Below are 56,204 nucleotides of genomic sequence, written 5' to 3'. Positions count from 1 at the left end.
CAGACCAGCAGCTGCACGCAGCCGAGAATGAACCCGAACCAGATGCCCGAGCGGGCGATGAACCGCATTTCCGGACGTGAGATGTCGCGGATCAGCCGATTCAGCAAAGCCTTGTCGCGCACCAGGTTCGTGACGACCATGTGCTTGAGGTCGAGCACGTCCTCGATGTTCTGGGAAATCTCGCGCATGATCTTCGTGATCGCCCTCGGCGCCTCGGCCTGCACGCGTTTCAGCAGCAGTTGCTGCGCGCCGGACGGCAGCATTTCCCACAGCCGCGGCTGATAGGTCTCCATCACCTCGCGGGTGACGTCCTCGACCACGCGCAGCAGCGGTTGCTCGATCTCCTTCGCGACCTGCTCCGGGTCGAGCCGGGCGAAGATCTCCCTCGGATCGACGAGGTTGGTGGTGAGCATGTCGGTCGCGGTCGTCGCCATCCGCTCGGCGTTCGCGGGCAGCACGCCCTGCCAGCCGAGGAACGGCCGGATGCCGACGAATTCGAGCGGGCGGAACATCATCTCGATGGCGACGCGCTTGGTGACGTAGCCGATCAGCGCCGCGATGAACGGCATGGAGACGTACACCGGCCAGTGCTCGGCGAAAGTGTGCACGCGCGTCCCCTCCGTGTTGCCTACGGAACGGTAACCCGCGCGCGTCAGTGGAGGAGGAGCAGCACCTGCAGTTCGCCGACCAGCCCGCCGATCACCGCGCCGACCGCGATCAGTTTCCATTCGTCCTGTTTGAACGCCGGGCGGAGAATGCCCTCGAACTCGAGCGGGGTCAGCTGCTGCATCTTGTCGACGATGGTGTTGCGGACGTCGAGCGCGTCGGTCGCGTAACTCTCGACGTGCTTGACGGTTTCCGGCAGGTACGCGATGGCCTTCTCCGCGGCCGCCTGTTTCATCTGCTGGTACTCGCGCCCGCCGACCGCGAGCGCGACCAGCGGTTTGGCGAGGCCGGCCTGCGCGTCGACGGTCCGCTGGACCTCCCGTGTGACGAGTGCGAACAGCTTGTCCGCACGCGGCCCGGTCAGCACGGCTTCCAGCACGTTCCCCGCGGTGAGGACCTCCTCCGCGATCAACGCGCCGTAGTCCGCGGCGACCTGCGCGCGGCGTTTCTGGAACATGCCCTGCCAGGTGAAGAACAGGAACCGGCGCGGCTGACGCGGGTAGAAGATCATTTTGAGCGCGAGCCAGTCCGTGACGAAGCCCGTGACGAAACCGAAGATCGGCATGATCACCGGTTGTTTCGTGAGCGCCCACGCGACGAGCTGGACGAGCCCGATCACGAATCCGAAGCCGATCCCGCTGCGCGCGATGAACCGGAATTCGGGCGCGGCGACCTCGCGGATCAGCCGGCAGGTGAGCGATTTGTCCCGGACCATGGCGTTGATCAGCATGTCGTTGACGTCGAGGACTTCGTCCACATTCGACGCCACCTCCCGCATCAGCCGCTTCACGACCGCGGGCGCCTGCGCGCGGACGCGGTCCACCAGCAGTTGCTGCGCGCGGGCGGGCAGCAACTCCCACAACCGCGGCTGGTAGGTCTCGAAGACTTCGCGGGTGACCTCGTCGACCGCTTTCAGCAGCGGTTCTTCCAGCTGCGCGACCATTTCCTCCGGATCGAGCCGGGCGAACACCTCGCGCGGGTCGAGGAGATTCTTGGTGAGCAGGTCGACCGCGGTGGTAGCCATCCGCCGCGAGTTGGCCGGGATGACGCCCTGCCAGCCGAGGAACGGCCGGAGGCCGCGGAACTCGAGCGGCCGGAACATCATCTCGATCGCGACGCGTTTGGTCAGGTAGCCGATCAGCGCCGCGATGAACGGCATGGTCGCGTACACGTGCCAGTGCGCGGCCAGGTCGGCGGCGACGGCTGAAAGGTCCATGCTTTGCCCCGTTCGCCCGCGCGGTACGTCGAGGAGACAGGATGCCATGCGTGACGTCGGGTTTCGCGCTTCGTAATACAGCCGTTTGGCGGTACGTGCCGGAGGTGCCCCGCTCACTAAGGTGGCCCGATGGTCGCGCCCGAGAAGCCGCAGCACCCCGCCTTTGCTGTTACCCGGAAGGGATACGACCCGCATCAGGTCGACGCCCGCATCGCCCAGCTGACCAGCGAACTCAAGACGACCTCCCACGGCCGCGACGAGGCGGTGGCCACCGCGGGCGAACTCACGAAGGCCCTGACGACCGCCCAGGCGGAACTGTCTGAAGCGAAGGCCGCGCTGGTCCGGGTCACTTCGAGCCCGGCGGGTGCCGGTGCGATCTCCGAACGCGTGCGGATGATGGTGCAGCTGGCCGAGGAGGAGATCGCCGACCTCCGCCGCTCCGCGGAAGCAGACGCGTCTTCGACCCGCGCCGAAGCGGACCGCTACGCCCACGAAACCCAACGGGCAGCGGACAAAGCGGCCAAAGAAGCAGAAGCGGAACGTCAGCGCCTGCTCGCGGAGACCCACGCCGATTTGGCCGCGCGCTCGGAAGCCCTGGACGCCCGCGTCGCGGCGGCGGAGCAGGATTTGGCCGCGCGACAGGCGGACCTGGAGTCCCGGATCGCTGCTGCAGAAGCGGACATCGCTACCCGTACCGCCGCCGCGGACGAGGAGATCGCGACCCGCCTAGCGGACCTCGAAGCGCGGATCAAGGCAGGCAACGAAGACATCGCCGCGCGCACGGCTGCCGCCGACGCAGACATCGCGACCCGGACGGCTGCGGCCAACGAGGACATCGCGACGCGCACTGCGGCGGCTAACGAGGACATCGCCACTCGCACTGCGGCGGCTAACGAAGACATCGCCACCCGGACGGCTGCGGCGGATGCGGAGATCGCCACTCGCCTGGCCGCGGCCGAAGAGGACATCGCCACGCGCACGGCTGCCGCCGACGAGGACATCGCCACGCGCACGGCTGCCGCCGACGAGGACATCGCCACTCGCACTGCGGCGGCTAACGAAGACATCACCACCCGCACTGCGGCAGCCGATGCCGAGATCGCCGCCCGCACCGAAGCCGCCGACCGCGCCCGAGCCGAGGCGGACCAGGCTGCCGCAGCGGCCCGCGCCGAGGCCGATCAGGCCGCCCTGACCGCCCGCACCCAGGCCGACGAAGCCGCCGCCGAGGCCCGAGCCAAGGCAGACGCGGAGTCCCAGCACGCCCGCCTAGCCGCCGACGCCGAAGCCCGCCGCATCCGCGACGAGAAGGACGCCGAAGCCCTCCGCGTCCGCACCGAAGCCGACGAAGCCGCCGCCCGAGCCCGCGCGGAGGCAGACGCCGCAGCCGAAGCCGCCCGCCGAGCCGCCGACGAGGAATCCGCCCGACTCCGAGCCGAAACCGACGCCGCCGCGGAAGCAGCCGCCGCCGAGGTCCGCGCCGAAGCCGACCGTCGAGCGTCGGAAGAGATCGCCATCAAGAAGGCACAAGCGGAAACCGCCCTCGCCGACGCCCTCCAGAAGCAATCCGAAGCCACCGAATCGCGCACCCTGGCCCTGGACCTGCGCACCAAGGTCGCCGACCGGATCGCCGCGACCAACGAGGCCGTCCAGGAGGCATTGCGCTTCCTCGGTTCGCAGGAAGAGGAAGCCGTCGCTGCATCTGCGCAAGCTTCCGCTTCGGATGGCGGGCCTTCCGGAGCTACTACTTCTCCGGCTGACGCACCTTCGCGGCCGTCAACTCCCTCGCCGACTGACACTGCTTCGAAGGCTTCTTCTCCCTCGCCGACCGGCACCGCTTCGCAGCCTTCGTTTCCGTCACCGACCAACGCCGATTTGGCAACGGGCTCATCCGCACCTGCCTTGCCTCAGCCGACCCCGCGCCCGGCCGCGTCCACTTCGGACTCGCAATCATCCGCCGACCCCAAGCAAACCGCGAAGCCTCCGCACGGCAGCAACGGCAACGGCCGCCGCCCCCGCGCAGGTCGCTCCTAACCGCCACACCTCCGACGGCTCCCGGCTCGCCTGAACCAGTCAGGGCGACCGGTTGATGCTGCACCCGCGGGCGGGGTCTGCGCGTCTTGCGCGGCGCGGACCGCCTGGGGCTGCTGCACCTCCGACCGCTCCCGCCTGGTTCGTCTTAGCCGGTCAGGACCACCGGCTGATGCTGCTACACCCATGGGAGGGCGCGCCTCTTGCCGGGCGCGGACTGTCTAGTGCTGGTGCATCCGCGGGTGGGGTCTGCGCCTTTGCCCGGTCGCGGTCCGGTGCTGCTGCACCCGCAGGCCAAGTCCACGCCTCCTGTCCAGGCGCGGAACGAACTCAGGGCATCAACACCCCAGCCGGATCCTGCCCGACGCCGGGTCAAGCAGGCGCATCAACGGCCCGCCGGACGTGGACTTGCCGCAGCCGGGGCACCGGACTCCTCAGCCTCGGGTCCCACCGGGTCGCGACCGCCCTGGCGGCACTCACCGTCGGCCCGCAAGAATTCTGGCTCGGCGATGGCGTAGCTGAGGCGTCAGCGACCTGCGAGGGTTCCTGTCAGCGGAGTTCGGAGCCCGCAGCGCTATCCCGGCGTCCGTGGCTCACAGCGTGCGGTTCGCGCGTAACAGTCAAGGTTGCCAGTCGCATCACCCCGCCGCCACGGTGAACAGTTCGTCGTCAATCCAGCCGCGATCCCGCAATTCGCGGCAGAACCGTTGGTACGAAGCCAGCATCGCCGCCTCCTCGCGGGGTTCCGGCTCGACGAGCGACCCCACCGGCATCTCCTGGCACACCGCGCTCAGGCCGCCCGGCGTGCATCCCGCTGCCGCGAGCAGGGCCGCGCCGTATCCCGTTTCCGCTTGCGGGGCCACCTGGAGCCCCAGCCCGGTCACGGTCGCCCGGATCCGGGTCCACAAAGGACTCTTGCTGCCGCCGCCCGCCGCGAGGAGCGGCTCGTGGACCGAAATGCCCAGCCGTCGCAGGTGGTCTAAGGCGAGTCGCTCCAGGAAGGCGACTCCCTCCAGCCGGGCCCGGTGCAGCTCGACCTCGTCGGAGGGGGTGCCGAGGACGAAACCTTCCGCATCGCCGTGGGCGAACGGGAAGCGTTCTCCCTTGCGGCGCAAGGGGAAAGCCACCACTGCGGCCGGGCCACGGGCACCGGCGGCGGCATCCAGCTCGGCCAGCCGTGGACTGTCCGAAACGGACTCCCCGCCGGTATTCGAAGCGCCGCCGGGCAACCACCATCCGTCTGGATGCCGGTGGCTGTACATGACCCCGGTGGGATCCGGCACCAGCGATTCGGTGACGCCCTTCAGGACATACGTGGTCCCGAGAATCCCGACGAACCGCCCCGGTTCCACGGCACCCGCGGCCAGTTGTCCGGCGCACCCGTCGGTCATGCCTGCCACCACAAGGCATCCGGCAGGCAATCCGGCGGTCGGCACGGAGATCTCGCCGAGCACGCTCGTCGGCGCGACCACCTGCGGCAGCATTCCCTCCGGCACCCCCAATCCGGCGAACACCTCGGACGGCCATTCCTCAGCCAGCGGGTCGTAACCGCTTTTGAGGGCGTGCGACCAATCCGCCGCGACCGGATGTCCGGTGAGTTTCGCCGCGATCATCTCCGGCGTGTGCCGGACGGCGACCGCCTCGGTGTGCTCGGCCAGCCAGGCGATCCGGCCGAGCGCCGCGGTCGGCGAGACGCCTGAACCCAGCTTCTGCCACCGTGCGGCACCGAGTTCCGCGGCTTTCGCGTTGTAGTCCGCGCCGCGCCGGTCGTCGTACATCAACGCGGGCGTCACCGGTTCGCCCGCGGCATCGACGCCGACGATCGTTCCGGACGTCGCCGCGATCGCCACCGCCGAGACTTCCGCGCCGCGCCCGGGCAACGCGGCAGTGACCTCGTTCAGCACCGAACCGACCGCGGGCCACCACGCCGACGGATCCTGTTCGCTGCGGCCGCCGTCCGCGCGCACCGGCGCCGGCAGCGACGCCGATGCGGTGGCGAGGACCGAGCCGCCGCGCACCGCGAAGGCGCGAACCCCCGCGGTGGCGACGTCGATGCCGACCGAGACCTGCTCGTTCACGCCGTGCTGACCCTCTCTTCGACATCCTGCAAACTGCCGTCGCTCGCCAGTGCTTTCTCGGTTTCCTCAGGCAGCTTCAGGAACCGCACCAGCACCGCGGCCACCAGGTACAGCGCGGCGAAGATGATGACCACCCCGGCGGCACCGGCCGGCCCGAGGAACAGCGACACGATCGCCGGTCCGACAAAGGCTGCCGCTCCCGCGCCCAGGTTCAGCAAAGCCATCGCGCCGCCCTTGTGCTCCGGGGCCAGCGACGGCAGCAGCGCGGAGATCGGCACGAATCCGGCCAGCGTCGCGCCGTAGAGCGCGCCGACGATCAGCGCGAGCCAGTAATACTGCGAGCCCATCGCGACCGGCACGAAGTACAGCAGCAGGATCGAGATCGCGCAGCCGATCGCGCCGAACCAGAAAATCGTGGTGCGCCAGCCGATCCGGTCGCTCAGCACGCCGAAGATCAGGTTGAAGAAGATGTTCGTCCCGTAGATCACCGACACGAGCAGCAGCCAGCGGCTCTCCCCGAACCCGATCTGGGAGATGAAGATCGTCGGGAAGAACACGAGCATGCCGAATTCGGGCGCGGTGTTGATGATCCGCACGATCATGCCGACGCCGACCCGCGGCTTCTTCCACGCGATCGACACGCTGGAAACCAGGCTCTGCACCGGTTTCACGTCCGGCGGCGCGAGCCTGCGGTATCCCGTGCGCTGCCGGACGCCGAGCACCGCCACGAGACCGCCGACGCCGAGCAGCACGACCGCCACCCACAGCGTGCCGTAGTGGCCGAACAGCGGGTTGGTGAAGCTCGCGACGAGCGCGCCGAGCGTGGGCAGGCCGCCGGTGAAAGCGAAGTAGAACCAGCCGACCGCCGCGCCGAGCCGGGCGACCGGGGCCACCGCGGTGATCCACACCAGGAATCCGAACGCGAACATCGGATAGCCGAATCCGCGGATGCCGTAGCAGATCAGCATCGCCGGGTAGTTCCCGCCGGCGAGGCCGAGCGTCAGGAACAGCGCGTCGAACACCAGCCAGATGACCAGGCCGATCATCATCACCCGGCGCGGCCCCCACAGTTCGGAAAGCGCGCCCGACAGCCAGGACGCCAGCATCACCGCGACGCCGTACACGGTGATCACGTACGACGCCTTGATTTCCGTGCCCGCGCCGTTGTCCGCCATGTACGGCGCGATGAAACCGGACTCCACTCCGTCGCCGATCATGAACAGGAGCAGTCCGACATACCCGAGGAACAGGGGTGCGGGCAGCCCCCATTTCGTGAGCAAGCGCCCGAAGCCCGTCTTGGGCAACTCCGCTGTTGCCGACTCGTTCATACACGCCTCCATGACGTCGAGATCGAACGTATCATGGCTCGTGTGAACTTCGCACGCAAGAGTGTTATTAAGTCGATCAGTTGTCGGGATCTTCGGCGACCTGGACTTCGACCCGGCTGCGCATCTCGTCGACGTAGTGCGGATCTGCGCCCTCGTCCACGATCAGCAGGTCGTAGTCGTCCAGCGGCGCGAGCCGGTGCAGTGCCGTTCGCTTCATCTTGCTGTGGTCCATCAGCAGCACCTTGTGCCGCGCGGCGGCCAGCATGGCCCGTTTGATCATCACGATCTCGGGTTCCTGGTGGAAGCTCATCGACGTGCTCATCGCCGAGGTGGACACGAACGCGATGTCCACTGAGAGCCGTTCGATCGACTCGATGCTCTGCATGCCGAGGAACGAATCGTGGGTGGGCGAGTAGTCGCCGCCGATGCAGATCAGGCGCAGTTCGTGCACGTTCTTGAGCACGTCGATCGCGGCGAGGTAGTTCGTGGCCACGGTCAGCGGCGTCACGTCGACCAGGAGCCGGGCCAGCGCGAGAGCGCTCGTCGAGTCGTCGAGCAGCACCGACATGCCCGGTTCGACCTGCTCGACCGCGTGCATCGCGATCACCCGTTTGGCGTCCACGTGCGCGTTCATCCGGTACTCGGCGTTGCTCTCGAACACGGTCGACGGCATCGCCGAGACGCCGCCGCGGTACTTCCGGACCAGGCCGCGCCGGGACAGTTCGTCGATGTCCCGGTGCACCGTCATCATGCTGACGCCGAGCAGGTCGACCAGTTCGCCGATGGTCGCCGAACCCTGCCGGAACACGTGCTCGGTCAGCTTCTGCTGACGGTTCTCGCGGGGGTGGGCGGCAGGCTTTTCGGTCGACATGCCGTGATTATCGCGGTTCCACTGGGAGGTTGAAGCGCACCAGGGCCGTTCGGTCACCGCTCACCTCCAGTTCGGTGACGGCCGCGTTGTCCAGCCGCGGAAACACGGTGCGGTAGCGGGAGAGCGGGATGCCGAGCAGCTGGCAGAGCGTGAGCCGCAGCAGCGTGTTGTGCGCGACGACCAGCGCGGTTCCGCTGGTCGCGGCGGCAATCGACCGGATCGCGCGAGCCCCGCGCTCGGCCGCCTCGGCCGGGTCGTCAGCTCCGGGAAACGCCCCGGCGATCGGATCGGCGAGGAAGCGTTCGACCGCCTCGGGATCGGTCTGCCGGACCTCGTCGCGGGTGCGACCCTCGGCGATCCCGAAGTAGGTTTCCCGCAGGTCGGTGACGATTTCCGGGACCAGTCCAACTGCCTGTGCCGTCGGTTCGATCGTGCGCCGGGCGCGTCGTTGCGGCGAACAGAACAGCGCGTCCGGTTTCACCCGGCGGGCGTACGCGGCCAGCGCCTCCGCCTGGCGGACCCCCTCCTCGGTCAGCGCTACCTCGCTGGTGCCCGCGTAGCGGTTCTCCGCGTGCCATTCGGTCTGCCCGTGCCTGGCCAGCAGCAGCCGTGCGCCCACTCGTGCCCTCCTTGTGTGAACACCCTTGCGAACTTCTCATCGTCGCTGTTAACTTAACATTGCTCGTGTGAAACGGGCTCGTCTCTGAAGGGATCTGGTGGATGACGCTCGACGCGGTGGTGTTCGACCTCGACGGTGTCCTGGTGGAAAGTGAACACCTCTGGGAGGAGAACTGGGTCGCTTTCGCCGCTCGCCACCAGGTCGAGTGGACGGCGGAGGACACGGCCTCGGTGCAAGGCATGAGCGCGCCCGAATGGGCGGGCTATCTCGCCCGCCGCTGCGGGGTGCCGGACCAGGCGGCCGAGGTGGAACGCGCGGTGGTCGACGGCATGATCGCCTCGATCGACGCGGGCGAAGCGCCCTTGCTTCCCGGCGCGGGCGAGATGGTGCGCGAGGTCAGCGAGCGGGTCCCGGTCGCGCTCGCGTCGTCGGCGGCCCGCCGGGTGATCGACGCGGTGCTCGAAAAGCACCAGCTCACCGGCGAGTTCACCGCGACGGTGTCCAGCGCCGAGGTCGCGCGGGGCAAACCGAACCCGGACGTGTACCTGGAGGCGGCGGCCCGGCTCGGCAAATCGGGCAGCGAATGCCTCGGGGTCGAGGACTCCAGCAACGGCATCCGGGCGGCGGCCGCGGCCGGGCTCACCGTGATCGCGCTGCCCAACCCGACGTACCCGCCGAAGCCGGACGCGCTGGAGCTGGCCAGCGCGGTGGCCGAGAGCAACGACGACGTCCGACTGAAGCTCCTGGCCTACCTGGCCGGCGAGCCGGTGGCTGCGAAGGACTGAACCATGACCACCTTGGGTTCCCCGGACACGTTCAAGCGGCAGTGGCTGGACGGGTTCGTCACCGCGTACGGCCGCACCGTCCAGAAGGTGCCGGACGCCTATGGCGTCGTCCGCCGCGAGGCTCCGGCGAGCCCGAAGGTCGCGGTCGTGATCGGCGGCGGATGCGGGCACTATCCGGCGTTCGCGGGTCTCGTCGGCCCTGGTCTTGCGGACGGCGCGGTGGTCGGCGACGTGTTCACGAGCCCGAGCGCCGAGCAGGTCTACCGCACGGCGCGGGCGGCGGACCACGGAGCCGGCGTGCTCTTCGGGTTCGGCAACTACCAGGGCGACGTGCTCCACTTCGGACTCGCCGCCCGCAGGCTGGCGGCGGAGGGCATTCCAAGCCGCACCATCCTGGTCACCGACGACATCGCGAGCGGCCCGGCGACCGAACCGGAGCGCCGCCGCGGCGTGGCGGGCGACTTCCTGGTCTTCAAGATCGCCGGTGCGGCGGCGGAGCGCGGCTACAGTCTCGACGCGGTGCACGAGGTCGCGGCGAAAGCGAACGCTCGCACGCGGACGTTCGGCGTCGCCTTCGGCGGCTGCACGCTGCCCGGGGCGGACTCTCCGCTGTTCACGGTCGCGGACCAGGAAATGGAGCTGGGCCTCGGAATCCACGGCGAACCGGGCGTGCGCACGGTGGGCCGGCTGTCCGCGGCGGAGCTGGCCGACGAACTGGTCGACGGTCTCCTGCCGGAGCTGCCGGAGGGGGACGGCCGCGTGGTCGTGCTGGTGAACGGGCTCGGCCGCACCAAATACGAGGAAATGTTCGTCACCTACCCCCGCGTGCACGAACGGCTGGCCCAGGCCGGGCTCAGTCCGGTGCATTCCGAGGTCGGGGAGTTCGTCACCTCCCTCGACATGGCCGGGGTCTCGCTGTCGATCCTGGTGTTGGACGACGAATTGGCCGAGTTGTACGCCGCGCCGTGCGACACCCCGGGCTATCGCACCAAGGGCGCCGAGCTGGCTACCGTCGCGCTTGAGTCCACAGTGGACGAATTGCTGACCGAGGAGGCTCCGGGGACCAGCGTGGTCGACCGGGTGCTCACCGCGGCGTTGCGCAGCATCGAGGAAAACGAAGCCGAGCTGGGCAGGCTCGACGCGGTGGCCGCGGACGGCGACCACGGGCTCGGCATGACCCGCGGGATGCGCGCCGCCGTCGCCGCCGCGCGGCGAGAGCCGGACACGGTTTCCGGTGCGCTGCTGGCTGCCGGTACCGCGTTCGCGGATGCGGCTGGCGGTGCCTCGGGCGCGCTGTACGGCGTGCTGCTGGCGGAAACCGGTGCCGGGCTGAGCGGGGTGGCGGCCGAGGACATCACCACGGCGATGCTTGCCGACGCGGTCGACGGTGCGGTTCGCGCGTTCTGCGAGCTGGGCAAGGCCGAACTGGGCGACAAGACGATGCTCGACGCGATCGAGCCGTTCCGGGCCACGCTGCGGGAGCAGGCGGGCTCGGAAGTAGTGCAGGCATGGCGGAAAGCCGCTGGAGCCGCAGTCGTGGCCGCGCAGGAGACCGCGCGGTTGCGTCCGGCGAAGGGGCGCGCGGCGCGGCTCGCGCAACGGAGCGAGGGTCATCCAGACCCGGGTGCGGTGTCGTTCTCGCTGCTGGTCACGGCTGTCGGCGAGGAGCTGGAAAGGAGCGCGGACTGATGCGCATCGTGGTGGCGGCGGACAACGCCGGGGTCGAACTGAAGAATCAGCTGCGCGACCTGCTGCGGGCCGACGAACGAGTCACCGAGGTGACCGATCTCGGCGTGCCCGACGCGGCGGACGACCGGGCGTACCCGTTGCTGGGGCTGGCCGCGGCGGAAGCGATCGCGCGCGGCGAGGCGGACCGGGGCGTCCTGGTCTGCGGCACCGGCATCGGCATGGCGATCTCGGCGAACAAGGTGCCCGGCGTGCGGGCGACGGTCGCGCACGATTCGTACTCCGCCGAGCGGTCGATCAAATCGAACGACTGCCAGGTGATCACCTTCGGAGCGCGTGCGATCGGTCCCGAGGTGGCGAAGAAGATCGTCGCCGAATGGGTCGGCTACCGCTTCGACCCGGCGTCGGCCAGCGCGACCAAGGTCGCGCACATCACCGAATACGAGAACGCCCACTGACCAAGGCGTCCGTCGGGGCGCACAATCGGCACAGAGCGAGTGAGGGAGCAGAGTTGCACATTCTCGCTGCGGGAGACCACTTCGTCAGCCCCGGCCTGCTGGCCGGAGCCGTCCGCGCGGAACTCGGCGGCGACCACGAGGTCGCCGAGCTGACGCTGCCGTGGCCGGTCGAGCCGTTCGGGCCGGTCGGCAACGTGCTGGAGGCCAGCGGCACCGAGGACCAGGTGATCGAGGCACTCGCCGGTGCCGAGGCCGTCGTCACGCAGATGGCTCCGTTCACCAAGAAGGTCTTCGCCGCCGCGCCGCAGCTCAAGCTCGTGTCGGTGTGCCGCGGCGGGCCGGTGAACGTCGACCTCGCCGCCGCCACCGAGGCCGGAGTCGCCGTCACGTACGCGCCGGGACGCAACGCGGGCGCGGCGGCCGAGTTCGCGGTCGGCATGATCCTCGCCGCGATGCGGCGGATCTCGACTTCCTCGGCCGAACTGCTCGCCGGCACCTGGCGCGGCGACTACTACGCCTACGACCAGGCCGGGCTGGAGCTGGGCGGTACCACGGTCGGGCTCGTCGGGTACGGCGCGATCGGGTCCCGGGTCACCAAGGTGCTCGTCGCGTTCGGGGCGAACGTCCTGGTAGCCGACCCGTACGCCGACCGTGCCGCGGTAGAAGCCGATGGCGCGCAGCTCGTCGAGTTGGACGAGCTGCTCCGGCAGAGCCGCGTCGTGAGCCTGCACGCGCGGCTCACCGAAGAAACGCGGCACCTCATCGACGCGGGCAAACTCGCCCTGCTGCCGGAGGGCGCGGTCCTCGTGAACACCGCTCGCGGCGGGTTGCTCGACTACGCGCCGCTGCCCGAAGCCCTGCGTTCCGGTCGGCTCGGCGCGCTCGCCCTCGATGTCTACGACGTCGAGCCGCCGCCGGCGGACTGGGCGCTGCGCGACGCGCCCAACGTGATCGCGACTCCGCATCTCGCCGGCGCGAGCAAGCAGACGGCCGAGCGGGCGGCCACGATCGTCGCCGCGGAAGTCGGCCGGTACGCGCGCGGCGAGCAGCTGGCCAACCTCGCGAATCCCGAGGTGCTGGAGCGACGGCCGTGATTGTCGGGGTCGACATCGGGACGTCGCTCACCAAGGCCGTGGTGTTCGACGAGGACGGCAGCTCCATCGCGAGCGCGTGCACGCCGTCCGAGGTGCACCACCTTCCGGGCGGCCGGGTCGAGCAGGATCTCGACCAGGTCGTCGGCACGGTCGCGACGGTCGTGCGCGAGGTCGCGGCCGCGCTGCCCGAGCCGGTGTCCGCGTTGGCGTTGACCGGACAGGGCGACGGGCTCTGGCTCCGCGACGAGGCAGGCAATGCGGTGCACCCGGCCATTTCCTGGCTCGACGGCCGGGCGAACACGGTGCTCGCGAAATGGCAGGCCGACGGCGTGACCGCGGAAGTGTTCCGCCGCACCGGTTCCGGCATGTTCCCCGGCTGCACCGCGGCCATCATGTCCTATTTGGACACCCAGGAGCCCGAGGTGCTGGACCGCGCCGCGGTCGCCGGATACTGCGTGGACGCGGTGCTGCAGCGGCTCACCGGCGAGATCACGGTCGACGTTTCGGACGCGTCGCTGCCGTTCCTGAACCCGGCCACCCGCAGCTACGACGACGGCGCGATCGAGGCCTGCGGACTGGGCCATCGCCGGTCGCTCTTCGCGAAACCAGCTCCGGCGAAGTCGGTGTTCCGGCTCGACCGGCGCGGGGCCGAATTGCTCGGCTTGCCGGTCGGATTGCCAGTCACCGCAGGACCTTTCGACCTGCCGGCCAGCGCGATCGGCGCTGGGGTACGGAAACCCGGCGACGGCATCCTCACCGCTGGGACCACGCTCGCCTGTCAGGTGCTCACCTCCGACCCGACGTTCGATCCCGAAGCGGAACCGGCGGGCATGTTCCTGTGCACGCCCGACGAGAACGAGTACCTGCACGCGATGCCCGCGATGGTCGGCACCGCCGGGATCGACTGGGTCTGCGAACTGCTGGGCATCAGCGTGGAGCAAATCGACCCGCTGCTGGCGAGCAGCAAACCCGGCGCTCGCGGGGTACGCGCGTTGCCCTTCCTGTCGGTGTCGGGCGAACGCGCGCCCTTCGTCGACGCCGGAGCACGCGCACAGTTTTCTGGGCTGAGCTTGGAAACCGGAAGGGCCGACCTGGTCCGGGCGCTGTGCGAGTCGATCGCTTACGCCGCACGGCATTGCTTCGAAGCAGCCGGTCTGTCGGGCCAGCTCTACGCCTGCGGCGGCGGAGTCCGCTCGCCCGAATGGCTGCAGATTTTCGCCGATGTGCTCGGCCGTCCGGTCGTGATCCCGAGCGATCCCGGCGTCGGCGCCCGCGGTGCCGTGCTGACCGCCGCGGACGCACTGGGCACACCGTACGATCGGGACCGCTGGGCCGCGAACTCGCGAACGGTCGAGGCCCGGCCCGAGAATGTCGCTGGCTACGAGCGCGGTTACGCCGACTACCAGGCTTCCCTGTCTGCCGCGCGCGGACTGTGGAGGCTGTGAATGATCCTGGAAAACGAGCGTGCCGCAGTGTGCGAGTACGCCCGCCGCCTGACCGCGGACGGCTTGGTCGTCGGCACGTCCGGCAACGTGTCCGCGCGGTCCGGTGACCTGGTCGCCGTAACGCCCACCGGGGTCGACTACGCCGCCCTCACGCCCGCCGACATCCCCGTGGTGGACCTCGAAGGCAAGCTCGCGGACGGTGCTTTGAAACCGACGAGCGAACTCCCGATGCACCTGGCCGTGTACACCCGGGCGACCGATCCGGAGTCCGCGCCGGTGAACGCGGTGGTGCACACGCATTCGGTGCACGCCACCGCAGTGTCCACTTTGGTCACGGAAGTCCCGCCGATCCACTACATGCTCGCGGCGATCGGTCCGACGGCTCGGGTAGCGCCGTACGCGACCTACGGCACGACCGAGCTTGCCGACGCGATGCTGAAAGCCCTGGAAGCCCGCCGAGGCTGCCTCCTGGCCAACCACGGCACGATCACCTATGGCGACTCGTTGTCGAGCGCGTATAGCCGGGCGCAGCAGTTGGAGTGGGTCTGCCAGGTGTGGCTGGCGGCTCGGTCCGCCGGTACTCCGGCTCTGCTGGCGCCCGAGGAAATCGAGCACGTGGTGGAGAAGCTGAAGGGATACGGCCAGCGCTGACTGATTAAGACGGGCTTGGCGGATACCGAGGCTGTGGCGGTACCGAGGTGGGGCAACTGTTCCTCAGCTTGGGGTGCGGCTTACGGCAGCGGTACGAGCGCCCCCATGCCCGCCCGGGCGAACTGGGTCGCCAGGCGTTGCGGCAGCGGGTTCGGGTACAGAATGATCGACGCGAACGGCGACGGCGTGTACCCGGCCCCGCCGTTGCTCTGCAGGTGCACGCTGACATGGACGTTGCGGTCCGCGGGAATCTCGAACGACACCGCACCCCAGGAAACGACGTACTGCCGACCGTCGATGCCCGCGAACGGGATGTACGCGCCGGCGTGGAAAATGTGCGTGGAAATGTCGATCGTGAGCAACCGCCGAGGCCCGTCGTGCGGGTCGACGTACGGGATCACGTTCGGGGTGGAAGCCAGACGTGGCGGCGCGGTCGGTTCGGTCATCGTTCCGGGCCTTCCGTTCGGCAACGGGCGAAGCTTACCTGTCGCGTGTTCCGGCTGAACTTGATCAGAACTGGTAGTACAGGAACGGGCTGAAAGTCCCCGTGGCCACCAGGATCGCCGCGTACACCAGTCCCACCGTCATGACGCCGATGCGCAGTGCGGTCGCTCCGCGGCTTCGCGACGATTCCAGCAGCGGGCCGGTCACCGGGTGCGCCGGGAGGATGAACACGATCAGCGCCAGCAGCAGGATCACCATCCGCTGGTTCGTCAGCGCGCTTTCCACGACGTCGCCGAGGCCGCCGAAGTCCGGGATCAGCATGTGGCCGATCATCGACAAGGCGTGGCCGAGATCGGCGGCGCGGAAGAAGACCCAGCCGAACACGACGAGGATCAGCGTCAGCAACCGGCGGGCGATGCGGGCGACCGGGCCGGCCGGGGCGTCGCCGAGCTGGAAGCGGCGTTCGATGACCAGCAGCGCGCCGTGGTAGCAGCCCCAGATCAGGAACGTCCATTGCGCGCCGTGCCAGAAACCCGTCAGCACGAAGACGATCGACAGGTTCCGATAGGTCTTGCCCGCGCCGGAACGGTTGCCGCCCAGCGGGATGTAGACGTAGTCGCGGAACCAGCGGGACAGCGACATGTGCCAGCGCCGCCAGAATTCCGTGATCGTCACCGACGAGTACGGGCGGGCGAAGTTCTCCGGCAGCCGGAAACCGAGCATGCGGCCGAGGCCGATCGCCATGTCCGAGTAGCCGGAGAAGTCGAAGAACAACTGCAGGGTGTAGCCGATCGCGCCGAGCCAGGCCGTCGTGAACGTCATCTGGTTCGCCGGGGTCGAGAAGCACGCCTCGACCATCGGGCTAAGCGAGTCGGCGATGATCGACTTCTTGCACAGGCCCAGCGCGAACCTCGGGAAGCCCGCGGCGATGTCGTCCAGCCGGTGCGAACGCCGCTGCGGAAGCTGGTCGGCGATCTCCCGGTAGCGCACGATGGGACCCGCCACCAGCTGCGGGAACATCGCGATGTACGCGGCGAACGACACCGGGTTGCGCAGCGCGTGCCGCTCGCCGCGGTAGATGTCCACCACGTACGAGATGTGGTGGAAGGTGTAGAAGGAAATGCCGATGGGCACCACGATGTTCGCGACGCCCAGGTCCCCGCCGAACCAATGCGCGACGGCCGCGATCTGCTGCGTCGCGAACCCGGCGTACTTCCAGATGACGAGCACGAGGACGTCGAGCGTGATGACGCCGATCAGGATCCGCTTCCGGCGCGTGCCGCGCACGTCCCACGGACTCGGCTCCAGCGCCGGTCCGGCCAGGAAGTTCACCGCCATGCAGAGCAGCAGCAGGAACAGGTACGGCCCGGCGCCGATCGTGTAGAACAGCAGGCTCGCGACCGCGACGATGCCGTTGCGCCAGCTGCGCGGGCACGCCAGGACCGCGATCAGCACCGCGGGCATGAAGTACCACAAGAACAGCGGCGAAACGAACGACATCGGTGACGGACCCCCTCGGTTCCGGAGGAGACCTTAGCCCGAGCGGGTGGCTCCGCGGGGCGATGCCCGACGGATCACAGCACGAATCACCGAGGGTGACGGATTTGGGCGGATTTCGCCCCTCGCGGCGGGAAGCGGCCCGGGGAGGCTGCGCCGCGGCCGGGAGCCGAGGGAAGCCGACGGGTGGGGGCGGCGATCAGGGAGCGGCCGGTTGGGGTGGCTCGGCGGGGGAGCAGTGGCGTGCGATGTGGCGGCGCGAGGGGCAGAGGGTGGCGCGGCTTAGCGGAAGGGCGGTGGGCTTGTGATGCGGCGGCGGGAGGTTCAGGCGGCTAGCGGGAACGTTGTAGGAGTCGGACTTGGCGGCCCGCGGGACTTCGATGGGGGCGGCCGAGCGGAACGGCGGGCGGTGCGCGAGGCGACGGCGCGAGGGCAGTAGGTGAGCGGCTGCGCAAGAAAGTCATGGCATGCGCTGCGGCAGCGCGAAGGGCGGGAGTTGGCGCGGCGGGGCGGTGGCCGTGCAGGAGCGGCGACGGGTTGGGGCGGAAGGGCGGTGGCCGTGCGGATGGGGCGGCGGGTTTGGGCTCACGCGTGCGAGAGGCCGGAAGGAAGGGCGGGCCATCCGGCCGTGGCGGGGCAGTTACGGCAGCTGAGCGGTAGCCACGCGAGACGGCAGCGCGAGGTGCGCGAGCCAGAAGACCCGAGAGGCCTGAGCAGAAGACGCGAGAGTCGTGAGCCAGAAGAGAGGCGCGAACCAGAAGCGAAGCAAGCGTTCCGGCAACCTCAATCGGTGATCCGGTCCAGCCACTCGCCCATCAACGCCTTCTCCGCCGCACTCAACCCCGAGACCTGTGGCAGCACCGCGCGCAAAGCCGTCGCCGCCGCGGCCGGGCCCGGGGTTCGCGAAACCGGCCGATCCGTGCTGATCGCTGCGAGCACCGCTTCCCGGGCCGCGGTCGAGACTGTCAGGTCGCGGGAATCCGGGGGCGTCGAGATCAGGCTCAACGTCGTCCCGGAGCCGGCGGCGTGGATCAGAGCCGCGGCGAGGGGTTCCGGCACCCGGAGCCGTCCGGCCGATGCGACGCGGCTGACTCGTGCCGCGAGGATTTCCAGGGCCTTTTCCAACGCGGGCGAACGGCCGGGCCGGGTCGTCATCAGCAGGTACAGCGCGGGGTTGGCCAGGCCGAGCTCCAGGTGCTGATCCCAGCCCCGCCGCAGGTCGTCCAACGGGTCCGCGGCGGGCGGCTCCGCGGTTTTCGCCGCCAGGTAATCGGCGTAGCCCTGGACGGTGATCGCGTCGAGCAGACCGTCCTTGTCTCCGAAAAGGCGATAAATCGTCGGCGGCTGGACGCCCGCCGCCGAGCTCACCGCGCGGGTCGACACCGCGTCCGGGCCGCCGCTGGTCAGCAGGTCCAGGGCCGCCGTGATGATGCGGGTGCGGGCGTCGTCGGGCATGTTATCGACGATAACAGGCCGGTGCTTCCACCGAAAAAATCAGACGCGTCCGGCGATCCGGCGGCGGCGGGCGACCTCGGCCAGCAGCACGCCGGCGGCGACCGAGGCGTTCAGCGACTCCACACCAGCGGCCATCGGGATCGACACCGTCGCGTCGCAGGTCTCGCGGACCAGCCTGGAAAGCCCGCGGCCTTCCGAGCCGAGCACGACGACCAGCGGGTCCGCGGCCAGTTCGAGTGCGTCGATGTCGACCGTGCCGTCCGCGTCGAGACCGACGATCATCAGGCCCTTCGACGCCCACGCGCGCAGCTGGCGGGTGAGGTTCGTGGCGACTGCGATCGGCAGCTTCGCCGCGGTGCCGGCGCTCGTGCGCCACGCGACCGCGGTCATTCCGGCGCTGCGGCGTTCCGGCAGGAGAACGCCCTGCGCGCCGAACGCCGCGGCGGACCGGATCACCGCGCCGAGGTTGCGCGGGTCGGTGACGCCGTCGAGCGCGACGAACAGCGGGGTGTTGCCCGAGTCGCGCGCGGCCTGCATCAGGTCGTCGGGGTGCGCGTACTCGAAAGGCGGCACCTGCAGGCCGAGGCCCTGGTGCATGGCCCGGTTGGTCTTGCGGTCCAGTTCCTCGCGCGGGATCTCCAGGATCGAGATGCCCTTGTCGCCCGCGAGCCGGACGGCCTCGTTGACCCGGTCGTCGATGTCGATGTTGAGCGCGACGTACAGCGCCGTGCCCGGCACGTCCGCGCGCAGCGCTTCGACGACCGGGTTGCGGCCGGCGATCAGCTCGGGGCGGTCGGCCTTCTTCTGCCGGGCCTGGTCACGCTTGTTGGCGGCGTTGGCAGCGCGGTACGCCTTGTGCCCGGGCCGGTCCTCGGCCTTCGGCGTCGGGCCCTTGCCCTCGAGCGCCTTGCGCCGCTGCCCGCCCGAACCGACGACGGCGCCCTTCTTGGTGCCCGTCTTGCGAATGGCACCTTTGCGCTGTGAGTTGCCTGCCATGAATCCTCAATCTCTGCTGCCGCGAGGAGGTCAGGAGTTCCTGACCGTCCACTGCGGACCGTTCGGGGTGTCTTCCACCGCGATCCCCGCCGCCACGAGACGGTCGCGGGCGGCGTCCGCGCGGGCGAAGTCCTTCGCCGCACGGGCCTCCTGGCGTTCGGCCAGCAGGGCTTCCACGAGCGTGCCGAGCGCGTCGCGGACGGGAGTGTCCGAGCCGCCGTCCGCCCAGTCCGGCGACAGCGGGTCGAGACCGAGCACGCCGGTCATCCCGCGGACCGTGCCGGCCAATTCGAGCGCCTTCGTGGTGTCGCCGCTGTCGAGGGCGGCGTTACCGTCGCGGACCGTGTTGTGCACCACGGCGAACGCGGCCGGGGTGGCCAGGTCGTCGTCCATCGCCGCGGCGAACTCCGCTGCCACCTCGCCCACCGGAACCGCTCCAGCCGACTCCGCCCGGCGCAGGAACGCCTCGATCCGCCGGTAGCCCTGGGCCGCCTCGGAAACCGCGCCGTCGGAGTACTCGACCGTGGACCGGTAGTGCGGCTGCACCAGGTAGTAGCGCAGTTCGGGCGCGCGGTAGCGCTCCAGCATCGCCGGGATCGAGACCGTGTTGCCCAGCGACTTCGACATCTTCTCGCCGGACATGGTCACCCACGCGTTGTGCAGCCAGTAGCGGGCGAACCCGTCGCCCGCCGCGTTCGACTGCGCGCGTTCGTTCTCGTGGTGCGGGAACACCAGGTCGACGCCGCCGCCGTGGATGTCGAACTCGGCGCCGAGGTAGTTGGTCGCCATCGCCGAGCACTCCAGGTGCCAGCCCGGGCGCCCGTCGCCCCACGGCGTCGGCCACGACGGTTCGCCCGGCTTCGCGCTCTTCCACAGCGTGAAGTCGCGCGAATCGCGCTTGCCGCGCGTGGGCGTCTCGCCCTGCTGGACCTCGTCGAGCTGCTGCCCGGACAGCGCGCCGTACTCCGGGAACGACTTCACCGAGAAGTACACGTCGCCGTCGACGGCGTACGCGTGCCCGGCCTCGATCAGCCGCTCCATCAGCTGGACCATCTGCGTGACGTGCCCGGTCGCGCGCGGCGTGACCGACGGCGGAAGGCAGCCGAGGTCCTCGTACGCCTTCTCGAACGCCCGCTCGTGCGTCGCCGCCCACTCCCACCACGGCCGGCCGGCGTCGGCGGCCTTCGTGAGGATCTTGTCGTCGATGTCGGTGACGTTGCGGACCAGCAGCACGTCGAGTCCACTGTGGAGCAGCCAGCGGCGGAGCACGTCGTAATTCAGCATGCCCCGGACGTGCCCGATATGCGGTACTCCCTGCACGGTGGCCCCACACACGTAGATCGACGCCGTTCCGCTGCGGACGGGAGTGAACTCCCGAGGGGCACGGGTCGCGGTGTCGTACAGGTGCAAAGCCACGAGGTAAAGGGTACCGGGACCACTGTGGGTCAGAGCACGCCGTGCTCCCGCAGCACGCCGAGCAGCGCGTCCGGCCGCTGCGCGGTGGGCAGCGGGTCCACCAGCGCGAACTGGCAGCCCAGCGCGCGGGCGCCGCCGTCGGCCTCCTCGCTGTCGCCGACCATCAGCGTCTCCTCGGCGCGCACGCCGAGCCGCTCGATCGCCGACTGGAAGATCTCCGGCTCCGGTTTCACCGCTCCGACCTCGAAGGACAGCGTGAACTCGGCGACGTGCGCGTCCCAGCCGCGCTGGCCGAACGCGGGCCGGATGTCGAACGCGATGTTGCTCAGCACGCCCGCCTTGCGCCCGCTGCTCGCGACCGCCTTGAGCGCGGCCTCGGTGTCCGGGTACGGCGTCCACTGGTCCGGCGTGATGAGCTGCTGGTACAGCGCCTCGGCCTGGTCGCGCCGGGGAACGCCGGACAGCCGCAGCACCTCCAGGTACACCTTCCGGTGCAGTTCCGGGTCGCGGTCGCGGTTGTGCCAGGCGTAGAGGTGCTCCTCGTCCAGTTCGACGGACTGCTCGACCGGCGCGGTCATCCGCCGCATCAGCTCGGTCTGCGCTTCGACGTCGAGCACCTCGCCGTCGTCGTCGCGCACGTCGTCGAGCCAGCCGTCCTGCTGCTCGAGCCGGAAAAGAGTGCCGGAGAAGTCGAACAACACCGCGTTGATGGCCACGTGCCAACCTTATCGGGCAATCCGGGTGCGATGCCGCCCGTTTGTGGTCCCCGGCTCACCTTCGCCGCGCTCAGCCGGCCGGGACGTACAGCTCCACGAACTCCGGCGTCGCGTCGAGCCGGACCCGCAGGATCGGGACCGCCTTGTTCACCGGGTCGCCGCGGTCGTCGAACGAGATCATGCCGCTCGCTCCCGGGACCGCCGACTGTCCGTGCAGCCGGTTCCGGGCCTGCAGCACGTCCTGCGCGGTGACCTCTTCCGGCAGAACCCGGGGGATGCCGCGGATGGCCCAGACCACGGTCAGCACCGCGTCGTGCGCCAGGATCGCGATGCCGTCGTCCAGCCGTTCGCGGGGGAAGACCGCGGTGAAACAGCCGTCGCACCCTGGTTCTTCGAAGCTCGCGACGGCCGCCTTGTTGAACGACTCCGGGTGGTCGCGCCAGGCCTGCGGATGCGCGAGACCGGGCGCGAGCACGGTGACGTTCGCCTGGAGGCCGCGGCGCATTTCCGGCCCGGGCGGGCCGACCTGGGCGAGGTCGCCGGTCAGCACGGTCAGGTGCCGATCGAGGCAGGGCCGCTGGGCGAGCTGCGCGACGAACGACTTCAGGTGGTCCTCGCGGCCGGCGAAGTACACGACGTCCGGGTTGTCGCCGCAGATGTTGGGCATCATCTGCAGGAACGTGTTCTCGATCCCGGGCAGGCTGGAGTCGTAGGACTCGGTGCGTCCGACGATCCGGTGCGCGGCGTCGGCGAACGTCCTGGCGAACGCGGTGGCCAGCGTCTTCGGGTACAGATCGCCGGGGTTCTGGTCCTGCACGACGGCGGCGGTGTGCGCGGTCGGCTTCAGGTACCCCGCCATCGAACTGCCGTAGGTCGAGCTGGTCGGGGACACCCGCAGGAACCCGGGGATCTGCGAGAACTCGTCGGCGGCGAGATGCGAGGCGACGACCGGGACGCGGTGGTCGGACAGCTTCTGGATCGCGCTGCGTGCGGTGCCGAGGCTCAGCCCGATCCCGGTCACGCCCACGATGCGGTCGGCTCCGGTGCGGCCGATCAGGTCGTCGACCACCGGCTCCCACTGTTTGAGCTGGCTGCCGGGGTTGGCGAGCAGCAACCGGATCAGCGGCACGCTGCCCCACGACTGCGTTTTGTTGGCCCGGTGCTGCGCGATATACGCCCCTTCGAGCTGGTGCCGCACCCATTCGGGGGAAAGAATGTCGTGGTCGGTGAGCGTCATCGGCAGCAGGACCGCGACGGTCACGTACGGCTTTCCGGAGCCGACGGTTTCAGTGTTTTCCTGATGAATTCTGTTTTCCACCTCCGCGAGGTCGGGGGAGAACACGAATTCGCCGTCCGTCGTGCCAACGCATTCGGAATTCTCGCCGCGCTCTTCGACGCCGGTGCCACAGGTCCGGTTCGCCTTGCTGATCGCCGGGACGACCACGACCACGGCGACCACGATGACCACGGCCAGCAGCACCACGCCGCCGCCCCACAGCCACTTCGCCCAAGCCGGCCGGGGCGGTTTGATCCGTTGCGTCATCGGTAGCGCTCCGCTCGCTCGTGCAACAGCATCGATCCTCGTCCCCGGCCTTGGGCCAGATGGTGGAATCCGCTCTCGATCGTGGCGTTGAGGGTGCCGCCCGGGTCGCCGAGCGGATCGCGCGCCAGCCACAGGGAAACGACCAGCCACGCCATGGTGGTCTCCAGTTCGCCTTCCCATTCGCCGACGCGCTGCTGCACCTGCGGGTACGGATCCGCGTTCTCCACCAGGCGGTTAGGCGCGGCCGTGATCGTGTCCAGTTCGCCCAGCCACGCTTCCGCGGTCGGCACGTCGAACTCGGCGTGCGGCGTGGTGAGCGGTTTGCACAGATGCGTCACCACCGCGTCGACGTTCTCGAGCGCGAGGTCGTGGTAGCGGGCGGCGGCGACGCGGCCGTTCTTCTCGTAGAAATCGCGGCAGCGAGTGTGCACCTTTTCCCAGCTCAACGGGTGATCGTCGGGGCGCGTCGCCAGCTTCCGCAGCAGCAGCCGGCGCAGCCACGGGTGCAGGACGTAGCGCGACGGATCGTCCGGATCCGCCCGCAGCCACAGCTGATCGGCGAGCTGTTTGAACAGCGGGCCCTCGCCCATCGGATTGCGCAGGTCGAGAATTTCCTTGTGGAACAGCATTTCCACGTCGACCGCGGCGCTCGCGGTGACGAGTTCCTGTCGGCTCGCCGTCGAGAAGTCCTGCAGCAGGTAGTCGCACATCTCGGCGAGCAAAGTGGACTCGCCGCCGTCGTCCAGGACGACCTTGGTGTACAAGGCTTCCCGCAACGTGTTCGGGTTGGCGGGATCGTATCGAGCGGCGACGGTCCGCAGTATCTCCTGGACCGCGCCGGGATGTCCGTCGGTGAGCCGGGACAGGAACCGCGGCAGCCGCGACGTCGGGTGCACGTCGTGCGCGGCGGCGACATCGACGACGTCGCCGCTGGAAAGCGTGCCGAGTTCCAGCAGGTACCACGGGGACCAGCGGTTGTCCGGCTGGCCGGGGAGCCAATCGGTTTCGACCTGTGCGGGCAGCCGCGGCACCGGCCAGTCGAGCCCGCTGGTCCGGTGCTCCGGGTTCCGGCGGATTTCCCGGTCGCTGCTCGGATGCGCGGTGACCATCGACCAGCTTTCGCCCCAGTCGGGATTCCACGTCCGGCTCGTCGCGATCACCACCAGCGGATCGGCCTCGTCCGGCGTGTGCCTGCGCGCCTCGACGAGCGCGCGCAGGAAGTCCTGTCCGCCCTTCGTGTGCGCGTTGTCCAGCAATACCAGGCAATTCATCGTCCGGCGGCTCCCGGAGAGGCCGGAGTACGCGCGGCGCAGGTCGGCGAGGAACGCGTCGCAGATGATCGCGTCGACCGCCGCCCGGTCCTCCTCGTCGCCGTGCGCGTGCTTGGCGATTTCGATCAGGAAGTCCTGGTGGTTGCCGGGTCCGGTCGGCATGGCCTTGACCTTGCCCATCAGCCGCCGCCGGTCGTACCAGCTGAGCCCGCGCAGCAGCAGTTCGGTCGCCTCGTGCCAACCAGGGAGGCTGCTGCCGGACGTGACCCCGCCGACGAGCTTGACGACGTCCACGATCGCGTCGCGATTGCGTTCCAGCGGCTGGTTTTTCGCGATCAGGTCCCGGAGTTTGCGCAGCGCGGCCCGGCGGTCGCCGAGTTCCACCGGCGCGCTCAGCACGAGCATGCACAGCCACAGCCGGGGAAACGCGATACGGCCGAATTGCCGCCATTGCCTGCCGAGATCAAAAGCCAGGTGGCCCAGCAGTTCCCGCGGCTGAATCTGCTCCCAGTCGCGCCGCTCGAAATCGACGAGCGCGTGCGGGATGTCCGCGCACCGCGAGCGCAATTCCTCCAGCAGGGCCGACTTCCCCGCACCGCGCACGCCGAGCGCCACCGCGATCGGCAGCGGTCTGCTCTGTCCTCCCGGACGGCTCAGCAGTTCTTCGACCAGCCTTCCGGTGATCGAACGTACTCCGGACAAGCGATGCGCATCGACGGGCATCGTCCCCCTTTGGCCGGGCGGCCCCGCTCCCTGCCGCCGCGAACGTCGCGGAATAACTATAATGAGCCGCGATTGCCCGCGCAGAAGTCCGCGGAGATTCGTGCCCGATCGGCAATGATCGTTTTCCGGGAATCGCGTTGTGGTCGCTGGTCAGCTATCGGCGAAAAAGGGAATATGACGATTTCCCGGCCGCGCGAATTCCGCTCAGCCGCGCACGAGCAGCGCGGTCGCGACCGCCGCGATGCCCTCGCCGCGGCCGGTGAGCCCGAGCCCGTCCGACGTCGTCCCGGAAACGCTCACCGGTCCGCCGACGGCGTCGCTCAGCACCCGCTGCGCCTCGTCGCGCCGTTTCCCGATCCGCGGGTGGTTGCCGATCACCTGCACGGTCGCGTTGGCCACCTGCCAGCCCTCCGCCGCCAGCAAGGCGCGCACCTCGACGAGCATGTCGGTGCCGTGCGCGCCGTCCATGCGCGGATCGCCGGTGCCGAATACCGCGCCGAGGTCGCCGAGACCGGCGGCGGACAGCAGGGCGTCGCACAGGGCATGGGCCGCGACGTCGCCGTCCGAGTGGCCCGCGCAGCCGTCGACCCCGGGCCAGAGCAGCCCGGCCATCCAGCATTCGCGGCCCGGTTCGATCGGATGGACGTCGACGCCGTTGCCTACCCGGAGATCGGTCACAGGGGATCCTCTCGGTCCCCGCCGGCGACGAGCGCCTCGGCGAGGGTGAGTTCGAAGGCGCTCGCGACGCGCATCGCGTCCGGATCGCCGGGGACGGTGGCCGCGCCCGCGGTGTCGGCGAGACCGGGGTCAGCGGAATCGGCGAGCGCGGAACGGAAAGCGGAAAGGGAAAAACCCACCGGGGTTTGCGCGCTGCGGAGACCGTCGCGATCGACCGTGGCGGTGACGATTCCGGATTCGTCGGTGGTTTTCACCGTGTCGGACATCGGCAGCACCGGCACGGCGACGGGCGCGCCGTTCCGGACCGCGGCCAGCACCCGCCGGATCGTCCGTTGTGGAGTGAACGCCCGCAGCGCGTCGTGCACCAGCACGACGGCGTCCGGCGCGAGAAGCGGCTCGACGGCGGCGAACGCCTGCCGGAGCGAGGAACCGGGAACGACCCGGCAGCCGAGGCCGCGCAGAGCCTCGGAAAACGACTTCGCACACCGCTCGGGGGCTGCGGCGACCACCAGATCGATCTCCGGTGTGCCGAGCAGCCCCCGCACGGTGTGCGTGAGTAGTGCTGCACCGCCGACGGCCGCGAGCGCGAGCTCGGGATCGGCCGGACGGTGCGCGACAGTCACGAACGCGACGCTGTGCACCTGTGGGTTCATCAGGTCGTGATCGTAGGGAACCGGTTGCCGCGGGGGCGAACCGGAGGACCCGGGGTCAGACCGTCGCGGTCTCCAGGACCTCGTCGAGGAGCGTTTCCGCCTTGCCCTCGTCGGTGCCCTCCGCGAGCGCGAGCTCGCTGACCAGGATTTGCCGTGCCTTCGCCAGCATGCGTTTCTCGCCGGCTGAAAGTCCGCGGTCCTTTTCTCGCCGCCAGAGGTCGCGCACCACTTCGGCCACCTTGTTCACGTCGCCCGAGGCGAGTTTCTCCAGGTTGGCCTTGTACCGACGAGACCAGTTCGTGGGCTCTTCGGTGTGCGGAGCACGCAGAACATCGAAGACCTTGTCCAGTCCCTCTTGCCCGACGACATCGCGTACGCCGACGATCTCGGCGTTGTCCGCGGGCACGCGAACCGTAAGATCCCCTTGCGCGACTTTGAGGACGAGGTACTTCTTTTCCTCGCCCTTGATCACGCGGGTCTCGATGGCTTCGATGAGTGCGGCACCGTGGTGCGGGTAGACGACGGTCTCTCCGACCTTGAAAACCATGTGTCCTCTGCCCCTTTCGCTGAGGTCCATCCTATCACGGCTGTTCGGCGGCCACCTAGCGGCCCGGGATCGTCGTCGCAGGTCAGCGGCTTGGGCAGGGCTTGACAAACCGGTTTTCGCCGTGCTCATGCAGGTGAGCCGACAGCGTCCGGACCGGGTCCGGGAGATCCTTTGTGGACAGTCGATCGGCCGGGAACGCACACCGGTTCCGCGCGCGGGAAACCGCCCGGCTAGTCTTCGGGAAGGACGAGGCCGTGAAAGGGAAGGACTCTGACGTGAGGCTGCAGAATCGCCGCGTGCTCGGCGCAGGCGTGTCGGCGCTCGGCGCCGCACTCGTGCTCGCCGGTTGCGGAGCCGGTCAGATCACCCAGACCGACACCCAGCAGCCCGCCGTCAACGGCACCTACGCCCAGGCGAAGACGATCATGCTGCGCAACGCCGCCGTGCAGTACCCGGCGCAGGGCCCCGGCTACCCGGCCGGTTCGCCCGCCCCGCTCACGCTCACGATCGTCAACCAGGGCCAGAAGGACGACAAGCTCGTCTCGGTGACGTCCGAGGGCGCCTCCGGTCCCGCGCAGATCTCCGGGGACACGGTGATCGTCGCCGGGCACTCGCTCGTGATCGGCCCGGCCGACGCGGTCGAGCAGGGCGCCCCGGCGAAGTCGGAGTCGGCGAACAGCACCCCGGCTTCCGAGATGAACTCGGTGCCCTCGAGCGCGCCCAGCTCGGCACCGAACAGCTCGGCGAACTCCGCCCCCAGCTCGGCGTCGAACACGCCGCAGGCGGGCGAGAACGGCGGGGCGGCGAGCCCGCTCGGCACCGGCAAGGTCGTGCTCCAGGGCCTCAAGCAGCCGCTGTGGCCGGGCGCGACGATCAAGGTCACCTTCACCTTCCAGAACGCCGGCCCGATCGTGGTCGCGCTGCCGGTCGCCGCGCCGGCGCACGCGGGCTCCTGATCGCGTCGCCGCGATTTTTGTCGGTGTCCGCCGATAGCCTCGCGGCGTGGTGAAGAAGACCAGCACCGTCCACCGGTGCGCGGAATGCGGGTACGAAACGGCGAAGTGGGTCGGCCGCTGCCCGGAATGCCAGGCGTGGGGCACGCTCGAGGAGCGCGGCTCCGCGAAACCGGCGATCGCGCGGGTGGCCGCCGGAGCGCCGAGCGCGCCCGCGCGGCCGATCGCCGAGGTCGACGTCGAGGCGGCCCGGGCCAAGGCCACCGGCGTGCCGGAGCTGGACCGGGTGCTCGGCGGGGGCCTCGTGCCCGGCGCGGTGGCGCTGCTGGCCGGGGAACCCGGGGTCGGCAAGTCCACGTTGCTGCTCGAGGTCGCCTACCAATGGGCGGTCACGGCCGGACGTTCGCTGTACGTCACCGGCGAGGAATCCGCGGGACAGGTCCGGCTGCGCGCCGAGCGCACCGGCAACGTGCACGGTGAGATGTTCCTCGCGGCGGAGAGCGACCTGTCCGCGATCCTCGGGCACGTCGACGCGGTGAAACCGGGCGTGCTGATCGTCGATTCGGTCCAGACCGTGGCATCGCCGCAGGTCGAGGGCTCGCCGGGCGGCGTGACGCAGGTGCGCGCGGTCACCGCCGGGCTCGTCGCGCTGGCGAAGGAACGCGGGCTGCCGGTCGTGCTCGTGGGACATGTCACGAAAGACGGTTCGGTCGCCGGTCCGCGCGTGCTGGAGCACCTGGTGGACGTAGTGCTGCAGTTCGAGGGCGACAAGCACTCCACGCTGCGGATGGTGCGCGGCATCAAGAACCGGTTCGGCGCGGCGGACGAGATCGGCTGTTTCGAGCTCACCGAGGAGGGCATCGTCGGCGTGCCCGACCCGTCCGGCCTGTTCCTGAGCCGGACGGCGGAGCCGGTGCCGGGCACCGCGGTCACGGTCGCGGTCGAAGGGAAACGGCCATTGCTGGGCGAGGTGCAGGCGCTGGTGTCGAGCAGCGGCATGCCGCAGCCGAGGCGCGCGGTGAGCGGCCTCGATTCGGCGCGGGTCGCCATGGTGCTCGCCGTGATGGAGAAACGCGGCCGGATGAAGCTGGGCGACAAGGACGTCTACGTCGCCACGGTCGGCGGCATGAAGATCACCGAGCCCGCCATCGACCTCGCGCTGGTGCTCGCGCTGACCTCGTCCCTGCACGACGTGGCGCTGTCGCCGCGGCTGGTGGCGGTCGGCGAGGTCGGGCTGGCGGGCGAGATCCGGCGGGTCCCGAACGTGGGCCGCCGGCTCGCTGAGGCGGCTCGGTTGGGCTTTACGCACGCGTTGGTGCCGCCGGATTCGGGCAAGCTGCCGGACGGTATCCGGGTGCTGGAGGTGCCGGACGTGGCGAGTGCGCTCAACGCGGCGAATCACGCGAAATGATCAGTCTCCTGCTCGGTCGGTGGTCTGGTAGGAGAACCGGGCGGAGCTGACCAGGGTGCCGGGCGCGAATCCGGTGGCGGGGCTTGTGGCGAGTGCCTGGATGTCGGTCAGGTGGGCTCGCGTGCGGTCGACCGAGACGAGCAGCCGGTACGGACCGGCGGGTGCCGCGTACTGCACGAAGTCCGGGCTGATCTGCACCACCTCGAAGCCGAGCGACGGGTTGTCCATCACTTTCTGGAAGGCGCCCCGCAGTTCGCGCGACGCGTATCCAGAAGCGAGCACGTTCAGGATCAGCCCGGTGGCCGATGGATAGCTGATGGGGGCGGGGATCTTCGGAGCGCCGTAGTTCACCGGCTGCGGCAGCGGTCCGACGCTCGTCGGCGGTCGCGGAGGGCTGCTCTCCTTCAGGAGGGTGCCGGTCAGCGTGTGGGTGTCGGTCGGCAGGCTCGCGACGAACTCCGGGGTCGGGTGGAACCAGCCCGGCAAGGCGCTCGGGGACGATTCGCCGGGGAAGCGGGAGTCGTGGGCGAACCGTCCGCCGGGCGCGGACTCCTCGGCCTGGGACGGTCCGTCCAATTTCGCGCGGGCCCGGTCGTCCCCGCCGAGCAGCGTCGGTGATTCGGCCCGGGTCCAGCGGCGTTTCCAGACCCCGGACTCGTCGGCCGGGATCCACAGATCCGCCTGCTCCCGGACCCGGAACACACTGGTCCCGCCCACCAGCGCGGTGCGGCTGTACTCGGTCACGACGTGGGTGAACGGCGCGCCCGCTTCGGGGCGCTCCGCCGGGGAACCGGGGCCCGCTGGAGCCAGCGTCGTCGGCGCGCTGGCGAGTTCCCGGACCACGACCACGCCGCCGGTGAGGAGCGCGACCGCGGCGGCCACGGCGATCCATCGCCACGCGCCCGAGCGGCTTTTCTGTTGCGGGACAACAGGTTCGTCCGATTCGCTCGCTGCCGCGGCGGCCCGCATCAGGCTCGCGCGAGCCCGGTCGAGTTCGGCCCGATCGGTGGCCCCCTCGTGCGGATGCAGCGCGGCGAGGGCCGCGTCGAGTTCGGCGTCGGACCACAGGTGCCGCACGGTGTCGTCGTTCACTGTTCCTTCGCCTCCTCGCGGGTCGATGCGGCTGCGTTGGTGCGCAGCCATCTGCGGATCCGATGCAGCCTCGAACGCACGGTGCCCGGCGGGATGCCGAGCGCCTCGGCGACTTCGACCGGTTCCAGCCCGGCCCACGAGACCAGCAGCAGGGTGTCGCGGTCGGCGACGCTCAGCTTCGCAAGCGCGCCGGCCAGCTGTGCCGCGCGGGCCTGCGCGTCGACTTGCTCGGCGACCCGGGTGTCGTGCCCGCCGTGGCCGCGGTCGCCGGAATTCGCGAGCCGCGCGGTGGCTCGCAGCGCCCGGGTTTCGCTGCGGACGTGGTGGCGCAGCAGGTTCGTCGCGATCCCGTACAGCCACGAGCGCGCGGTGCCCAGCTCCGGCTGGTACGAGTCCCGGCGGCGCAGCGCGACGAGGAACGTCTCGGCGACGAGATCGTGCGCGGTATCCGGGCCGACGCGGCGCGCCAGATACCGGTGCATGGTCGCCGCGTGCGCGTCGAACAGCCGCCCGAAGGCCGGGGCGGGATCGGGGCCGCCCAGGTCGGGGCGGTCCTGCGGGCCGGCCGACACCGGCTCGGGACCGTCATGGGTCACCTGCATGCCCGTTGTTGCCCGCACCGAGGGCGAGCGTTCACGGCGTCACCAGATGGGATGGTCGCTGAACTTCTCCAGCGTGCTCACCGACGGCCGCACGCACCAGAGCCCGGCGCTGTAGCCGATCAGGCCGATGGCGAAATTCGCGAACGTCGCGAGCAGTTCGGTGAACCCGAGCTTGCCGTGGTCGCCCCAGAGATCCACCAGTGCGGACGCCCCGAGCGCGATCAGGCAGCTGACCGACAGCAGGGTGAAACACGTGGTCAGCGCCGCGCGGGTGCCGCGGGCCCGCGCGATCACCAGGTAGTCGCCCTGCAGACAGCGGCGTGCGGATACCACCACCGCGGCGATGGCGAGCACGGACAGCAGCGGCAGCAGCAGTGCGGTGAGACCGAGCAAGCCGCGCGGCAGGCTGTGCCCGTGCAGCGGACGGTTCACGAGCGCGGTGATGCCGAACACGAGCAGGGTGCCGATCGCCAGGGAAACCCCGACGACCACGGAGGCGATGCGTACCCGGGCGGCGAACAGCGGCGGCAGCGGGGCGTACTCCGCGGCCTGTTGCCCGTAGTACTGCTTCACCGCATCACCTCCGCGCCGGCAACCCGAACGAACGTGCAAATGCTCGTGAAGACCACCTTAACGGAATGCGATTCCGGCAAGGTGGCCTCACGGCACTTGTCACCGAGGCGTGCTAACGGGCTTGCCTGATCAAGCCTTCTCGGCCAGGAGATTCGCGCACCGGATCAGGCCGATGTGCGAGTACGCCTGCGGGTGGTTGCCGAGCGAGCGCTCCGCGACCGGGTCGAACTGCTCGGGCAGCAGGCCGGTCGGGCCCGCCGCGTCGACGATCTGCGCGAACAGCTCCTCGGCCTCGTTGCGCCGCCCGGTGCACAGGTACGCCTCGATCAGCCAGGCCGCGCAGATGTGGAAGCCGCCCTCGCCGCCGGGAAGGCCGTCGTCGCGCCGGTAGCGGTACACCGTGGAACCGCTGCGCAGTTCGGCCTCGATCGCCGTCACGGTCTTCTGGAACCGCTCGTCCGCCGGGTCGATGAGGCCGGTGAGGCCCACGAACAGGGACGCCGCGTCGAGGTCGGTGCCGTCGTAGGCGGTGGTGAACGCCTGCACCTCCTCGTTCCAGCCGTGCTCGAGCACGTCGGCCTTGATCCGGTCGCGCAGCTTCGGCCAGGCGCCCGGGACGTCGCGGCCGTACTCGTCGCCGAGCCGCACCGCGCGGTCGATGGTCACCCAGCACATCACCCGCGAGTACACCCGGTGCCGCGGCACGTGCCGCTCTTCCCAGATGCCGTGGTCCGGCTCGTTCCAGCGCCGCGTGACGGCCTCGGCCATCGCGCGCACCATCTGCCAGTCCTCGTCGCGCAGTTCGCCGCGCACCTCCGCCAGCGTGGCGACCAGTTCCACGACCGGGCCGAACACGTCGAGCTGCACCTGGTGGTTGGCCAGGTTGCCGACGCGCACCGGCCGCGAACCGGCGTACCCGGGCAGCGATTCGATGACCGCCTCCGCGCCGATGACGCTCCCGGCCAGCGTGTACAGCGGGTGCAGCCGCTCCGGGCCGGCCAGCGTGGCGAGCACGCCGTGCAGCCACTTCAGGTAGCCCTCGGCCTCCTCGTGCGAGCCGAGGTGCACCAGTTCGCGCACGGTCATCGCGGCGTCGCGGATCCAGCAGTAGCGGTAGTCCCAGTTGCGGACCCCGCCGATCTCCTCCGGCAGCGACGACGTCGCGGCGGCCAGCACGCCGCCGGTGTCGGTGTTGACCAGTCCGCGCAGGGTCAGCGCGGAGCGGCGCACCAGTTCGGTCTGGACAGTCGGCAGCTTGAGCTTCGCCGCCCAGTCGCTCCAGTACCGGCCCGCCCGGTCGCGACGGTCCACTTCGGACAGTTCGTGCGCGGCGAGTTCCGTGGTGCCGCAGCGCAATTCGAGCACGACCGGCTGTTCCGGCGTCGGCTGGACGAGCGCGGTCGCGGTGTCCTGCAGGCCGTCGGAGGTGATCGACCATTCGACGCCCGGCGAGCGCAGCACGAACGGCTCCGACGTGCCCAGCACGCGCAGGCCGTCCTCCTCGGCGACCAGCCGCACCGGCACGCCGCCGAACTCCGGCCGCGGCGCGAAGACGACCTGCGCCACCGCCTCGCCGGAGATCACGCGCACGAGGTCGGTGCGGTGGCCGGGGCTTTCCGGTTCGAGATAGTCCGTGACGAGCAGCCGCGACCAGCGCGTTTCGACCGTCATCGTGTTCGGCAGGTAGCGCTGGCCGAGCGGGAGCCCGTTGCGGTGCGGTTTGATCGAGAAATGCCCGGCTCCGGGACCGCCGAGCAGGTCGGCGAACACCGCGGGGGCGTCCGGGCCGGGGTGGCACAGCCAGGTCAGCTTCGCGTCCGGCGTCACGAGCGCGACCGAGCGCTCGTTGGCCAGCAGCGACAGCCGCTCGATCGGCGGCGCGGACTCGCCGTAGAGCCAGTTCCGCCGCTCTTCCAGGAGGAACGCGAGCACCATCGCGACGTCGACGGTGTCGGGCACGCGGTACTCGGCGAGCGATTCGCCGTCGCCGACCTTGATGCCCAGGTCCGGCCCGGCGAGCCGGGCGAACGCCTTCTCGTCGGTGACGTCGTCGCCGAGGAACACCGCCGCGGTGGCTCCGACCTGGTGGCGCAGGGTGTCCAGGGCGTTGCCCTTGTCGGTCTTCACGACCGCGAGCTCGACGACTTCCTTGCCGTCGGTGGTCGTGACGCCTTCCCACGTCGACGGGCCCTCGTGCACGGCCGAGAGCACGCGCCGGCCCGCGTTGTGCTCGGCGCGGCGCACGTGCACCGCGATGCTCGCCGGCTTGACCTCGAGCGACACCCCGGGCACGTCGAGCACCAGCTGTTCCAGCTCGTGTTCGAGCCGCCGGTGCAGCGCCTTCGCGTCCTCGTCGAGCGCGTGGATGAAGCCGATGTCGAACTCGGACCCGTGGCTGCCGACCAGGTTCACCTCGGACGGCAGCCGCGACAGCGTCGCGAGGTCGCGCAGGGCCCGGCCGGAGATCACGGCGGTGGTGGTTTCGTGCAGGCCGGCGAGAGATCTGAGCGCGCCGACGGACTCGGGCAGCGGCCGCGCCTCGTCCGGGTTGGCGGTGATCGGGGCCAACGTGCCGTCGTAGTCGCAGGCGACCAGCAGGCGCGGGGTACGGGCGATCTGCACGATCGCGCGCCGTAGCTCCGCGGGCAACGCCTCGGCGGTCAACACTCCTCCTCAGGAGGTCCAGCGCGGTACGGGGGAGGGGGTCAGTCGGCCGGTTCGGCACCCAGCGCCTGGAGGAACGAACGCGCCCACCGGTCGACGTCGTGGGTGAGGACCTGGCGACGCATGGCGCGCATCCTGCGTCGGCCCTCGGCGGGGTCGAGCGTAATGGCAGCCTCCAACGCGTTCTTCACCCCGTCCAGATCGTGCGGGTTGACGAGGAAAGCGCTGGTCAGTTCGGCCGCCGCGCCGGCGAACTCGCTGAGCACCAGAGCGCCGCCGAGATCCGGGCGGCACGCGACGTACTCCTTGCACACGAGATTCATCCCGTCGCGCAGCGGAGTCACCACCATGACGTCGGCCGCGGAGAAGAAGGCGGCCAGCTCGGTGCGGTTCACGGATTGGTGCAAATAGTGCACGACCGGGTGGCCGACGCGGGCGAACTCGCCGTTGATCCGGCCGACCATCTGCTCGATCTCGCCGCGCATCCGCTGGTAGTGCTCGACGCGCTCGCGGCTCGGCGTGGCCAGCTGCACGAAGGTGACGTCGCCGGGTTCGAGACGGCCCTCGTGCAGCAGCTCGTGCAGCGCCTGCAGCCGCAGGTCGATGCCCTTGGTGTAGTCAAGCCGGTCGACGCCGAGCAGCACCGTCTTCGGGTTGCCGAGGTCGCGGCGGATCTGCTTGGTGCGCTCGACGACGCCCTTGCTGCGCGCGAGCGAGTCGAGGCCGGCCGCGTCGATGGAGATCGGGAACGCGCCGACGCGCACGGTGCGGTCGCCGACCTGCACCATGCCCGGCCGGGACCGGACGCCGACCGCGCCGCGGGTGGGTTCGAGGCCGACCAGCTGCCGGGCCAGCCACAGGAAGTTCTGCGCGCCGCCGGGCCGGTGGAAACCGATCAGGTCCGCGCCGATCAGGCCGCGCACGATCTCCGCGCGCCACGGGAGCTGCATGAACAGCTCGACCGGCGGGAACGGGATGTGCAGGAAGAAGCCGATGCGCAGGTCGGGGCGCAGTTCCCGGAGCATCCGGGGCACCAGCTGCAGCTGGTAGTCCTGGATCCACACGGTCGCCCCGTGCGCGGCGACCGCGGCGCTGGCCTCGGCGAAACGGCGGTTGACCTTCACGTAGCTGTCCCACCACGACCGGTCGAACACCGGCCGCTCGACGACGTCGTGGTAGAGCGGCCACAGCGTGGCGTTGGAGAAGCCCTCGTAGTAGTCGCGCACCTCGGCCGAGCTGAGCGACACCGGGTGCAGGACGAGGCCGTCGTCGTCGAACTCGTCCACGTCGACGTCCGGCACGCCCGGCCAGCCGACCCAGGCGCCCTTGCGGGACCTCAGGAACGGTTCGAGCGCCGAGACCAGTCCTCCCGGACTGGCGGTCCAGCGCTGCTGCCCGTCCGCGGTCCGTTCGAGGTCGACGGGCAGCCGGTTGGCCACCACGACGAAATCCGCGGACGGTGCGCTGTTCCGGTCGGCGATCGCGTCAGTCACTCCAGCTGCTCCCTCGTCTTCGGCGGGTCGCGGCCCCAAGAGAAACCCTAGCGCGCGCGGAGTGACCGGCCGGTGACCAACTGGTTACTCCAAACGCCGTTCGGTCGGTTCCATCGGTCCCGCGAGCCGGGGCCCGGAGAGCTTCCGCTCGAGCCTGCCGAGCCCGGTGCGGACCGGCTGGGCGAGGTATTCGCCCAGTACAACGCCCGCCGCGAGGGCGAGTCCGATGGCGACCGCGGTCATCAGGGTCGAGATGTTGCCGCCTGGCGAAACCGCTAATTGGTATAGACCACGATAGGTGGAGAGACCGGGGAGCAGCGGAGTGATCCCGGACACGGCGACCACGAGCGGAGTAACCTTCAGCCGCCGCGCCATCACCCCGCCGCAGAACCCGACGAGCGTCGCCGCGATCGCCGACGCGCTCACCGCGTCGAGGGTGGCCAGGATCAGCGCGCCGTACACGAGCGCACCGATCCCGCCCGCCGCGGCGGCGACGAGCATCGCGCGCAGTTTCGAGTACGAGGCGAGGGCGAAGCAGGCGGCCGCGCCGGCCCCGCCGACGACGATGATCGGCAGGTGCTGCGCGGTCGAGACGGGCACGTCCGGCAACGGGGTGCGCGGCAGTTCGAGCATCACCGCGATCCGCAGTGCGAGCACCACGCCCGCGATCAGCCCGGCACTCATCAACGCGGTTTCCATCGTGCGGCCGGACGCGGTCACGTAATACCCGGTGATCCCGTCCTGCACCGCGGAAACCGTGGAGAGCCCGGAAAGGAGCACGGTGACCGCCGCGGCGACCACCAGCGTCGGCCGGTCGGTGGTGAGGATGTTGCTGCTGACGATGATCATCGCCGACAGCGTCGCGAAGAGGCCGCCGACCACCTGCTGGAAGAAGAACGGCAGGTTGACCTTGTTGAGCAGCCTGCCGATCCGGTCGACCGCGGCGGAGATGACCATCGCGACGAGCGCGATGTCGATGCCCCCGCCGAGCAGCAGCGTGATGAACCCGGCCAGCCCGCCCCAGGCGGCGGTCGCGGTCCAGCGCGCGTACGGGTGCGGCGCGGAGGTGATCCGGTCCAGTTCGGTGACCGCTTCCTCGGCCCCCGTGCGCCCGCGGACGATCTGGCGCACGAGCGCCTCGGTCTCGGTCAGCCGGGTGTAGTCGAGACTGCGCGAACGGACCACTCGCAACGCGGTCACCGGCGCGAGGTCGGTGCCGCGGTGACAGGTGACGGTGATCGACGTGAAGATGACGTCGACCTCGCAGTGCGGCAGCCCGAGCGCGGAGGTGAGCGCGAGAATGGTCGCGGTGACGTCGGAAGCCCCGGCGCCGCTGGCCATCTGCACTTCGCCGATCCGCAGGGTGAGATCCAGAACGAAGTTGACGGTCGCGTCGTCCGGCGGCTTGGGCCCGATCGCCTCCTCGGACTCGACTGCGGGCTGTTCCGCCGTCGGCGCCTCGAGAATGTGCCAGGCGCGCCGGCGCAGAAGATTGGGCCGATGCCGCTGGTTCGACCGCGGGTGCGGGGGCTCGAGAATCGGCCACCGTCTGCGCGCCGCCCCCTGGCCGGCACGCTCGTTGATCTTCATGATCGATCCCCACCTCCTCGTTCGTTCCCGGGGACCATCGGCCGTACCGCCCCAGCTGTTGCAGTGGTCTCCGACACACCTGTAGCCGATCGTGCCGCATAGGGTCGGATCACGCCGGTTTCCCCTGCTGACCTGGGGCTGGGGGCGGGTTGCCCGGGCGCGGCGGGGGCGGCCCGATATACTTTTGGCGCGCCCGGCGCCGGGTGCGTGCCGGTATAGCTCAGTTGGTAGAGCATCTGTCTTGTAAACAGAAGGTCAGGGGTTCGAACCCCCTTGCCGGCTCCACTGTAGAACTCCCGCTGAACGGCGGGTTAGCGCGAATCAGCTCGTTCGACGAGTGTTCAAATTGGTCGGTTCGGCACTCTGGTTGCGCGAGGGTTGCGCGAATGCGCCGCCGCGAGGCACCACGGGCTCACTGGTGCGCACTCTGGCTCGCCGAAGCCTTGCGCGTCACCCGGCCCGGGGGCTGTTGTCTTCTCTTCACTGACTGGCGGCAACTCCCTTCCGCCACCGATGTACTGCAGGCCGGCGCGTGGGTCTGGCACGGCGTCGTCCCATGGCTCAACCTCAACGCGCGCCCTATGGCCGGCCGGTTCGCCAATGCCGCCGAATATGTCGTGTGGGGTTCCGCAGGGGGCGAGGGAGATCGTCCCCGAAGCCGGAACTGTGCTGGATCCCTTCATGGGTCAGGCACGACCGGTGTCGCTGCGGTGCTTGAACATCGCCGGTTCGTCGGCGCCGAACTGCTCGACCACTTTGCCACGATCGCTGAACCCGGGATGGGAGCCGGGCAGGAGGCGTCGAACACGCCGCTGCACTTGACCGCGCTCGGGCACAGCTACGGCTCCAGCACCACCGGGTATGCCCTCGGCCATGACACCCCGGTGCAGGACGCGATGCTGTTCGGCTCCCCCGGCCAGGGCGCCGAACATCTGAAGGTGCCGCAAGGCCACCTCTTCGCCGCACAGGACGCCGGAGACACCCTCGTCCCCAACTACGGCGACACCGGAGCGCTCGGGCCCAGCCCCTACTTCAGCCCGGACGCGAGCAGCTACCACCAGATGTCCACCGACGCCAGCGTCACCGAAGCAGGACCACGCAGCGCAACCGAAGGCCACAGCGGCTACCTCGACGCAGGATCGACCAGCATGTACAACATGGCCGCCATCACCACCGGACATCCCGACCTCGCCCAGTACAAGGGCACCGTTCTCGCCGAAGGCCCCCGATGACCCCGCACCCCAGTCGCCTGCACGCGGCGCTCGCCGTCGCCCTGACCGCCGCCGCTCTGACCGCGTGCAGCGTCGAAAAATCGCCCTTCCCTGGAGACAACGTGGACCGAGACCCCGCAGAAGTCTGGACCGCATTGATGCGACTGCCCGACACCGACCAAGCCCGCCAGCAATACCAGCAACTCGACACCGAACTCCGCCAAGCCCTCACCGCCGCCATACCCAAACTGTCCCCTTGGACGCCGCTTGGCAACGGCTCGCGTGCAGCATGCGGTGCGCGGTTCCCCGCCATCGGCAACGACGGAGAGAGCGAACACCTGGGCGACCACGGCGTGGCCGGGAACCTGCCCGACGCGGACTACGAGAAAGCCCTCACCGTCATCGGGACCGTCGCGCAGCGCTACGGATTCGAACCGCGCCCCCAGCGTCTGCATGACGCTCCCGGATCGCACGACGCGGTGTTCCACAACACGACCGATGAAGGGCAAATCTCTTTCGGTACTGCCCTGAATACCAGCCTGCAGCTAAGCCTCAGCTGTCATCTGTTCCCTGCCGCCAAACAACGCGGCACACCCTCGACTACGCCTTAACCAGAACGCCCTAGCCTGCGCCTCCCTTCTCATCACCGAGGCAATGCGCCTGGCACTCTTCACCGTCGTCGCCCTCGGGTGGTGGGTGGTCCCGGATGACACGATCAACCTCATCGTGCCCGTGGTCGGCGTTCTCGTGCGCCACCGAGTCGTACCGCTCTCGAAACTCCGGTGACCGACTACCGGGGTCCGACCTTCGAAGAAGGCTTCGCCTGGGACAGCAGCGAACGCGCAGACGCCAACTCGTAATCGTCGCAGCCGGAGCCGCGCTGATCGAGCTGCGGCGGGTAGGTCGAGCCGAGCAACTTCGAGCCTCAGTCGCGACCGGCTCCAGCCCATGGCCGCAGGCCTCGATGGTGCGGTTGCCGTAACTGGCGTATCGGCGCGTGTGAATCCGCTCGTGGTTGACCACGTTGACCACGTACGCGCACGGAACCCCGCGGCGATATGTGCGCCTGCATGGTTCCCCTCGGATCCACCACTCCCCAGCGGTTGTTCGGTGGTCCGGCGACCGTCCACGCGAAGTCGCCGCGGCCGAGCTCGTCGGAGGCGTCGGTTCATCACCTCGGCCGGATCGCACAGCGGTTCTGCGCATGAACTATTCACGACGAGTAACGCGGGGGTCGGCCGATGGGAACGCCAGCATCCGGAACGAGGAGGAACCGTCGTGTTTCACTGTGTCGCCCTCATCGCCGCCGCCATCGCGATCGCCGCGTCCGAAGCGGCCGCATGCTCCGCGCGGGTCGGCCCCGGCGCCAACGGAACCGGGACCACGTGGAGATTCCTGGTCGTCGCCGACGCCTCCATCGGCGGAGGTCATTGGCCGCCCGGATCGCAGTGCACACAAGCTGGGCGATCACCGTCGACTGCACGGGCAAGAACGGCCCCGCTGTGAAAGCCTCCGTCGACCGATTCGAGCGGCAGGTTGATCCTGACGGTGCGCTTCCGCCAGCCGAACGAGCCGGACGCTCGGAGCACGCCCCGGAATTTCGCGGCAGTGCGCCGCGCGCGATAGACCGGAAAGCGAGCGCACAGCCTGCGGGGTACCCGGACGGGCGGTTTTGTGTTCAGGGGGCAGAGCGCTCCCGCGAAGGCGGGGTGGTCAGCGTCGCTGGCTTGCTCGTTGCGGGCGGGTGCTCGTTGGCGCCAACCCGAGCGCGACGACACAGACCCCGGCCCGCAGACTCAACCCGGGGTCACGGTTCCGACGCGAAGACATGACGGGTTATCTCGATTCTTCCCGGGGATGCGGTACTCGAGTCCGGAGTACGGCTAGGACGCGGACGTCGGAGTGCCGCGCTGCTTGGCGGCGGAAACAGGCGGCAGCCGATGTCGAGGCCAAGGCTGGAGTTGAGCGCGGTGCCGAAGGAGATTGCTCCCTCGTCGGTTCTGTTGTGGAATACCGGTCCAGCCTGCGAATGGCAGAGCTTGGCCGAAGTCGTCACCAGAGCGGACCAAGGCCTGCTCGCGCTGCTGCTACCGCCAGCCAGATTCGTTGTCCGCGCGGTGAATCAGGCGGCGGACTGCGGGAACTCCGCGACCGGCGCGCCGATCGCGGCTCGGCCGGCGGCGGTGAGGAGTGCGGGGACGCGTTCGCCGGGCCGGCCGGCGCGGAGGGGGACCACCAGGGCGAACCGGGCGAGGCGGTGGGCGGTGAACTGGTCGCAGCACGGCACGCCGTCGATGTAGAGATCCGGTTCGCAGCTGCAGGTCATTTCGGCGCGGCCGAGGCCGACGGCGGTGAGGGTGGCTCGCTCGCGATGGTTCAGCGGGAGGATCTGGGCCGACATGACTGCCTCGCTGGTGGGTTCGCTCGGTGCTTCCTCCCACTGTCCGAGATCCGTCTGGTGCCAGCCAGAGCCAGTTTCGGACCTATTTCCCGGTACCAGTTGAGACCGCTCGCGGCGGCGCCGTCTCGTGCGACGGGCCGCCGCGGGCGGGTGGTCAGAAGCCGTCGCAGGTGGCGGTCGCGAAGTTGCCCGACGCCTTCGCCGTCTTGGCTTCCTTGCCGTCCACGACGACCTTGCAGGCCACGTCTCCGCCCTCGGCGCCGGTGGTCACCGACAGGCTGCCGCCCTTGAACAGGCCCTTCGTGGTGATGTCTTTCGACCACGGCAGGGTCTGCGGCTGGTCCTGGTTGGACGACGCGCTGCCGTCGCCGAAGGTGGTGTAGGTGATCGAGGCGTCCTTCGCGGTGCCGGAGACCTCGTAGTGGACCGTCACGGAGCGGTTCGCTTCGTTGTTGACCTCGTTGACCACCTTGGCGGCCGTCGCGAGCCAGATGATGCACAGCACCAGGCCGATCACCGACAGCACGAGACCGGCGATGGAGAGGCCCTTGTTCGTGGCCTTTCCGGACCGCGTCCGGACGAAGCCGAGCGCGGAGAAGATGATCCCGAGGATCACCAGCGGCCACGCGATGAGCCCGATGACCGGGATGAACGCGAAAATCAGGCCGATCAGCCCGAGCACGAACCCGGCGGTGCCGAGACCGTTCTTCGGCTGGGCCGGATAGGACGGCGGGGCCGCCTGGGGTGCGGGCGGCGGAGGATAGTCAGGGGCGGACATGCGTGCCTTTCGTGATCGAATGTGCACAAACAGGTCGCACCGACGGCCCCGAGTGTTACGCGATCTCCGGAATTAGCGCGGCTTCACGTGCACTCGCTCGCCGTGGAGTCCGAAGAGGATCAGCAGTTCGACCGCGCCTCCGTCGGCCGAGCCGAGCCAATGCGGTTCCGTCGTGTCGAACTCCGCTGCCTCGCCAGGCGGGACCGTCAGATCCTTCGCGCCTACGATTAACCGCAGGTGTCCATTGAGGACGTACAGCCATTCGTAGCCGCTGTGCGTTTTCAATGCGGGTTCCGCAGTTCCGCCGGGGATCAGCATTTTGTACGCGTGCACGCCGCCAGGGCGCCGGGTGAGCGGCACGTAGGTCATCCCGTGCTGGTGGATCGGGCGCAGGTGGACGCGCGGGTCGCCGGCGCGGGGTGCGCCCACCAGGTCGTCGATCGGCACGTCGTAGGCGCGCGAGAGCGGCAGCAGCAGTTCCAGGTTCGCCCGGCGCTGGCCGTTTTCCAGGCGGGACAGGGTGCTTTCCGAGATGCCGGTCTCCGCCGACAGGTCGGCCAGGGTGATGCCGCGCCGGGTGCGCAGGGCTCGCAACCGGGGGCCGACCGCGTCCAGGACTTCGTCGATCTCGCGCATAGCACCCCAGTCTCGCCCAACCCGGGAGACTGGGGTGCGGCCGCGTCAGCTGACCAGTTCGGGAGCCGGTTTCGCGGCACGCCGCGCGGGCGCGGTTTCCGGGAGGATCAGCAGGCAGACCAGGCTGAGCACGAGCAGCGCCGCGAGGTAGTAGCCGACCGCGAGGGCGTCGCCGGTCGCGGCCACGATCCGGTTGGCGATCATCGGCGACAGGCCGCCGCCCAGCACCGCGCCGACGTGGTAGCCCACGCCGAGGCCGGACTGGCGCTGCTCTCGCGGGAACAGTTCGGCGAACCACGTGTACATCGGTCCAAAGAGGATTCCGGTGGCGGTGAAACCTAGGAGCAGTGCGAGGAATACCGAGCTGATCGTGCCCGCCGACGCGATCGGGAACATCACGAGCGCGGCGATGATCGACAGGACCGAGCCGGTCAGCATCACCGGTTTGCGGCCGATCCGGTCGGACAGCCAGGCGGCTCCGACGTTCGCCGCGGCGTGGCACAGCAGGGTGACCGTGGAAATGGTGACGATCGGCGAGCGCGGCAGGCCGAGGCCTTCCGGGGCGGCGGCGGTCGCGTAGGACAGCATGAACGTCACGAGCGCGAAGGTGCAGGCGGTGAGGCCGAGGTTCGCTCCGGCGATCAGCAGCAGCCGTCGCCAATTCGTGCGGAGGACGTCGGCGAGCGGCTTTTTCGCGCGAGTTTCCGCGGCGGCCATTTTCTCGAATTCCGGGCTTTCCGAAACACCGCGGCGGACCCAGATGCCGATTGCCAGCACGATGCCGCCGGCGAGGAACGGGAGTCGCCAGCCCCAGCTCATGACGTCGTCGTTGGGCAGCAGGAGAACCAGGGCGAAAGCCAGGTTCGCCAGCACAACGCCGATCGGGGAGCCGAGTGCGACGAAGGAACCGTAGAGACCGCGCCGTTTTTCCGGCGCGTGTTCGACGGCGAACACGGCCGCTCCGGCACTTTCTCCGCCGCGTGCGGCACCGTGCAGCAGACGCAGTCCGACGAGCAGCAGCGGCGCGGCGATGCCGATCACTCCGTACGGCGGGAGAACGCCCATGCCCAGCGTCGCGAAACCCATCAGCAGAAACGCGGCGTACAGTGCGGTGCGGCGGCCGCGGCGGTCGCCGAGCCAGCCGAAAAGCGCCGCGCCGAGCGGGGCCATCACGAAACCGATGGCGAAAGTCGCGAGGCTCATGAAGGTGCCGAACCAGGCGTTGCCGGTTTTGAAGAACACCGATCCGAACACGAGTGCCGCGGCGGTGCCGTAAATCGAGAAGTCGTACATTTCCAGGGAAGTGCCGACGCCGGCGGCGAATCCGAGCCGCAGCACGCCGGGAGAGTGCGCTTCGTCGCGCTTGGCCATGGCAGGCCTTTCGTCGTCTCGCGCGGAATGCGCGGAGTGTCCGGTGGTGGGGAAACGGTGGACACAGCTTAGGGAAAGCGTGACGAAGGAGGCAAAGTCCGATTTGCGGCGGATTGATAAATAAAATCGATCAATTAATCGACACGACGGCCGGAATCGCGAGGATTCCGGCCGCGTGGCTCAGTACAGTTCGATCACCAGTTTTTCGGAGCGGGCCCGCGACACGCACAGCGCCATCTGGTCGCCGGAAGCCTTGTCGCTGGCCGAAAGACACTGGTCGCGGTGCTCCGGCGTGCCTTCCAGCACCCCGGACACGCACGAGCCGCAGATGCCTTCCTCACACGATTTGAACACCTCGATCCCGTTGTCGGTCAGCACCGACAGAATCGAACGGTCGGCCGGGATCTCGAACACCTCGCCGGTGTCGAGTTCGACGGTGAACGGCCGGTCGCCGCTCGTGTCGACCTCGGCCGCGGTGAAATGCTCGACGTGTATCCGCGGTTCGCCGACCACTGGCGCGAACACGCCGGCGACCTGCTCCATGAACCCTTCCGGGCCGCAGGTGTAGACATGCGCGGAGGAACCGAGTCCCGCTGCTACTTCCGTGAGCACCTCGGGCTGTTCGCCGCGCGGTACGCCGAAATACAGCAGCACCCGATCCCGGAATTCCGCCTGTTCTTCCAGCAGGGAAACAAAAGCCGCCGACTCCCGGCTGCGCGCGAAGTAGTGCAGTTCGAATTCCGCGCCGTCCGCGTGCAGCTGATAAGCCAGGCTCAGCAACGGAGTGATGCCGATGCCGCCCGCGATCAGCACGTGCCGATCGGCGTCCGGGGCCAGGGAAAGCAGGTTCCGGCATTCGCCGATCTCGAGCTTGTCGTTCTCCGCGACGGTGTGCAGCGCCTCGGATCCCCCGCGCGAATCCGGCTCCCGTTTCACCGCGATCAGCAGCGACGACGTGTCGTCCGGCCGTCCGCACAGCGAATACTGGCGCAGGATTCCGGTCGGGCCGGTGACGTCGACGTGCGCTCCGGCGGGATGCGGGTCGAAGGGCAGGCCGTCGGCGCGCACGAGGCGAAGCGCCCGGATCCCGGGCGCTTCCTCGACGACCTCGGCCACGCGGACCACGGTGTTCGGCATCGGCTCTCCGTTTCGAGCGGTTCAGCGCAGGTAAAGGCCGCCGTTGGCGTCCCAGCAGGCCCCGGTGACCGAGGCCGCGCCGGGCGAGGCGAGCAGCGACACCATCCGCGCGATGAACGCCGGGTCGCCGAGACAGCCGACGGGGATGTTCTTCGTGAAGGCCTCGAGGTTGTCCTCGCCGACGATCGACCGCACCATCGGGCTGTCCTGCGGCCCGGGCGACACGGCGTTCACGGTCACCCCGCGCGGCGCGAGTTCCCGCGCGAACACCTTCGTCGCGGACATGATCGCGCCCTTGGACGACGCGTAGTGCCCACCGGTCGCGGTGCCGCCGTTCTGGCCGGCCAGCGACGCCATGTTCACGATCCGCCCGTAGCCCTGTTCGGCGAAGTACGCGCCGAAGAGCTGACAAGCGGTGAAGGTGCCGGTGAAGTTGACCGCGAGAACCGCGTCGAGGTCTTCCGGCGTGATCTCCATCAGCGGCCGCGCCTGCGTACGGGCCGCGTTGTTGACCAGCACCTGGACGCTGCCGAAATCGCGCACGACGTCGTCCTTCAGCTGCGCGAGCGCTGCCCGGTCCCGCACATCCACCGCGTAACCACGGCAGCTGCGGAGTTCCGCGGCAAGCTTCTCGGCCGCTTCGCCGTCGACGTCCGCGATCGCGACGCGGTAACCCTCGGCGTGCAGCTGGCGCACGATCGCTTCGCCAAGACCGTTCGCGCCGCCCGTGACTACCGCGACGTGCGGTTCCGCCGGCGCGTTCACAGCAGGAATCCCGCGGCCGGAACTGCGTCGTCGCTGTTGACCAGCCGGATGACCTTCAACGCGATCCGGTCGCCCTCGGGGCCCTCCGGCGAGAACCGGATGCGGTGCACCAGATCCGCCGCCCACAGGTCGTGGTTGCCGCGCTTGTACGCGACCAGGATCTGCGCTGAACGCAGCACGACTTCGTCGTCCGAAACGGATTCCGGCACGAAGCGCGACACCGTGCGGACCGTGCGAGCGGAATCGACGGCGGCGAGCGCGTAGCCTTCGGTCATCCGCGCGACGCGCATCTGCCGCATCCGCGCGTCGTCGTAAACCATGTTCAGCGAACCGGCGAAATCGTCGGTTTCCCGGTCGATCGGGATGACGTAAATCCCGTCTTCGGTGAAGAGCTTTTCCCATGCGTGGTATTCGGTGCGGTCCAGCAGCTCCGCCTCGCGGTTGACGAGGTCGACGGCGCGCGCGACCCGGGCGTCAGTGGTGGGGACGGTTTCAGTCATCGCCCATCATCTCCTTCCACTGGGCGTACGCGGCGCGCATGCCGGTTTCGTCGGTGACGTGCGAGGTCGGCCAGCCTTCGGGGCTCGCCTTTTCCCTCGCCAGCCCGCGGTTGACCAGGATCGGCAGGTCCGGACCGCCGTGCGCACCGCGCTGCACGCGGTCCCAGCCCTCGGCGTCATCGGGCGTGCCGAAGCCGAACGGGCCCTGGAAGTGCTCGTGGATGCGCAGCCGCTCGCGGTTGACGATGTCCAGCTCCGGCGGTCCGTCCGGACCGATCGCGACGTGCTCGATCAAGGTCTCGTTGACCGAAATCGGCCGCAGCACGCGGAAAAACGCCGCGGACATCGAAACGTTCGGGAACAGGTTGAGGTTGAACCCGGTGCCGTGCATGGCTCGGACGACCTTGCGCACCTGCGCCTCGTCGAGCGTCTTCGACAGTTCGGCCACGACGTGGTCGAACCGGGCCTGCAGCGGTTCGGTGCCGTCGTCGACGTCCAGGTCGGAGTGCTCTGGCACCATCTGCATGACGCTGTGTCCGTTGCCGAGCGCGTGCGTGATCGCCGACGGATCGGTCATGAACGACATCATGTCGGCCGTTTCCGCGTCCACCGAAGCCATCCACGACCGGTGCACGATCGGGAAATGGTAACCGTCGGTGGTGTTCTCCAGCTGGATCTTCCAGTTTCCGCGGAACTTGAACTGGTGCTTGCCCAGCACCTTGATCGGGTAACCGCCGCCCTGCTTCATGAAGCGGTCGATCCACAGTTTCGCGTCGCCGAGGAAGTCCTCCAGGGACTCGCCGTCCTCGGCGAAGGTCGCGAAAACCATGCCGCCGTACGATTCGGTGCGCAGTTTCTTCAGCGACAGTTCGCCCTTTTCCAGCACGCCTTCGTAGCCGTCCGGGTAAGGGATGCCGCGCAGTTTGCCGTCGAGGCCGTAGCTCCAGGCGTGGTACGGGCAGGTGAAGCCGTTCGCCTTGCCGCTCGGCTTCTCGCACAGGCTCGCGCCGCGGTGGCGGCAGCGGTTGAGCATCGTGTGCAGCGTGCCCTTGCGGTCCCGCGTCACGATGACCGGCTGGCGGCCGACGTAAGTGGACTTGAAGTTCCCCGGCTGGGCCAATTCGCTTTCGTGCGCGACCCACACCCACGAACGCTCGAAGATCTGCGTCATCTCGCGTTCGAAGATTTCCGGATCGGTGTACAACCGGGCGGCCACGCGGTCGCTTTCGGCGAAATCCGCGGGAACTGTCGCGTTCTCAGTCATGAGGTCTCCGATTTCAGTCGGGCAGTTCGACGTCTTCGCGGACGGTCAGCGGACGGCCGATCCGGGCTTCGATCTTGGCGAAGCGCCACAACTTGACGCCATTGCTGCCGACCTCCGTCGTGCGCAGCAGATTGCACCCGGCCTTGACGGTTTCCTGGCTGTCGGCATCGGCGAGGATGTAGCAGGTCCACGGCCAGCCGTCGGACGGGCCGACCATGTGCGCGTCGTCGTCGATGTCGCCGATGAAAGTGATGCCCGGCAACGCTTTCAGCTGGTCCATCATGGACACGAACGCCTGCCAGACGTCGCCGATGGTGATGCCGTCGGCGGGCAGGTCGAAGAAGTTCTGGTTGATGCCGATGCAGAAAAGCACCCGCAGGGGCTGCGTGCTCACAGTCGGAGACTCCTCGTCGTGGTGGTGGCTGGTCAGCGGAATCCGGGGCTGGTCGGCGGCTGACCCATGAGCACCGCGCCGGCGGCGTCGTGGATGGCCGGGCCCAGGAACGCATGCTGCTTGGGTACCAGTGCGTCGCCCTGAAGTCCACGCAGCGGATGGGTCGAATAGATCGGCGCGGTGCCGGAAATCTCGACGAGCTTCGACACGACCTCGGACGCCGTCTTCGCCAGGTGCGCGGACGAAAGCCGCAGCTGGGCGTTCTGCTCGTCGGTGGCCTCGTCGCCGGATACGACGGTGTCCCAGACCTCGTGGCTGACCTCGTAGAACCAGGCGCGAGCGGACCGCAGCGCGGCCTCGGCCTCGGCGTATCCGGTGCGGTAGTAAGCGCGGTCGGCGAGTTTCGGCGCACCGGTGACGCCGGTGTAGCCGGCGCCGACGTCGCGGGCGTGGTCGAGCGCGGCCCGCGCGACACCCGCGCCGACGACGGCGAGAACCTGTGCGGCGTAAGCGATTGTGGGGTAGCGGTAGAGCGGTTCGTCCACCGTGGGCGCGCCGCCGCGGATGAACGTCCACTCGCGCGGGACCTCGACGTCGCGCACTACCAGGTCGAACGAACCGGTGCCGCGCATGCCGACGACGTCCCAGTCCTGGACGATTTCGACCTGCTCGGGCCGCAGCAACGCGGTGCGCGGTTTCCCGCCGGTCGATTCGTCGCCCGGGATGCCGACGCCGAGGATGTCCGCGCCCATGCAGCCGCTGGCGAACTTCCAGCGGCCGTCCACGCGGAAGCCGGTTTCGGTCGCCGGGGCGGGCTGGACCGGGAACAGGCCGCCCGCGAACGCGACGTCCGGACCGTCTTTGTACAGCTCGGCCTGCGTCTCCAGCGGAAGAGCGGCGAGGTAGATCAGCGACGAGCCGAAGCTGGCGACCCAGCCGGTCGAACCGTCCACTGTGGAAATCCGCTCGATCAGGCGGAGGAATTCGGCGGGCGGCAGCGGTTCGCCGCCGAACTTCGCGGGCGTGCTGGCCCGGTAGACGCCGAGCTGCTTGAGCCGGTCGACGAAGTCGCGCGGAACGTAGCGCTGCTGCTGGAACTCGTCCTTGCGCTGGGCGAGCTCGGCGAGCACCTCCTCGACGGTGACTTCGCTCATCGCTGCTCCTCAGAATGCCGGTGCGGTGGCACTGACGGTACGAATCCCGCCCTCGCGCGGGAATTGGTAGTGCCTGAGCGGGCGTAGGGGATTTCTTCAGTGCGAGCCGCCAGCCAGGGGCTTTACGCTGAGCCGATGGAAGCGGACCCGCGCGCGCCCGAGCTGACGACGCACGATTTCGTCGCGATGCTGAACGCCAGCCGCACGTGCGTGCTCGTGCACGACGGCGCGACGAAGAACATCCTGTGGGCCAACCCGGCGGCCTGCGAGATGCTCGAATGGAGCGTCACCGAGCTGCGGCCGTTGAAGGCGAACCACATGAGCAGCTCCGCGCAGCAGTACGACCGCGTGATCGGACGGGCGTGGCTGCAGGAGGCGGTCGACAAGGGCGTCAGCCGGATCGAATGGCACTACCGCACGAAATCCGGCCGGGTGATCCCGACGGACGCGGTGGCCACGCGGGTCGAACTGGCCCAGGGTCCGGCGGTGATGGTGCAGTTCCGCGACATCGAACGCGAGCAGGAAATCGAGCGCGAGCTGCGGCTGACCACGTCCTGGGTCGACGCGCTGGCCAGGCAGACGTCGGCGGTCGCACTGATGCTCGACGGCTCGGGCGAGCTGCGGTTCGCGACGGACTCCGCGGTCGCGCTGTTCGGCGCGACGCCGGACGAACCGCTCGGCCGCCTGACCGATTACGCCGGCCTGCGCCTCGACGACCGTCCGGCCACCTGGGAGGAGGTCCGCGAACGCGCGGTGCCGGCTACCCAGGTGCGGCTGGAAATCCAGGGTCGCGTGTGGCTGGAAGGCAGCGTCGAACGGCTTCGAGAGCCTGGTGGAGACGCGTTTCTGCTGCTGCTCTACGACGTGTCCGAACGTGTCCGCGGCGAGGTCCGGCGCGAGCGCGAGCTGCACCGGGAGAACTACCTGGCGCGCTACACCGCGATGGGCGACATGGCGATGGCGATCGCGCACGAGCTGAGCCAGCCGCTCGCCGCCGCGGGCAACTTCCTGGCCGGGGTCCGGTCGCGGACGCTCGACGCCGCGCCGGTCGTGTACGGCATCGACAGCGCGGTCCGGCAGATCGAGCGGGCGAGCCAGATCGTGTCGTCGGTGCGGGCGTTCGTGGGGCATCTGGAGCACGTGGAGCAGGTGGCCGACCTCAACGAGATCGTGGAGGAATGCCTGTATTTCGTGCGGTTGCGAGCCGAACCGGCGGCGATCGAGGTGACCTTCGACCGGTCCGCCGAGCCAGTGCCGGTGCACTGCGAACGCGTGCTGACCGGCCAGGTCGTGCTGAACCTGTGCTTCAACGCGATCGAGGAAATGGCGCAATGCCCGCAGCAGCGGCGCAGCCTGGTGCTCACCACGCGCCGCGACGGCGACACCGGCGTGGTCACCGTGGACGACCGCGGCCGCGGCTTCCCGCGCAATCCGTTCGACGAGTCGTTCACCGCGAAAGAACGCGGCAGTGGCATCGGACTGGCGCTGAGCCACCGCATCATCACCCGCCAGCACGGGACGATCTGGGCCGAACACCGCGCGGGCGGCGGTTCGCGCTTCGGCTTCGCACTGCCCGCGACCGGCCCGGGTTAGGAATTCTTCAGCCGTGCCGGGGAAGTTCTCGATATCCCGCGACCGGTGCGGCTTTGTACGGTCGAGGCAGTCCCGGCCCCAGTACTAGGAGGCACCGTGTCCGAGCTGACCCGGACCCAGCGCGAATTCCGCACCGCGATGGCCAACCTCTCCGCGGCCGTCAACGTCGTGACCACCGCAGGCCCGCACGGCCTCGCCGGGATGACGGTGAGCGCCGCCTGCTCGGTCACCGACAGCCCGCCGACCGTGCTCGTGTGCGTCAACCGGTCGAGCCGGTCGCACGCGATCCTGGTCGGCAACGGCCAGGTCTGCGTCAACGTCCTCGGCCCTGGACAGGAGGACCTGGCGATGCACTTCGCCGGCGCGACGAAGGTGCCGACCGCGGAACGCTTCGACCAGGACTGCTGGGACCTCGACAGCGAGGACGCCCCGGTCCTGCGCGGCGCGGCGGCCTCGTTGGTCGGCCGGATCGTCGCCGAACAGGAACACGGGTCGCATTCGGTGCTGTTCGTGGAGATCGAGAAGGTGCTGACCGCGCCGGACCGCGGCGCCCTGGTGTACTTCCAGCGCCGCTTCCACCGGCTTGCCGCGCTGAGCGCCTGATCGACGCCTGATCGAGGAGAACCCGTGGACCGGATGACCCTGACCTGCTACAACGACACGCACGGCTACGGCTGGCGGCACGTCGACCTCTTCGTGCACGACGAGCACGGCCGCGAACTGGATTGGGTGCACTGGCAGGTCCCGGCCGACGGCCCGGACGCCGCCGACGAGGCCACCGCCCGCGTCGAACCGCTGCTGCGCCGGACGTCGGAGTGGCGGCACGCGGTCAGCGCGAGCGGCATGGACTACTGGACCGCCGACGCCGCCTGGACCCAGCCGTGACCGCCCCGTGGTCGCTGCGCGCGCTGGTCGCTGATCTGGTCGCGGGCCGGACGACGCCGGAAGCCGCTGCGGCGGAAGCCCGTTCCCGGATCGCCGCGGCTTCTTACGACGCTTGGGTTTCGTCCGCCTACTTGCCTTCTTCGCCGGGACCGCTAGGCGGAGTTCCGTTGGGCGTCAAGGACATCATCGACCTGGCCGGACTCCCGACCCGCTGCGGCTCCGTCCTGCGCGCGGACGCCGCACCGGCCACTGTGGACGCTTCGATCGTGCGCGAGTGGCGTCGGGCCGGAGCAGTGCCGATCGGCAAAACGGTCACCACGGAATTCGCTTTCTTCGCACCCGGTCCCACGGGTAATCCGGCGGCACCCGGCCACACGCCCGGCGGTTCCTCCAGCGGTTCCGCCGCTGCCGTCGCCGCCGGACACGTCCCGTTGGCTCTCGGGTCCCAAACCGCTGGCTCGGTCACGCGACCGGCGGCGTTCTGCGGCGTCGCCTCGCTGGTCATGACCCGGGGCCGGTTCCCGGTCGACGGCGTCACCGGCCTGAGCCCGAGCCTGGACAGCCACGGCATGTTCACCGCGACGGTTTCCGATCTGGCGTTGGCCTGGTCCGCGCTGTCGGGCGAGCCGGAAGTTGCTCCCTCTTCCGCGCCGCGATTGCTGGTGTGGTCCTCGGCCGACGTGAGCCCGGCTATGGAAAATGCGGTCGGCACCGCGGTTTCTCTGCTGCGCGCCGCCGGTGCCGTCGTCGACGAATTCCCGGATCCCGCTCTGGTACCTGCTTTGACCGCCGCACACCCCGTGGTGATGGCCTACGAGGCGGCGCGGGAACGTTCGGTCGAGCTTGCTTCCGCGGACCGCCTCAGCGCCCCACTGGCGCAACTGCTCCGTACCGGTGCGGAGATGCCGCGAGCGGAATACGAGGCCGCACTGGACGTCGTCGCTTCCGGTGCCACGCGCCTCGCGGAGATCGTCGGTGGCTACGACGCCGTCCTCGCTCCCGCCGCGCTCGGCTCGGCCCCTGCTGGCTTGGCAGCGACCGGCGATCCCGTGCTCAGCCGCCCGTGGCAAGCGCTGGGCCTCCCGGTCATCGCCGTGCCGGGCCTGCGCGACGAGGCTGGCCTGCCGCTGGGCTTGCAGCTGGTCGGCCGCGCTTCCGACGAGTCCGCGCTGCTGGGCACGGGTCGTTGGGTGGAGGCCGCGCTCACACGGTGACGCGATGGGTGAGGATGTCGCGGACCAGCGTCCCCAGGCTGTCCGCCGACGTCTTCGCCTTGATCCGCGCCCGATGCACGTCCACGGTTTTGACGCTCGTGCCCAGCCGATGCGCGATCGCCTGGCTGGGCATCCCGTCGACCACCAGCCGCAGCACCTCGCGCTCGCGCTGAGTCAGCGTGTCGAGCCGAGCCCGGACCGCCTGCCGCTCCGCATGCTCCGCGAACCGGCGGCGGGCCTCGATGAGCTGCGTTTGGACCACCTCGACCATGCGCTGTGCCTGGTAAGGCTTCTCCAGGAAATCGACCGCCCCCGCGGTGAGCGCGCGGACGGACATCGGAATGTCGCCGTGCGCGGAACAGAAGATTAAAGGAGCCGGACAGTCGATTTCCGCGAGTTTTTCCTGCAATTGAAAACCGCTGATCGCGGGCATGCGCACGTCGACGATCACGACCGCGGGCTCAGCCGGATCGAACTCGTCGAGGAACGTCTGGGCGTCCGGGTACGTGAGAGCTTGCACGCCGACGCTCTCCAGCAGGAAAACCAGGGACTGCCGGAGGTCCTCGTCGTCGTCCACCACGTGCACGACCGGGTCGTCGCTCATGGCTTCATCAGCACCGAGGCCGAGGGATAGTCGCTGGCCCAGCCTTCCGGCAACGGGGCGATGAAGACGTTTTCGGTGCGAGTACGGGTGATCCGCCAGGTGTCGCCGACCCGCCGGAACGCGTTGTTCAACCGGCTGGACCGCAGGAGCGCTTTCCCGTCGGAGAACAGCCACGGCTGCATGTGGATCCATTGCCCGGTGGCCTCGTCGCCGTCCACGTGAATTTGCTCGGAGGTGAGATAATGCGCGTTCAGCAGAAGCTCGGGGTCTTTCTTCTCGCCCCAGAAGCGCTGAAAATGCGCCCGGATGGCGTCCGCGCCTTCCGCTCGCCCGAACTGCCCGTCGTAGTACTCGCCGACGCCCTCCCAGACCGCGTCCTCGGTGTAAAGCTCCATGATGAGGTCGATCCGCTCGTCGTCGTTGTTGACGCCGAACTCGGGGCAAGGCGTGTCGCAGAGGAACATGTAGCGCGCCTGCACGCGGCGGATCTCCGCCTCGGCCTCAAGCACCCCGACCCGCCTCGCCAGCCCCGCGACAGCCTCCTCCAACGCGGCCACCCGCCGGTCCGGGCTGCCGTCGGATAGTGCGCGGTGCTCGATCGACATCGTTTTCCTCACCAGAGAACTCGTGACGTTGGCGGTTCAGTGCCGGGGCCAGCCTTTCGGTGCGGTTTTCGGCCCGTTGACAGGGTAACCGGACCGCGCCGGGCGTTGGCAGCTTGTGACCAGCCTCTGCCGGGGCCGGAAGGGTTGTCAATCGAATCGGGGAGTTATGCGCGGCGTGTTTCAACGGGCGGGTGGGGGTTATCAATGCCGTTTGGCGGACAACGTCTTGGGGGCCGCGCTTGGTGGGGTTCTGGCCGGAGCGGGGTGCGGCGGGCTGATCGGGGCGTGCTGATTGTGACCAGAAGGGTTGTCGTGCCCGGAGTGCCCTCGGTTGTCGACGGGCAGGAAGCTGCCGCTCCCCGGGTGCCTTGGGCGCTGGCGGGCGGAGTTTGCCTGGAGTCTCGGCTGTGGCGGGGGACGTGACCGTTTCGCGGGTGCCTTGGGCGTGGTGGATGAGCGCGTTGTTTCGGCGGGTGTGGTGGTGGTTGGCGGCTGGGGAGGTTGTTGTTTCGGCGGGTGTGGTGGTGGTTGGCGGCTGGGGAGGTTGTTGTTTCGGCGGGTGTGGTGGTGGTTGGTGGGTGGGGAGGTTGTTGTTTCGGCGGGTGCCGTGGTGGTTGGCGGCTGGGGACGCTGTCGTTCTCCCAGCCGTGGTTGGCAGGCGGAGACGTTGCTGTTTCTCTGGAGCGGTGCTCGTCGGTGGGCCTGGACGCTGCCGTCCCCCGTGATCGCCTGGCCGCTGTCGGGCGTGCCTGGCCGCCGCCGGGCGGTGCCGGGCCGCAGATTATGCAGCACTCGCGGGGTCCGCGATAACGTGGCGATATGTGCGTCTCCACTGGTACCGGTCGTCGCCGATGAGCGCGGCCCAGCGGGCTGATGCCCGGGAGAACCGGGAGCGGATCGTCGAGATCGCCCGCGAAGCGGTCGCTTCCTCGGGGGAGTTGCGGCTGAACGCGGTGGCCAAGTCGGCCGGCGTCGGGCAGGGCACGCTCTACCGGCACTTCCCCACCCGCGAGGACTTGCTCGCCGAGGTGTACCGGCAGGAGGTCGAGGACCTGGTCGCGCTGGCCCCGGAACTGCTGGCTGCTTATGAACCAGTCGAAGCGCTGTCCCGGTGGTTCGACCGGATCGCCGAATACGCCCGAGTCAAACGCGGCGTCTTCGCGGCACTGGAAACCGCGGTGTGGAAAGGCCTGTCCGAAGAAAGCCACGGCCCGCTCGGCGACGCCATCACCCTCCTGCTCGACGCCGGAAAGTCCGCGGGAACCATCCGCCCCGACATCGACGCCCGCGACCTGTTCATCCTCTCGGGCTACCTGACCCGCTTGGACGACGACGAGTGGGATTCCCGCGCTCGGCATCTCCTGGACGTCCTGCTGCAAGGCGTCCTGTCCCGCTGAGCAAGCCCCTTGGTCGCGGCGCGGGCGACGGAGATCTGCTTGCAAGGCAACGGATCCGCTGGCGACAGGCGGGATACACCGGGCAGTGCCGCACGGCTACGCGACGGGACAGCGTGGTGTGGTCGCTTGACGGGTGGGGCGGTAAGCCCGCCGACAGATTTGAGTCGCCTGGCGATCGTCGTGGGACAGGGCTAAGCGCAGAGCGGCAAAACCTGCCGAAAGCTAAGAAGATTCAGCCCGAGATCTGACGAAGGCTGCGGCGTCCGATGTGGTGTCCATAGTGGACGGGCCGCTCGCGGATGCGGTCGGCCCAATCCCCCCAGATTTCCCCAGTGCTTCCCCGGTGGTGTCGTCGTTCAGGAGGCGACGGCCAGGCGGACCCGGCGGTCGCGGGCGTACGAGACCAGTTCGCGGACCTCGTCGGTGGTGATGATGCGGACCGCGTCTTCGAGGATCTCGGCCGTGGCCACCTGCAGCGGCCAGGAACGCAGGCCGGGCGCGGGTTCGTGCCAGAACCACTGGCCTTGGGCGAGATCTTCGGCGGCGACGGTGGGTGCGTCGGTGTTCATGCCTGCAGCCTAACTTGCACCACCGACAGAAAATCGCTCTACCGGACATCCCGGGACGACCCACTATGAACCGCAAGAAATGAATGCGGATTCGGCGATGATTCCTGCTGGTCGAGAGGATGCGCGCGGACCGTCGGGTGGCGTGGGTCACGCGGTCTTTCCCAGTCCGCGCGGGGTCGGGGGCCGGGTGCGAAAGTAGGGGTGGTGATCTGGTCCCGCCTGCCGGCCGGTTCGCGTGGGTTTTGCACGGTCGCGCGGCCTGCCCTAGGCTTCGCCGGTCACCGCGCACACACCGGGGGTTTCCGGGACGAGAGGAACGGTGCGAATGGCTTTGCGCGACCCCGAGGCGTACCGCGATGTCGATCTGCCGACGATTCTCCGGATGGAGCGGCGGCTTCCCTGGTACGGCTGGCCGCACCTGCCGCTGGGGCTGCTGGTCTGTGTGGCCGCGATCCTCGCCGCCTACCGGGTTCCGGTTTCGTAC

General features: G+C 69.4%; 54 protein-coding genes and 1 tRNA gene (2 of these 55 only partly in view). 19 read left to right on the top strand and 36 right to left on the bottom strand.

Translation table 11 applies throughout. The features are described from left to right. Together SSMG_RS35635 and SSMG_RS35630 are read right to left on the bottom strand one after the other, a co-directional pair. Positions 1-608: the 5' portion of a DUF445 domain-containing protein gene (locus SSMG_RS35635; protein ID WP_037715929.1), read on the bottom strand. 607 nt of this gene lie to the left of the window's left edge; only the first 608 of its 1,215 coding nucleotides appear in the window; its start codon is at positions 606-608; its stop codon lies off the left edge, out of view. Positions 609-652: 44 nt separating this feature from the next. Then, positions 653-1,882, bottom strand: a complete 1,230-nt coding sequence (locus SSMG_RS35630) for a DUF445 family protein (RefSeq protein WP_009084223.1) — start codon at positions 1,880-1,882, stop codon at positions 653-655. Positions 1,883-2,011: 129 nt separating this feature from the next. Between SSMG_RS35630 and SSMG_RS42745 the strand changes: the two genes are divergently transcribed. After that, the gene (locus tag SSMG_RS42745) at positions 2,012-3,913 is read left to right on the top strand and encodes a hypothetical protein (RefSeq protein ID WP_009084222.1); all 1,902 of its coding nucleotides are present in this window, start codon (positions 2,012-2,014) and stop codon (positions 3,911-3,913) included. A gap of 635 nt (positions 3,914-4,548) precedes the next feature. On the opposite strand, the gene SSMG_RS35615 is transcribed toward SSMG_RS42745, so the two are convergent. From SSMG_RS35615 to SSMG_RS35600, 4 genes are all read right to left on the bottom strand, one after another. Beyond that, positions 4,549-5,988, bottom strand: a complete 1,440-nt coding sequence (locus SSMG_RS35615) for an FGGY-family carbohydrate kinase (protein WP_009084221.1) — start codon at positions 5,986-5,988, stop codon at positions 4,549-4,551. Next, a complete protein-coding gene (locus tag SSMG_RS35610; RefSeq protein WP_050788355.1) occupies positions 5,985-7,316 on the bottom strand; it encodes an MFS transporter in 1,332 nt (443 codons plus the stop codon). Before SSMG_RS35610 ends, SSMG_RS35615 begins: the two co-directional genes overlap by 4 nt. A 76-nt stretch (positions 7,317-7,392) precedes the next feature. Then, a complete protein-coding gene (locus SSMG_RS35605; protein ID WP_009084219.1) occupies positions 7,393-8,187 on the bottom strand; it encodes a DeoR/GlpR family DNA-binding transcription regulator in 795 nt (264 codons plus the stop codon). 7 nt (positions 8,188-8,194) lie between these two features. Further along, positions 8,195-8,806 (bottom strand): histidine phosphatase family protein, encoded by a 612-nt coding sequence (locus tag SSMG_RS35600; protein ID WP_009084218.1) that lies wholly within the window; start codon positions 8,804-8,806, stop codon positions 8,195-8,197. Positions 8,807-8,907: 101 nt separating this feature from the next. Here SSMG_RS35600 and SSMG_RS35595 point away from each other — a divergent pair, with 101 nt between their 5' ends. The 6 genes from SSMG_RS35595 to SSMG_RS35570 are packed head-to-tail and all read left to right on the top strand — an operon-like array spanning position 8,908 to position 14,925. Further along, positions 8,908-9,591, top strand: coding sequence for an HAD family phosphatase (locus SSMG_RS35595; protein WP_009084217.1), 684 nt, complete (start codon positions 8,908-8,910; stop codon positions 9,589-9,591). A 3-nt stretch (positions 9,592-9,594) separates the two neighbouring features. Continuing rightward, the gene (locus SSMG_RS35590; protein ID WP_009084216.1) at positions 9,595-11,280 is read left to right on the top strand and encodes a dihydroxyacetone kinase family protein; all 1,686 of its coding nucleotides are present in this window, start codon (positions 9,595-9,597) and stop codon (positions 11,278-11,280) included. Then, positions 11,280-11,735: a ribose-5-phosphate isomerase gene (locus tag SSMG_RS35585; RefSeq protein WP_037715926.1), complete on the top strand. Its 456-nt coding sequence runs from the start codon at positions 11,280-11,282 to the stop codon at positions 11,733-11,735. Before SSMG_RS35590 ends, SSMG_RS35585 begins: the two co-directional genes overlap by 1 nt. Before the next feature lie 53 nt (positions 11,736-11,788). Beyond that, a complete protein-coding gene (locus tag SSMG_RS35580; RefSeq protein WP_009084214.1) occupies positions 11,789-12,829 on the top strand; it encodes a 2-hydroxyacid dehydrogenase in 1,041 nt (346 codons plus the stop codon). Beyond that, positions 12,826-14,274: an FGGY-family carbohydrate kinase gene (locus tag SSMG_RS35575; RefSeq protein ID WP_009084213.1), complete on the top strand. Its 1,449-nt coding sequence runs from the start codon at positions 12,826-12,828 to the stop codon at positions 14,272-14,274. The genes SSMG_RS35580 and SSMG_RS35575 overlap by 4 nt, the downstream gene beginning before the upstream one ends. Beyond that, complete coding sequence (locus SSMG_RS35570; protein ID WP_009084212.1) at positions 14,275-14,925, top strand: class II aldolase/adducin family protein; 651 nt, start codon at positions 14,275-14,277, stop codon at positions 14,923-14,925. Positions 14,926-15,005: 80 nt separating this feature from the next. Here SSMG_RS35570 and SSMG_RS35565 read toward each other — a convergent pair whose 3' ends face one another. From SSMG_RS35565 to SSMG_RS35515, 11 genes are all read right to left on the bottom strand, one after another. Next, on the bottom strand, positions 15,006-15,371 hold the full coding sequence (locus SSMG_RS35565; RefSeq protein ID WP_009084210.1) for a hypothetical protein: 366 nt from the start codon (positions 15,369-15,371) through the stop codon (positions 15,006-15,008). A 64-nt stretch (positions 15,372-15,435) separates the two neighbouring features. After that, the gene (locus SSMG_RS35560; protein ID WP_009084208.1) at positions 15,436-16,869 is read right to left on the bottom strand and encodes an MBOAT family protein; all 1,434 of its coding nucleotides are present in this window, start codon (positions 16,867-16,869) and stop codon (positions 15,436-15,438) included. A gap of 780 nt (positions 16,870-17,649) precedes the next feature. Continuing rightward, positions 17,650-18,321 (bottom strand): TetR/AcrR family transcriptional regulator, encoded by a 672-nt coding sequence (locus SSMG_RS35555; RefSeq protein WP_009084207.1) that lies wholly within the window; start codon positions 18,319-18,321, stop codon positions 17,650-17,652. Between the two features lie 39 nt (positions 18,322-18,360). Continuing rightward, the gene (gene rlmB / locus SSMG_RS35550; RefSeq protein WP_009084206.1) at positions 18,361-19,317 is read right to left on the bottom strand and encodes a 23S rRNA (guanosine(2251)-2'-O)-methyltransferase RlmB; all 957 of its coding nucleotides are present in this window, start codon (positions 19,315-19,317) and stop codon (positions 18,361-18,363) included. A gap of 30 nt (positions 19,318-19,347) precedes the next feature. After that, positions 19,348-20,733 (bottom strand): cysteine--tRNA ligase, encoded by a 1,386-nt coding sequence (cysS, locus tag SSMG_RS35545; protein WP_009084205.1) that lies wholly within the window; start codon positions 20,731-20,733, stop codon positions 19,348-19,350. Between the two features lie 29 nt (positions 20,734-20,762). After that, positions 20,763-21,449, bottom strand: coding sequence for an HAD family hydrolase (locus tag SSMG_RS35540; protein ID WP_009084204.1), 687 nt, complete (start codon positions 21,447-21,449; stop codon positions 20,763-20,765). Between the two features lie 70 nt (positions 21,450-21,519). After that, a complete protein-coding gene (locus SSMG_RS35535; RefSeq protein ID WP_009084203.1) occupies positions 21,520-22,992 on the bottom strand; it encodes an ABC transporter substrate-binding protein in 1,473 nt (490 codons plus the stop codon). Further along, the gene (locus SSMG_RS35530; protein WP_009084202.1) at positions 22,989-24,986 is read right to left on the bottom strand and encodes a hypothetical protein; all 1,998 of its coding nucleotides are present in this window, start codon (positions 24,984-24,986) and stop codon (positions 22,989-22,991) included. The genes SSMG_RS35535 and SSMG_RS35530 overlap by 4 nt, the downstream gene beginning before the upstream one ends. A gap of 204 nt (positions 24,987-25,190) precedes the next feature. After that, a complete protein-coding gene (gene ispF, locus SSMG_RS35525; RefSeq protein WP_037715922.1) occupies positions 25,191-25,664 on the bottom strand; it encodes a 2-C-methyl-D-erythritol 2,4-cyclodiphosphate synthase in 474 nt (157 codons plus the stop codon). Then, on the bottom strand, positions 25,661-26,317 hold the full coding sequence (locus tag SSMG_RS35520) for a 2-C-methyl-D-erythritol 4-phosphate cytidylyltransferase (RefSeq protein ID WP_009084201.1): 657 nt from the start codon (positions 26,315-26,317) through the stop codon (positions 25,661-25,663). The genes ispF and SSMG_RS35520 overlap by 4 nt, the downstream gene beginning before the upstream one ends. Before the next feature lie 55 nt (positions 26,318-26,372). Further along, positions 26,373-26,864 carry a CarD family transcriptional regulator gene (locus tag SSMG_RS35515; RefSeq protein WP_009084200.1) on the bottom strand — a complete coding sequence of 164 codons (492 nt, stop codon included), beginning with the start codon at positions 26,862-26,864 and terminating at the stop codon, positions 26,373-26,375. Between the two features lie 275 nt (positions 26,865-27,139). Between SSMG_RS35515 and SSMG_RS35510 the strand changes: the two genes are divergently transcribed. Both SSMG_RS35510 and radA read left to right on the top strand, forming a co-directional pair. Continuing rightward, positions 27,140-27,820, top strand: coding sequence for a hypothetical protein (locus SSMG_RS35510; protein WP_037718538.1), 681 nt, complete (start codon positions 27,140-27,142; stop codon positions 27,818-27,820). Between the two features lie 46 nt (positions 27,821-27,866). Next, on the top strand, positions 27,867-29,228 hold the full coding sequence (radA, locus tag SSMG_RS35505) for a DNA repair protein RadA (RefSeq protein ID WP_009084198.1): 1,362 nt from the start codon (positions 27,867-27,869) through the stop codon (positions 29,226-29,228). Here radA and SSMG_RS42740 read toward each other — a convergent pair whose 3' ends face one another. The 6 genes from SSMG_RS42740 to SSMG_RS35475 all read right to left on the bottom strand — a co-directional run bounded on the left by SSMG_RS42740 (position 29,229) and on the right by SSMG_RS35475 (position 37,242). Beyond that, a complete protein-coding gene (locus SSMG_RS42740; protein WP_009084197.1) occupies positions 29,229-30,320 on the bottom strand; it encodes a hypothetical protein in 1,092 nt (363 codons plus the stop codon). Continuing rightward, entirely contained in the window at positions 30,317-30,922 is a 606-nt protein-coding gene (locus SSMG_RS35495) for an RNA polymerase sigma factor (RefSeq protein WP_037715918.1), read from the bottom strand. The genes SSMG_RS42740 and SSMG_RS35495 overlap by 4 nt, the downstream gene beginning before the upstream one ends. Before the next feature lie 39 nt (positions 30,923-30,961). After that, positions 30,962-31,495, bottom strand: coding sequence for a hypothetical protein (locus SSMG_RS35490; RefSeq protein ID WP_009084195.1), 534 nt, complete (start codon positions 31,493-31,495; stop codon positions 30,962-30,964). A 129-nt stretch (positions 31,496-31,624) separates the two neighbouring features. Further along, positions 31,625-34,159 (bottom strand): trehalose-phosphatase, encoded by a 2,535-nt coding sequence (otsB, locus tag SSMG_RS35485; RefSeq protein ID WP_037718535.1) that lies wholly within the window; start codon positions 34,157-34,159, stop codon positions 31,625-31,627. Between the two features lie 41 nt (positions 34,160-34,200). Next, positions 34,201-35,652 carry a trehalose-6-phosphate synthase gene (locus SSMG_RS35480; RefSeq protein WP_009084193.1) on the bottom strand — a complete coding sequence of 484 codons (1,452 nt, stop codon included), beginning with the start codon at positions 35,650-35,652 and terminating at the stop codon, positions 34,201-34,203. An 84-nt stretch (positions 35,653-35,736) separates the two neighbouring features. After that, positions 35,737-37,242: a threonine/serine exporter ThrE family protein gene (locus SSMG_RS35475; RefSeq protein ID WP_009084192.1), complete on the bottom strand. Its 1,506-nt coding sequence runs from the start codon at positions 37,240-37,242 to the stop codon at positions 35,737-35,739. A gap of 209 nt (positions 37,243-37,451) precedes the next feature. Between SSMG_RS35475 and SSMG_RS35470 the strand changes: the two genes are divergently transcribed. From SSMG_RS35470 to SSMG_RS47410, 4 genes are all read left to right on the top strand, one after another. Beyond that, positions 37,452-37,527: transfer RNA gene (locus tag SSMG_RS35470), tRNA-Thr, on the top strand. 425 nt (positions 37,528-37,952) lie between these two features. Beyond that, positions 37,953-38,474, top strand: coding sequence for an alpha/beta hydrolase (locus tag SSMG_RS45730; RefSeq protein WP_037715915.1), 522 nt, complete (start codon positions 37,953-37,955; stop codon positions 38,472-38,474). Beyond that, positions 38,471-39,064, top strand: coding sequence for an LppA family lipoprotein (locus SSMG_RS35460; protein ID WP_009084190.1), 594 nt, complete (start codon positions 38,471-38,473; stop codon positions 39,062-39,064). The genes SSMG_RS45730 and SSMG_RS35460 overlap by 4 nt, the downstream gene beginning before the upstream one ends. Before the next feature lie 43 nt (positions 39,065-39,107). Beyond that, positions 39,108-39,239, top strand: coding sequence for a hypothetical protein (locus SSMG_RS47410; protein WP_255409784.1), 132 nt, complete (start codon positions 39,108-39,110; stop codon positions 39,237-39,239). Positions 39,240-40,575: 1,336 nt separating this feature from the next. Here the strand turns inward: SSMG_RS47410 and SSMG_RS35455 are convergent. The 10 genes from SSMG_RS35455 to SSMG_RS35410 all read right to left on the bottom strand — a co-directional run bounded on the left by SSMG_RS35455 (position 40,576) and on the right by SSMG_RS35410 (position 48,853). Then, on the bottom strand, positions 40,576-40,854 hold the full coding sequence (locus SSMG_RS35455) for a hypothetical protein (RefSeq protein WP_009084189.1): 279 nt from the start codon (positions 40,852-40,854) through the stop codon (positions 40,576-40,578). 154 nt (positions 40,855-41,008) lie between these two features. Further along, positions 41,009-41,632 carry a DUF4190 domain-containing protein gene (locus SSMG_RS35450; protein ID WP_037715912.1) on the bottom strand — a complete coding sequence of 208 codons (624 nt, stop codon included), beginning with the start codon at positions 41,630-41,632 and terminating at the stop codon, positions 41,009-41,011. 72 nt (positions 41,633-41,704) lie between these two features. Then, positions 41,705-42,268 (bottom strand): helix-turn-helix domain-containing protein, encoded by a 564-nt coding sequence (locus tag SSMG_RS35445; protein WP_009084187.1) that lies wholly within the window; start codon positions 42,266-42,268, stop codon positions 41,705-41,707. A gap of 45 nt (positions 42,269-42,313) precedes the next feature. Further along, positions 42,314-43,639 carry an MFS transporter gene (locus SSMG_RS35440; RefSeq protein ID WP_009084186.1) on the bottom strand — a complete coding sequence of 442 codons (1,326 nt, stop codon included), beginning with the start codon at positions 43,637-43,639 and terminating at the stop codon, positions 42,314-42,316. A gap of 180 nt (positions 43,640-43,819) precedes the next feature. Continuing rightward, positions 43,820-44,776 (bottom strand): PDR/VanB family oxidoreductase, encoded by a 957-nt coding sequence (locus tag SSMG_RS35435; protein WP_009084185.1) that lies wholly within the window; start codon positions 44,774-44,776, stop codon positions 43,820-43,822. Positions 44,777-44,797: 21 nt separating this feature from the next. Then, the gene (locus tag SSMG_RS35430) at positions 44,798-45,541 is read right to left on the bottom strand and encodes an SDR family NAD(P)-dependent oxidoreductase (protein ID WP_009084183.1); all 744 of its coding nucleotides are present in this window, start codon (positions 45,539-45,541) and stop codon (positions 44,798-44,800) included. Beyond that, positions 45,538-46,041 carry an aromatic-ring-hydroxylating dioxygenase subunit beta gene (locus SSMG_RS35425; protein ID WP_009084181.1) on the bottom strand — a complete coding sequence of 168 codons (504 nt, stop codon included), beginning with the start codon at positions 46,039-46,041 and terminating at the stop codon, positions 45,538-45,540. The genes SSMG_RS35430 and SSMG_RS35425 overlap by 4 nt, the downstream gene beginning before the upstream one ends. Further along, positions 46,034-47,305, bottom strand: coding sequence for a Rieske 2Fe-2S domain-containing protein (locus SSMG_RS35420; protein WP_009084179.1), 1,272 nt, complete (start codon positions 47,303-47,305; stop codon positions 46,034-46,036). The genes SSMG_RS35425 and SSMG_RS35420 overlap by 8 nt, the downstream gene beginning before the upstream one ends. Before the next feature lie 13 nt (positions 47,306-47,318). Continuing rightward, the gene (locus SSMG_RS35415; RefSeq protein WP_037715910.1) at positions 47,319-47,699 is read right to left on the bottom strand and encodes a hypothetical protein; all 381 of its coding nucleotides are present in this window, start codon (positions 47,697-47,699) and stop codon (positions 47,319-47,321) included. 32 nt (positions 47,700-47,731) lie between these two features. Beyond that, on the bottom strand, positions 47,732-48,853 hold the full coding sequence (locus tag SSMG_RS35410; protein ID WP_009084174.1) for an acyl-CoA dehydrogenase family protein: 1,122 nt from the start codon (positions 48,851-48,853) through the stop codon (positions 47,732-47,734). A 135-nt stretch (positions 48,854-48,988) separates the two neighbouring features. On the opposite strand from SSMG_RS35410, the gene SSMG_RS35405 reads away from it, so the two are divergent. The 4 genes from SSMG_RS35405 to SSMG_RS35390 all read left to right on the top strand — a co-directional run bounded on the left by SSMG_RS35405 (position 48,989) and on the right by SSMG_RS35390 (position 52,545). Continuing rightward, on the top strand, positions 48,989-50,446 hold the full coding sequence (locus tag SSMG_RS35405) for a PAS domain-containing sensor histidine kinase (protein WP_037715908.1): 1,458 nt from the start codon (positions 48,989-48,991) through the stop codon (positions 50,444-50,446). 96 nt (positions 50,447-50,542) lie between these two features. Then, the gene (locus tag SSMG_RS35400; protein ID WP_037715906.1) at positions 50,543-51,049 is read left to right on the top strand and encodes a flavin reductase; all 507 of its coding nucleotides are present in this window, start codon (positions 50,543-50,545) and stop codon (positions 51,047-51,049) included. A gap of 33 nt (positions 51,050-51,082) precedes the next feature. Beyond that, entirely contained in the window at positions 51,083-51,331 is a 249-nt protein-coding gene (locus tag SSMG_RS35395; protein ID WP_050788511.1) for a hypothetical protein, read from the top strand. Further along, positions 51,328-52,545 (top strand): amidase, encoded by a 1,218-nt coding sequence (locus SSMG_RS35390; protein WP_037715904.1) that lies wholly within the window; start codon positions 51,328-51,330, stop codon positions 52,543-52,545. The genes SSMG_RS35395 and SSMG_RS35390 overlap by 4 nt, the downstream gene beginning before the upstream one ends. On the opposite strand, the gene SSMG_RS35385 is transcribed toward SSMG_RS35390, so the two are convergent. Then, complete coding sequence (locus SSMG_RS35385) at positions 52,535-53,149, bottom strand: response regulator transcription factor (protein WP_009084166.1); 615 nt, start codon at positions 53,147-53,149, stop codon at positions 52,535-52,537. The genes SSMG_RS35390 and SSMG_RS35385 overlap by 11 nt on opposite strands. Then, a complete protein-coding gene (locus SSMG_RS35380) occupies positions 53,146-53,754 on the bottom strand; it encodes a nuclear transport factor 2 family protein (RefSeq protein ID WP_078561003.1) in 609 nt (202 codons plus the stop codon). Before SSMG_RS35380 ends, SSMG_RS35385 begins: the two co-directional genes overlap by 4 nt. Before the next feature lie 821 nt (positions 53,755-54,575). Between SSMG_RS35380 and SSMG_RS35375 the strand changes: the two genes are divergently transcribed. Beyond that, a complete protein-coding gene (locus SSMG_RS35375; RefSeq protein WP_009084163.1) occupies positions 54,576-55,151 on the top strand; it encodes a TetR/AcrR family transcriptional regulator in 576 nt (191 codons plus the stop codon). Between the two features lie 356 nt (positions 55,152-55,507). On the opposite strand, the gene SSMG_RS35370 is transcribed toward SSMG_RS35375, so the two are convergent. After that, positions 55,508-55,720, bottom strand: coding sequence for a hypothetical protein (locus tag SSMG_RS35370; protein ID WP_009084161.1), 213 nt, complete (start codon positions 55,718-55,720; stop codon positions 55,508-55,510). 325 nt (positions 55,721-56,045) lie between these two features. On the opposite strand from SSMG_RS35370, the gene SSMG_RS35365 reads away from it, so the two are divergent. After that, a protein-coding gene (locus SSMG_RS35365; RefSeq protein ID WP_037715899.1) for a hypothetical protein crosses the window boundary here: on the top strand, positions 56,046-56,204 show its beginning. It continues 396 nt past the right edge of the window; the window shows 159 of its 555 coding nt (coding positions 1-159); the start codon lies at positions 56,046-56,048; its stop codon lies beyond the right edge, outside the window.

Source organism: Streptomyces sp. AA4, from assembly GCF_000158875.1.
In the GTDB taxonomy this organism is placed as follows: domain Bacteria; phylum Actinomycetota; class Actinomycetes; order Mycobacteriales; family Pseudonocardiaceae; genus Amycolatopsis.
This window is presented reverse-complemented; position numbering and strand designations above follow the sequence as displayed.

What these genes read in the sequence shown, in the direction of transcription:
- SSMG_RS35630 (WP_009084223.1), bottom strand. Translation starts at nt 1,882, where the DNA reads ATGGACCTTTCAGCCGTCGCCGCCGACCTGGCCGCGCACTGGCACGTG.
- SSMG_RS42745 (WP_009084222.1), top strand. Translation starts at nt 2,012, where the DNA reads ATGGTCGCGCCCGAGAAGCCGCAGCACCCCGCCTTTGCTGTTACCCGG.
- SSMG_RS35610 (WP_050788355.1), bottom strand. Translation starts at nt 7,316, where the DNA reads ATGAACGAGTCGGCAACAGCGGAGTTGCCCAAGACGGGCTTCGGGCGC.
- SSMG_RS35605 (WP_009084219.1), bottom strand. Translation starts at nt 8,187, where the DNA reads ATGTCGACCGAAAAGCCTGCCGCCCACCCCCGCGAGAACCGTCAGCAG.
- SSMG_RS35595 (WP_009084217.1), top strand. Translation starts at nt 8,908, where the DNA reads ATGACGCTCGACGCGGTGGTGTTCGACCTCGACGGTGTCCTGGTGGAA.
- SSMG_RS35590 (WP_009084216.1), top strand. Translation starts at nt 9,595, where the DNA reads ATGACCACCTTGGGTTCCCCGGACACGTTCAAGCGGCAGTGGCTGGAC.
- SSMG_RS35585 (WP_037715926.1), top strand. Translation starts at nt 11,280, where the DNA reads ATGCGCATCGTGGTGGCGGCGGACAACGCCGGGGTCGAACTGAAGAAT.
- SSMG_RS35570 (WP_009084212.1), top strand. Translation starts at nt 14,275, where the DNA reads ATGATCCTGGAAAACGAGCGTGCCGCAGTGTGCGAGTACGCCCGCCGC.
- SSMG_RS35565 (WP_009084210.1), bottom strand. Translation starts at nt 15,371, where the DNA reads ATGACCGAACCGACCGCGCCGCCACGTCTGGCTTCCACCCCGAACGTG.
- SSMG_RS35560 (WP_009084208.1), bottom strand. Translation starts at nt 16,869, where the DNA reads ATGTCGTTCGTTTCGCCGCTGTTCTTGTGGTACTTCATGCCCGCGGTG.
- SSMG_RS35555 (WP_009084207.1), bottom strand. Translation starts at nt 18,321, where the DNA reads ATGCCCGACGACGCCCGCACCCGCATCATCACGGCGGCCCTGGACCTG.
- rlmB (WP_009084206.1), bottom strand. Translation starts at nt 19,317, where the DNA reads ATGGCAGGCAACTCACAGCGCAAAGGTGCCATTCGCAAGACGGGCACC.
- SSMG_RS35535 (WP_009084203.1), bottom strand. Translation starts at nt 22,992, where the DNA reads ATGACGCAACGGATCAAACCGCCCCGGCCGGCTTGGGCGAAGTGGCTG.
- SSMG_RS35530 (WP_009084202.1), bottom strand. Translation starts at nt 24,986, where the DNA reads ATGCCCGTCGATGCGCATCGCTTGTCCGGAGTACGTTCGATCACCGGA.
- SSMG_RS35520 (WP_009084201.1), bottom strand. Translation starts at nt 26,317, where the DNA reads ATGAACCCACAGGTGCACAGCGTCGCGTTCGTGACTGTCGCGCACCGT.
- SSMG_RS35515 (WP_009084200.1), bottom strand. Translation starts at nt 26,864, where the DNA reads ATGGTTTTCAAGGTCGGAGAGACCGTCGTCTACCCGCACCACGGTGCC.
- SSMG_RS35495 (WP_037715918.1), bottom strand. Translation starts at nt 30,922, where the DNA reads ATGCAGGTGACCCATGACGGTCCCGAGCCGGTGTCGGCCGGCCCGCAG.
- SSMG_RS35475 (WP_009084192.1), bottom strand. Translation starts at nt 37,242, where the DNA reads ATGAAGATCAACGAGCGTGCCGGCCAGGGGGCGGCGCGCAGACGGTGG.
- SSMG_RS35460 (WP_009084190.1), top strand. Translation starts at nt 38,471, where the DNA reads ATGACCCCGCACCCCAGTCGCCTGCACGCGGCGCTCGCCGTCGCCCTG.
- SSMG_RS47410 (WP_255409784.1), top strand. Translation starts at nt 39,108, where the DNA reads ATGCGCCTGGCACTCTTCACCGTCGTCGCCCTCGGGTGGTGGGTGGTC.
- SSMG_RS35455 (WP_009084189.1), bottom strand. Translation starts at nt 40,854, where the DNA reads ATGTCGGCCCAGATCCTCCCGCTGAACCATCGCGAGCGAGCCACCCTC.
- SSMG_RS35450 (WP_037715912.1), bottom strand. Translation starts at nt 41,632, where the DNA reads ATGTCCGCCCCTGACTATCCTCCGCCGCCCGCACCCCAGGCGGCCCCG.
- SSMG_RS35445 (WP_009084187.1), bottom strand. Translation starts at nt 42,268, where the DNA reads ATGCGCGAGATCGACGAAGTCCTGGACGCGGTCGGCCCCCGGTTGCGA.
- SSMG_RS35440 (WP_009084186.1), bottom strand. Translation starts at nt 43,639, where the DNA reads ATGGCCAAGCGCGACGAAGCGCACTCTCCCGGCGTGCTGCGGCTCGGA.
- SSMG_RS35435 (WP_009084185.1), bottom strand. Translation starts at nt 44,776, where the DNA reads ATGCCGAACACCGTGGTCCGCGTGGCCGAGGTCGTCGAGGAAGCGCCC.
- SSMG_RS35425 (WP_009084181.1), bottom strand. Translation starts at nt 46,041, where the DNA reads ATGACTGAAACCGTCCCCACCACTGACGCCCGGGTCGCGCGCGCCGTC.
- SSMG_RS35420 (WP_009084179.1), bottom strand. Translation starts at nt 47,305, where the DNA reads ATGACTGAGAACGCGACAGTTCCCGCGGATTTCGCCGAAAGCGACCGC.
- SSMG_RS35410 (WP_009084174.1), bottom strand. Translation starts at nt 48,853, where the DNA reads ATGAGCGAAGTCACCGTCGAGGAGGTGCTCGCCGAGCTCGCCCAGCGC.
- SSMG_RS35405 (WP_037715908.1), top strand. Translation starts at nt 48,989, where the DNA reads ATGGAAGCGGACCCGCGCGCGCCCGAGCTGACGACGCACGATTTCGTC.
- SSMG_RS35395 (WP_050788511.1), top strand. Translation starts at nt 51,083, where the DNA reads ATGACCCTGACCTGCTACAACGACACGCACGGCTACGGCTGGCGGCAC.
- SSMG_RS35385 (WP_009084166.1), bottom strand. Translation starts at nt 53,149, where the DNA reads ATGAGCGACGACCCGGTCGTGCACGTGGTGGACGACGACGAGGACCTC.
- SSMG_RS35380 (WP_078561003.1), bottom strand. Translation starts at nt 53,754, where the DNA reads ATGTCGATCGAGCACCGCGCACTATCCGACGGCAGCCCGGACCGGCGG.
- SSMG_RS35370 (WP_009084161.1), bottom strand. Translation starts at nt 55,720, where the DNA reads ATGAACACCGACGCACCCACCGTCGCCGCCGAAGATCTCGCCCAAGGC.